This is a genomic window from Streptomyces sp. NPDC002889, from assembly GCF_042888425.1.
In the GTDB taxonomy this organism is placed as follows: Bacteria; Actinomycetota; Actinomycetes; order Streptomycetales; family Streptomycetaceae; genus Streptomyces.
In genome coordinates this window covers 1-55,428 of sequence record NZ_JBIAPT010000002.1, presented here as the reverse complement: position 1 = coordinate 55,428, position 55,428 = coordinate 1, and the positions used below count along the sequence as shown (strand labels likewise).

Genomic DNA, 55,428 nt, shown 5'->3' with positions numbered 1-55,428 from the left:
CGGCCCTGGTCAGCCACGGCCCGGGCAAGGTTCGTACCGGGGCACCACAATGGTGACAACGCTCTCGCCGTGCTGGTACTGCAGTGGTCTGGTACGGCAGTTCGGCATCTCCCGGGTGGTGATCGGCGAGGCCGAGAACTTTCACGGCGGTCACGACTGGCTGGCCGAGCACGGCGTGGAGATCGTCCTCTTGGACGACCCCGAATGCACGGCGATGATGCGTGACTTCATCGAGCACCATGCCGACCTGTGGAACGAGGACATCGGTGAGTGAATCCACGAAGCCTTCCACGATCCCCACGGTCGATCTGCGGCCCTGGCTGTCCAAGGACCCCGCCACCCGCGCCGAGATCGCCCAGGCCGTCGACCGGGCCCTGCAGTCGGCCGGCTTTCTGCTGGTCACCGGGCATGACGTGGACGACGCGCTGCGCCGGCGTATCCGGTCGGCCGCACGGGATTTCTTCGGGCTGCCGTCCGCCGTGAAGGGGCCGTACGCGGTGCGGGTCGGCGGCCGTGGCTGGCTGGGGCCAGGCGCCGAGGCCAACGGCTATGCGGAGGGGACCCGGACACCGCCGGACCTGAAGGAGTCGCTGTCGTTCGCGGCCGAGGAGCCGACCGGCGACCCGGAGGTCGACGCCGAGTGGTTCCTGCCCAACACCTGGCCGGGTGAAGTCCCCGCGCTCAGGGCCGCCGTGGAGGAGTACCTCGCTCAGATGCGGGCGCTGTCGGACCGGCTGCTGGAGCTGCTCGGGGTCGCGCTCGGCAAAGGGGAGACCTTCTTCACCCGGCACACCGGCCACCCGACCTGGGGCTTCAACATCAACTGGTACCCGAGCAGGGACGAGGTCGGCGCACCGCGGCCCGGCCAGTTCCGGATCGGCCCGCACACCGACTTCGGCACGGTCACGGTCCTCGACCGCCAGGCGGGCCGGGGCGGGCTGCAGGTGTTCACGGACGACGACGGCTGGCAGGACGCGCCCTACGACCCGGCGGCGCTGACCGTCAACATCGGCGATCTGATGGCCCGTTGGACGGGTGACCGCTGGCGGTCGGGCCGCCACCGGGTGCTGCCGCCGCCCGCGGACGAGCCGGCCGAGGAGCTGATGTCCCTGGTCTACTTCTACGAGTGCGATCCGGGCACGGTCGTGACGCCGGTCCCCGCGCCGCAGGGCCGGGTCGCGTACGAGCCGGTCGACTCGCACGCGTATCTGCGGGCCAAGCTCGACGCGATCGCGGTGCCGCCGGACGCTTCCTAGGCCTGCCGGGCGTAGGAGTTGCGCAGCTGCTCCCAGCGCTCGGGCGTCCAGCCCGACCAGTCGGTGGTCGGCTTCCCGTCGAGCGATGCCGCGAGCAGCTCGAAGTGGTTGTGCCAGCCGGCCAGACAGTCGAGGAGCACCTCGTCGTCGCACCGCAGCTCATTGGTGAAGCGCAGCACGGTGCCGTTCTCGCCGTGCGGTTCGAGATGGAAGCGGATGCGGCCGTGCACGGTGACCGAGTACTCGGCCACCCGCTCCATGTCCCACGCTGTGACGGTGCCTTCGGCGACGGTGTGGCGGCCGTCCGCGTCGGCGTTCAGCCAGCGCAGGGTGACCGCTCCGCCGACTCTCGGTTCGAGCACATCGGCGGCGCAGAGCCAGGTCGGCAGACCCTCGGGTGTGGCGACGGCGGCCCACACCCGAACCACGGGATGCGGCAGGTGCAGTTCGTACCGCAGCAGGTGAGTGCCGTCGTCCCGGGTTTCGCTGGTTCCCTGGGGGATCGCGTCGCTCATGGCTCCAGCGTCACTCTTCGGCGGCCCGGGCGCTACTTCGCGTACGAGTGCAGGCTGTTAACGAACATGTTCACGCCGTAGTAGTTGAACAGCCAGCAGGCGAAGGCGATCAGCCCCAGGTACGCGGCCTTGCGGCCCTTCCAGCCGGCGGTCGCGCGGGCGTGCAGGTAGCTCGCGTAGGCCACCCAGGTGATGAACGACCAGACTTCCTTGGCGTCCCATCCCCAGTAGCGGCCCCATGCGTCTCCGGCCCAGATCGCACCCGCGATGATCGTGAACGTCCACAGCGGGAAGACGGCCGCGTTGACGCGGTACGAGAACTTGTCGAGCGAGGCCGCGGCGGGCAGCCGCTCCAGGACCGAGGTCGCGAAGCGACCGGGCTTGCCTCCGCCGGCCAGCTTGCTCTCGTACGAGTCGCGGAACAGGTAGAGCACCGTGCCGACGGCCCCGAGGTAGAAGACCGCACCGCAGAAGATCGCGGTGGAGACATGGATCCACAGCCAGTACGAGTCCAGCGCGGGAACCAGCTGGTCGCTCTCCGTGTACAGCCAGGTGACGGCAACACCGAGGTCCAGCAGAACGGTGGTGACCAGCGGCAGGCCGGCCCAGCGGACGTTCTTCCCGGCGAGGAGGAGCGCCAGGTACACGCCGACGGCGACCGCCGAGAAGGTGGTGGAGAACTCGTACATGTTGCCCCACGGCGCGCGCTGCACCGACAGGGCGCGGGCCACCACACCACCCACCTCGAGCAGGAACGCGAGGACGGTCAGGGAGACCGCGATCCGCCCGTACAGATCGCCCTTCTCGGTGCCGCCGTGCGCGCCCGGGCCGTCGGGTACGTCCCGGGCACCGGCCGCGGCACGCGTGACGACCTTCGGCCTGTCCAGGACAGCGGTTCCGCCCGCATTCTTGACCTGAACATGCACAGCAGCGGGGTTGTCGGCGGACCGGGTCAGCGCGGCCGCGGTGCGTGCCACCTTGCTGCGGCTGCCGAGGGTCCACTCGGCGATGTGTCCGAAGAAGGCCAGCGTGTAGACGGCCATCGACGAATAGATCAGGTAGTTACTGATCTGCGCCAGATTCTCGTTGGTTGCGGCGGCGAGAGTCACTTCTCAGCCCCTTCGGCAGGAACATCGGCTGGTTCAGGCGCGGTCGGCGCCTGCGAATTCAGGGTGACGGCGAGGTCGGCCAGCTCCTCGGGAAGCTTCGCCGACTCGCTTCGGCCAAGGCCCGCCATCTCCACGACGGTGACGCCGTCCTCGCCGCGCACCGCCCGCACCCAGATGCGGCGGCGCTGGATGAACAGCGAGCCCACGAGGCCGGCGATGGCGGCGATCGCTCCGCCGAGCGCCCAGCCGTTGCCGGGCTGCTGCGAGACCTGGAAGCTCGCCCACTCCTTCACCTCCTTCTCGAAGGTGATGGAGCCCGCTCCGTCGGGGAGCTTCATGGTCTCGCCGGGCAGCAGGCGCTGCTTGAGGATCTCGCCCTTGGAGTCCTTGAACTGCTTCATCTTGCGGGTGTCGAGCTGGTACACGTTCTGGGGCAGTCCCGCGTCGACGCCGAGGCTGCCGTGGTATCCGGTGAGCGCGAGCACCGGGAACTCCAGACCCGGGAACTGCGAGAACATGTTGCCGTTGCCCGCGCCCGAGAACGTCGGCACGAAGAAGGCCTGGAAGCCCAGCTGGTCCTTCCTGCCGCGTGCGTCGCGGTAGCCGTCCATCACCTTGATCGCACCGGTCGAGGTGACGTTGTTGTCGATCGGCAGCAGCGGCACCGCCCCCTGCTTGACGATCTTGCCCCTGCCGTCCCGGACGGTGACGACGGGCGCGTAGCCGTGCGAGAGCAGAAAGACCTTGGTGCCGTCGACGTTCAGGGGCTTGTTGACCTCGATGACCGATCTGCGATCGGGGCCCGTGCCCTCGGACCAGGTGACAGCGGCCTCGAACGTACGGGGGGTACCGCGCTGCGGTCCGCTCTTGGCATACGTTCCGGTGAACGCGTCGAGCGTGAAGCTGAACGGCGCGAGCTCGTCCGCGCTGAACAGGGAGCCGGACTTGAAATCGTCGTAGTGGGTCAGCGTGTTGGAGAAGCCGCCGCCCTCGACGATGAGCTTGCCGCCCTCGGACTTGAAGAGTTGCCCGGAGGCGAATGCCACCAGCATCACGATCAGGGCGATATGAAAGACCAGATTGCCCGCTTCGCGAAGATAGCCCTTTTCGGCGGCGACCGCTTCACCGACCGCGTCCGCGCGGAAGCGACGCTTCTTCAGCATCGCGAGGGCCGCCTCGCGCACCTGCTCGGGCTCGGCCTCGGTGCGCCAGGTGGTGTAGGCCGGCAGCCGGGTCAGCCGCTTGGGCGCGCCCGGCGGCCGGCCTCGCAGCTGCCCGACGAACTGCCAGCTGCGCGGCACGATGCAGCCGATGAGCGAGACGAACAGCAGGATGTAGATCGCCGAGAACCACACCGAGCTGTAGACGTCGAAGAACTGCAGCTTCTCGTAGACCGGCGTGAGGAGGTCGTGCCGCTCCTTGAAGGCCTGCACCTTCAGCTCGTCCACGCTGTTCTGCGGGATGAGGGAGCCCGGGATCGCGCCCAGGGAGAGCAGGAAGAGCAGGATCAGCGCGACCCGCATGGACGTCAGCTGCCGCCAGAACCAGCGTGCCCAGCCGATGACTCCGAGGGTCGCGCCGCCGATTGGCTCCTCGGCCGGCGCCGTGGACAGCTGGGCCCCGGCCGCGCCGAGGTCCTGCTGCTCTGTCGCTTCGGTCTTGCTCATCGAACTCAGATCCCCACCTGGAAGCCTTGTGTCCAGCCCTGCATCTCCTGCACCAGGCTGTCCCACACACCTGTGAGCAGCAGCAGACCGGTCGCGATCATCATCCCGCCGCCGATCCGGATCACCCAGACATAGCGCTGCTTGACCCAGCCGAACGCCCCGAGCGCCTTGCGGAAGGCGACCGCGGCGGCGATGAACGGCAGGCCGAGCCCCAGGCAGTACGCGACCGAGAGTACGGCCCCGCGACCCGCGCTCGCCTCGCTGAGGGCGAGCCCGTTCACGGACGCGAGGGTGGGTCCGACGCACGGCGCCCAGCCGACGCCGAACAGGGCGCCCAGCAGCGGGGCCCCGGCCAGTCCGGTCGCGGGTCGCGTGTGGAAGCGGAATTCGCGCTGGGTGAGCCAGGGCATCAGGCCCATGAAGAAGACGCCCAGCAGGATCATCAGCACACCGAGGATCCTGGAGATGATCTCCCGGTGTCCGAGGAGGGTGTTGCCGAAGTAGCCGAACAGGGCGCCGCCGGAGACGAACACGACCGTGAAGCCGAGGACGAAGAGGGACGCGCCGCCGACCATCCGGCCGCGCCGGGCGTCAGCCAGATCGGTGCCGGTGACGCCGGTGACGTACGAGAGGTAGCCGGGCACCAGCGGCAGGACGCAGGGCGAGAAGAAGGAGACAAGGCCGCCGAGCACGGCGATGGGCAGCGCGAGCACCAGGGCGCCGCCGAAGACCGTCTCGTTGCGGCCCGCTTCCGCGAGAACTTCCACGTGATCACTTCTCCGCGATCAGCGGGTCGAGCATCTTGCGGAGCCCCTGGTCGTCGAGCGCCTTCAGCGACCGCGCCGCCATCTTTCCCTCGCGGTCGAGGACGATCGTGGTCGGAACGGACTGGGGATTGAGGCTGCCCCTGGGGAAGCCGTTGACGATCAGCTTTCCGATCGGGTCGTACAGGCTCGGATACCCGACACCGTGGTCCTTCTCGAAGGCGATCGCCGGGCCCTTCTCGGGGTCCCGTGTGTTGATCCCGACGAATTGCACGCCCTTGTCCGCGGTCTCCTTGGCCACCTTGGCGAAGTACGCCGCTTCGGCACGGCAGGGCCCGCACCACGATCCCCAGACGTTCAGTACGACGACCTTGCCCTTGAAGTCGGCGACGTCGAGCTGCTTGCCGTCCAGGGTCTCGCCCGCGAGCTTGCTGGGCGCAACACGCTTCCCCTTGGCGACCGTGTCGATTCCGCCGGTGTTGGTGACGAAGTTCGTGTCACCGCCGCCGCCGGACTTTCCGCCGTCGACACAGGCCGACAGTGTGAGCGCGCCCACGGCGACCAGCGCGGTCAGCAGGGCGGCGCGAGGGGCACGGCTAAGACTCATGTGAAAAGTTTCGCATGGCCGAATCCGGGATCTTCCGCACCCCCCTGGCTGCCTCGCAATGCCCACACGAAAACCCGGCGCCCCCGGCAACCGCCGTACCCCCGGCCCGGTCGACCACGACCCCGTTGCCCGAATGGCCCGTTGTCAGGCAGCGTTAAAGAAAGCGTTCCAGCCGCCCGCCGGGGCCTGGCCGACCTCCAGCGTGCGCAGCTTGGCGAGCACCTGCGGGTCCTGTACGTCGAGCCAGTCGCAGAACTGCCGGAAGGACACCAGCCGTACGTCCGGCTTGCCGGCCATCCCCTTGAGCGCCTCCTCCACGGCGTCCATGTAGATACCGCCGTTCCACTGCTCGAAGTGGTTGCCTATGAAGAAGGGCGCGCGATTCGTCTCGTAGGCGCGGGTGAACCCCTTGAGATACGCGTTGGTGGCCTGCTTCTTCCAGCCGGGGTAGTTCGCCGGAACTCCGTTGGTCGAATTGTGTGACTGGTTGGCGAGGATGTTGTAGTCCATCGAGAGGACCTCGAAGGAGTGCCCGGGGAAGGGGATCTGCTGCAGCGGCAGATCCCAGATGCCCATCCGCTTGTCGGGCCACATCTGCCGGCCGCCGGGCGAGCTCGCGTCGTAGCGCCAGCCGAGCTGCTTGGCGGTGGGCAGCAGTTTGTCCTGACCGAGCAGACAGGGGGTGCGGGCCCCGACCAGTTCCTTGCGGTAGTCGAAAGGCAGCGGGTCGATGTCGCGCCAGCCGCTGTTGGTGCGCCATTCGGTGACGAACGACACAGCCTGGTCCGTCTCATTGCGCCAGTCCGCGGAAGACCAGTTGCCGACCGATCCGGATCCCGCGCAGAAATGCCCGTTGAAGTGGGTGCCTATCTCATGGCCGTCGAGCCATGCCTGGCGTATGTACTTCAGCGTGTCCTTGATGTGGTCGTCGGTGAGATAGCCGATGTCGGACGCCCCGATGCCGTTGTTCGGCGGCTTGTAGAGCGTCTTCTTCGATTCGGGGAGCAGATAGATCCCGGAGAGGAAGAAGGTCATCGCCGCGTCGTGGTTCTTGGCGAGTTCGAGGAATCGGGGGAAGAGGCCGTTGCCGACCTCGCCCGCGCCGTCCCAGGAGAAGACCACGAATTGCGGGGGCGTCTGGCCCGGTTCGAGCGGAACGGGTCGCGACGGCTGGTGCGGCTGCTTTCCGGTGTCGGAGGTGGAGCCGTCGCCGATCAGCCGGCCTTCGCTCTTGGAGGGCTTACGGCCCTTGCCCTCGTCACCGTTTCCGGACGGCCCGCTCCGACCGGCTCCGCTCGATCCGATGGAGCCGCAGCCCGCCACTCCGATCGCCGCCGCGGCCCCAAGTCCCGCCCCGAGCAAACCCCTTCGACTGATGTCGCGCATCTCGTCCCCCATCCGCACTCTCCCGGTCGAGGGGAGAGCCATCAAAACCGGTGCCGGTCTGACCGGCACCGGTTGAGATGCGGATCGGAACGCAAAGGTTCCTGGACGGGATGCGTATTTTTCTGATCAGCCGCGAATGGACCGCGGACAACAGCGCGCCGCTACGCGCCGAATGCCTTGCTTTTACCCTTCACGGGCTTGGCACCCGCGAGAAGATGCACCGGAACAAGATCACGGGCCGGTTCCGAGTAACCGACCGAAACAATCTTGTCGCCGTGGTACGTGAACGTGGTCAACGAGGCGAGCGTGCACTGCCGGCGGCGCGGGTCGTGCCACAGCCGGCGCCGCTCCACGAAACTGCGCACGATCCAGATCGGCAGCTGATGGCTGACACACACGGCCTCGTGTCCGCGGGCGGTATCCCGCGCGGCGTTCAGCGCCCCCATCATCCGTACGACCTGGTCCACGTACGGCTCGCCCCACGACGGCCGGAACGGGTTGGTCAGATGCTTCCAGTTGGCCGGCCTGCGCAGCGCGCCGTCGCCCACCCCGAAGGTCTTGCCCTCGAAGACATTGCCCGCCTCGATCAGCCGCTCGTCGGTGTCGAGGGTCAGACCGTGCGCCTTGGCGATCGGCGCGGCCGTCTCCTGGGCACGCTCCAGCGGGGAGGAGACGATATGGGTGACGTCACGGCCCGCGAGATGCTCGGCGACCCGGTCGGCCATCTGCCGCCCGAGCTCCGAGAGGTGGTAGCCGGCCCGGCGGCCGTAGAGCACGCCGTCGGGGTTGTCCACCTCGCCGTGCCGCATCACGTGGACAACGGTGATCTCGCTCATGCGGACACCTCGCTCGCCTCGGCGGCGGCACGGGCGGCGGCCGGGAGCGCGGCGGCGATCCGCTCGACGGCACGTTCGTCATGGGCCGTGGAGACGAACCATGACTCGAACGCGGACGGCGGCAGATACACGCCGTCGGAGAGCATCGAGTGGAAGAAGGCGTTGAAGCGGAACGCCTCCTGCTTCTTCGCGTCCTCGTAGGTGCGTACGTCCTGAGCGGTGAAGAACACCGAGAACATGTTGCTCGCGGTCTGCAGCCGGTGCGCCACGCCCTCCTTGGTCAGCGCGTCCGTCACCAGACCCCGGATCTGCTGCGAGACCGCGTCGACCGTGTCGTACGCGGCGTCGTCCAGCAGCCGCAGCTGCGCGAGACCGGCGGCGGTCGCGACCGGGTTACCGGACAGGGTTCCCGCCTGGTAGACGGGGCCGGCCGGGGCGAGATGTCCCATGACGTCCTTGCGGCCACCGAACGCGGCGGCCGGGAAGCCGCCGCCCATGACCTTGCCGAAGGTCATCAGGTCGGGCCGCACGCCGTCGATCCCGTACCAGCCGGCCCGGGAGGTACGGAAACCGGTCATCACCTCGTCGGAGATGTACAGCGCGCCGTTCTCGGCGCACAGGTCCTTCAGCCCCTGGTTGAACCCGTCCCCGGGCGGGACCACGCCCATGTTGCCGGGCGACGCCTCGGTGATCACACAGGCGATCTCATCGGGGTGCGCGGCGAAAGCCTGGCGCACGGCCTCGAGGTCGTTGTACGGCAGCACGATCGTGTCGCCGGCCTGCGCGCCGGTGACCCCGGGGGTGTCCGGCAGTGCGAAGGTGGCCACACCCGAGCCCGCCGCGGCGAGCAGGGCGTCCACGTGACCGTGGTAGCAGCCGGCGAACTTCACGACCTTGGCGCGGCCGGTGAAGCCACGGGCCAGCCGGATCGCGGACATCGTCGCTTCCGTACCGCTCGAAACCAGCCGAACCTGCTCGACGGGCTCGATCCGGGACACGATCTCCTCGGCCAGGGCGACCTCGCCCTCACCGGGCGTGCCGAAGGACGTTCCACGGGAGACGGCCGCCTGCACCGCCTCGATGACGGCCGGGTGGGCGTGCCCAAGGATCATGGGTCCCCACGAGCAGACGAGGTCGACATACTCGCGCCCGTCGGCATCGGTGAGGTACGGACCGGTGCCGGACACCATGAACCGGGGCGTACCGCCCACGGCACGGAAAGCACGGACGGGAGAGTTCACGCCGCCGGGCGTCACGAGGGACGCGCGGTCGAAAAGCGTCTGCGAAACTGGGGCGTCATAGGGAAAGCTCACGGAATCCATGGTGTCAGAGCCCCTGACGTTCTCGCGGTCGGGTGTTTCACCACACCACCGTGGGGGAGGTCACTGTCACGATGATCGGGTTGCGCGGCGGGGGCTGCGAGTGGTCGGGTGGAGATATGCATCGCGGTGGCGGACTGGGCGAGGGGACTGACGACCTGGGTCCTGAGCCTGCCCGACGGGGAAAACACCGGCGAGGCGAGGCGGATGAACCCACGGGAAGCAGGAGCGGCCGAGTGGGGGTGACCTACAAATACTTCGGCGCGCCCGACGGAGCCACTGCAGCACGGGTGCCTATTTCGATGCGCCCCGAGGAGCTCGGCGGCGACGAGCTCGGCATGGGCGGAATGTTCACCAAGATCAAGCCGGAGACCATAGCCGCCATGGTGCTCACCGGCATCCAGGGCATGCCGCTGTACAAGGTGCCGCCGCTGGAGCTGGTGGTCCTGCACCCCGACTATGCGGTGGTCAAGCTTCCGATGACCGTGGTCGACCCGCTGCGCGGCATCGGCGAGGAGTCGGTCGGCGCGGCGGCGTTCATCTGGTCGACGGTCCCGGACCGGGGTGGGCCGCGGGACGCGTTCAACGTCTACCAGCTGCTGCACGAGTGGCAGGACTTCTCGGTGCGCCTGCACGAGGCGGGGCATCAGCCTTTTTGCCTGGTGTGGCCCTGAGCTGGGGTTTCGCTGGTTTCGGGCGGGGTTTTCGGGCCCCGCCCTCGTCATGTGCCGGGACGGGCCGTCAGGCGGCCAGGGCACATTGGTTTCGTTGAGGGCACCCGTGTGCCCTCGGGAGTCCGCGTGTGCCCGTCCTCTTCGTTCTCGGCTTCCGTGAAGGCGTCATCGATCGCCTTGCGGGTGTGCGTCTCGCTGGACGGCAGCAGATGCGTGTTCGTCCGCAGGGTGAAGCCGGGGTCCGAGTGCCCGAGGTACTCGGAGAGCGCCTTGATGCTCTCCCCCGCGTCCAGGAGCACGGAGGCGTACGCGCGCCGGAGAGCGTGCATGCCGTCTTCCGGGGCCGCCTGGAGGTACCGCGCCGCGCTCGCGAGGAGGGATCACGCCGGCGGCGGCCAAGGCGCGCTTGCAGTCGCCCATGCTGAAGACGCTGGGAGCATGGCGAATCCGCCGAGCAGTCCCGCGAGGTAGGTGAACAGCACCGGTCGGTGGACGAACGTCTTCTATCGACCAGGGGGTCGTACGCCCTGAGTTGCCCCCGCCCGGCGCCCCTCCCCTGACCGCGAGGACCCGGCGGCCGGCTCCTGACCGCGAGGTTCCGGCCCGTCAGGACCGCGAGGACCCCGGGTCCGGCTCCTGATCCCGGTCCGGTCGGCCCCTGTCCCCGGCGTCGGGCCGGAGGTGCCCGAGGTGCCCGGGGAGTGTCAGACCACGGGTGGGCGGCCCAGCCGGGCCATCAGCCACACGGTGCTCCAGCGCATCGGACGGCGCTGACCGCAGGGCGTACGGACGCCTTCCGCGAACCCGCCGAACCAGGCGCGCAGCCCCGGCGCCGACCGGGTGCGGGCCAGTGTGAGCGCGGTCCAGGCGCCGAGGTACACGGGCACCAGCGGCGCGGGCAGATTCCGCTTCGCCAGCCAGACCCGGTTGCGCGCGGTCATCCGGTAGTAGACGCCGTGCCGGGTCGGCGCGGTGCGCGGGTGCTGGAGCACCAGCTCGGGCGCGTAGAGGATCTTCCAGCCGTCGTCCAGCGCACGCCAGGCGAGATCGGTCTCCTCGTGTGTGAAGAAGAAGTCCTCCGGCCAGCCGCCGACCCGTTCGAGCATCGGCATCGACAGGGCGTGCCCGCCGCCGAGGAACGTGGTGACCTGGCCGCCGCGCATCGGGTCGCCGGAGCCGATGCGCGGGATGTGACGGCGCTGCGTGAACCCGGTCTCGTCCGCGATCCGGAAGCTGACGATGCCGAGTGCGGGGTCGGCGGCGTACATGTCGGCGAGCCGGCTGAAGACGTCGTGCTCGATGAGCAGCCCGTCGTCGTCGAGGTCGACGAGAACGTCGACGTCGCCGAACTCCCGCAGCCGTTCGAGGGCCACGTTGCGGCCGCCGGACACCCCGAGGTTCTCCGGCAGCTCGACTCCCGTGACGTACGGGGGCAGTTCGGGAAGAGGCGCGCCGTTGGAGATGACGACGACCCGGGTCGCGGGGTGGTCCTGCGCGGCCACGGATTCGAGCAGGGCACGCAGTTCGGCGGGGCGCGTGCCCATGGTCAGTACGGCCACGCCCACACGAGCTCGGGTCGTCACGTCCACTCTCCATCGGTCGGCTGCTCGGCCGCCGGTTGCCCGGCGATCAGTGACCCGCGAGCTTAACGGTGTTCGTCCAGAGGATGTACGGCAGTGGGCCTGTCGGGGTTTCGTGCGACGTCGACGGCAGTGATCCGGTCCGTGTGGACGGTGACAGCGCCATCAAGAGGCCGCATCCCTCGGGAGCCGGGCCGGTCATCGGACGTCCGCCCGCCCCGCCGGGGTCTGCGCGCGGAGCCAGTCGTCGAAGCGCACCGTCCCACGGACATCCGGATGGTCCGAGGTCGCCACGCCCGAACGCAGGGCGCGGCCCAGGGCTCCCGGAAGAGGAAGGGGGAGGACCAGGGCCCGGCGGCCCGTGATCGCGCGCCAGCGGCGGGCGAGCACCCGCAGGTCCGCGGTCTCGGGGCCGGTCACCTCCACACGACCGCGACGCGGACCGCCCTCGACCGCGTCGGCGACCACGCGCGCCACCTCGGCGCATGCCACCGGCTGCAGCCGGGCCCTTGGAATCGGCAGCACGCGCGCCCTGCCCACCGCGGCGAAGCCCGCCGCCAGCAGTTCGTGGAACTGGGTGGCGCGCACCACCGTCCACGGCACCTGGCCGCTCTCCACCACACGTTCCTGTTGGGCCTTGGACCGGTGATAGCCCATCGGCACCCGGTCACAGCCGACGATCGACACACAGACGTGGTGGCCGACGCCCGAGGCCTCCTCGGCAGCGAGCAGTCGGCGCGAGCCCTCCACCAGAATCTGCTCGGCCTGCTTCGGCGACGGGCTGTTGCTCGCGTCGACGACGGTGTCGCAGCCTGCGAGCGCCTCGGCCAGCCCTTCCCCGGTCGTCAGGTCGACCCGGTACTCCGGTGAGTGCCGGCTGAGCACCCGTACCTCGTGCCCGCGCCCGCGAAGCTCGTCCGCGGTGTGCCGGCCCAGCGTTCCCGTTCCTCCAGCGATGGCGATTCTCATGCCCTCAGGACGACACAGCGCGCGGTGGTGTGACATCCGGACTCCGCCACACGTACCAGCCCGGCCCACAGCGCCTACGGTGTCCGCGGCTTCGGGCCGCGACCGGTCCGCCTTCGTCCGGCCGGCTCCCACGGCGTGGCGGGACCTGCGGAGCCGAGGTCTACGGCGTCTGCCAGTGCGGGTCGCGGCCGGTCAGCGCCAGCACCCGGTCGAACGCGGACGTCTCCTCGTCCTCCGGCAGGGGCACCGGCTCGTCGAACACGCCGCCCTCGCGGGCCTTCGGCGCCAGCTCGGCGAGCGTGGGGGCGATCTCGGCGACGACGACCGGGTCCGGCGTGAACTCCTGGCCGGTGGCGCGGGCCAGGTCCCAGGCGTGCACGGTCAGATCGCCCAGGATCATCGTGCCGACCGTCCTGGCCTGCAGTCCCATCTGCCCCGGGCTGCCCTCCTCGGCGCCCGGTGCCGCCCATGCCGTGACCAGGGCTGAGGTCTCCTCGGCGAACCGGGCCCGCCAGTCACCGCCGTCCTGGACGAAGTGCGGATCCACGGCGAAGTCGGGGTGCTCCTTGGCCGCCAGCGCCTGGAAGTTGATCACGACCTGGAGGAGGTGATCGATCAGCGCCCGGACGTCGTAGTCCGCGCACGGCGTCGGGTCGGCCAACTGGTCGTCGGTGATGCCCCGCACCACCGGCACGGCTCGCTCCGAAGCCGCTTCGAGCAGGTCACTGATGGTGTTCGTCATGCTTCGACGGTAGGGCGGCCGGAGCCATGCGTCTTGAACAAACGCGACATAGGATCCCCGGCATGGCAGGTCCGCGACGCGACACCCGGGGCATCGTCGAAGCCCGCGAGCTCCTCGCGCGCGTCCGCTTCCGCCGCCGCGAGCCCGACCCGCGGCTGCGTCCGTACCTTGAGCACTACTGGCTCATCGACTGGGACCTGACCGAGCCGTACGCCTCCCATGTGGTGCCCCACCCCTGCGTGAACATCGTTTTCCAGCAGTACGGCGACGAGCCGGCCTGGGCCGAGGTCGCTGGGATCGGCCTGAAGCTGTTCACACAGAAGCTGACGGGGCGCGGGCGGGTGTGCGGGGTGCAGTTCCGGCCCGGAGGATTCCGGCCGCTCGCGCCGGACCGGCCGGTGTCCGACTGGACCGGGCGACGGGTGCCGCTCGCGGAGGTCCTGCCGGGCACCGGGCAGGACACCGTGGACGCCGTTGTCGCACCGGAGCAGGAGGACGCGCGCGTCGCCGCCCTGGACTCGTTTCTGCTGGACCTGTCTCCGGAGGCCGATCCGCAGGCACGTGAGGCCATGGAACTGGTCGACCGGATCCGCTTCGACCGTTCGATCCGCCGCGTCGCCGAACTGGCCGCCGCAGAAGGGGTGTCGGCGCGCTCGTTGCAGCGTCTGTTCGCGGCGTACGTGGGCGTCGGCCCCAAGTGGGTGATCCTTCGCTACCGCATCCATGAGGCGCTGGAGCGCGCGGAGAACGCCGAGAACGCCGGGCATGCGGAGCACACCGAGGGCGAGGCCGCCGGGCTGGACTGGGCGGCACTGGCGGCGGAGCTCGGGTACAGCGACCAGGCCCATCTGGTACGGGACTTCACGGCGACGGTGGGCGTGCCTCCGACCGCTTATGCGCGCACAGCCGCTCCGTAGCTCCGCGTCGGTGGGTCCGGGTCGGCAGGTCCGGGTCGGTGGAGGAACCGTCCGTTGTCGGTGCCCCGTCCTACAGTGCGGGACATGGGTATCAACGGATCGACGGTACGGATCGAGCCCTGGTCCGAGGACGACTTCGACCTGCTCCGCTCGGCCAACGCTCCGGAACTGATGGATCACCTGGGCGGCCCGGAGACCGAGGAACAGCTGGTCACACGGCATCTGCGGTACGTCGACCTGAGCACGGACCGCACCGGCCGGGGCCGGATGTTCCGCATCGTCCTGGAGACCGGCGGGAACGCGGCCGGGGAAGGGGAGGGACAGGCCGCCGGTTCGGTCGGTTTCTGGGAGCAGACCTGGAACGGGGAGAGGGTGTACGAGACGGGCTGGAGCGTGCTGCCCGGCTTCCAGGGCAGGGGTATCGCCACCGCGGGTACGCTCGCCGTGATCGAGCAGGCGAGGGCCGCGCGCAAGCACCGCTTCCTGCACGCCTTCCCGTCCGTGGACAACACCCCGTCGAACGCGGTGTGCAAGAAGGCGGGCTTCACGCTGGTCGGCGAGTGCGAATTCGAGTACCCGCCCGGGCATCCGCTGCGGTCCAACGACTGGCGCCTCGACCTCGGCCCGTTCTGAGCCCGCCCCAGCCTGGCGGGAGCCCGTGCCCGCCGAGGGCAGGGCAAGCCCCTGGCGCGCACCGGCCGGGACACGGAGCAGGGTGGCCACGCAGCCGGAAACACCTGGCTCCCGGGACCCGCACGATGCCATGCTTACGCTGTGAACGGACCGGAGATCTCCCTCAGTGTCGCCCCCGAGCTGCGCCTTTTCGTCACCTCGGAGCGCCGCCAGGAACGTACGGCTGTGGTCACCGACGGTTCGTCCACGCTCGGCCATGTCGTCGAGTCGCTCGGAGTCCCGCTCACCGAGGCGGGCCGACTCCTGGTCGACGGCCGGCAGGTCCCCGTCTCGCACATCCCCCGCGCCGGCGAGCACGTCGAAGTGTGCGGCGTCGAGCGGCCGCAGCAGGTCCCCGGCGCTCCGCTGCGCTTCCTGCTCGACGTCCACCTCGGCACGCTGGCGCGCCGGCTACGGCTGCTCGGCGTCGACGCGGCGTACGAGAGCGCGGACATCGGCGACCCGGCGCTGGCCACGCTCTCGGCGACGGAGCAGCGGGTGCTGCTCTCGCGCGACCGGGGGCTGCTGCGCCGTCGCGAGATCTGGGCGGGCGCGTACATCTACAGCGACCGCCCCGAGGACCAATTGCGCGACGTACTGGAGCGGTTCGCCCCGGCCCTCGCGCCCTGGACCCGGTGCACCGCCTGCAACGGCCGGCTGACCGAGGCCGACAAGGATTCGGTCCAGGAGCAGCTTCAACAGGGCACACAGCGCTCGTACGACGTCTTCGCCCAGTGCACGGCATGCGAGCGCGTCTACTGGCGGGGGGCGCACCACGCCCGTCTGGAGGCCATCGTCGCGGACGCGCTGCGCACCGCCGGCTCCTGATGATCGGCGCGCGGGCACCGGAGCCGGCCGACCAGCAGACCGCCCGACGGGACAACGACGGACCGGTCCTCCTACGCGTCGAACGGGCCACCGCGCAGCGCTCGGCCTGTGTCGTGCTCAGCTCACCGTGCGCCGCGAACGGTGATCAGCGCGGTCCCGTCGTCGCTGCCATGGGCACCAGCCGCATCTTCCTCGCCGGGGACGCCGCCCATGTGCACTCCCCGGCCGGTGGCCAGGGCATGAACACAGTTCTCCAGGACGCCGCGAACCTCTCCTGAAAGCTCGCCGCCGTCGTCCAGGGCCGTGCGCCCGACCCCGAGGCCTGCTCGACAGCTACCAGTCGGAGCGCCACCCGGTCGGCACGATGGTGCTGCGGAGCAGTGGCGCCATCGTCCGTCTGGCCATGGCGCACACCCCCTTCCAGCGCGCTGTCCGGTCCCTGGCCTCCCACTTCGTGAACCGGATCCGCCCGGCCGCCACGAAGGTGATGGGCATGATCTCCGGCGTCGGCATCTCCTACGACGCCCCGCGCGGCTCCCACCGCCTTGCGGGCAAGCGGGCCCCCGACCTCCGGCTCGCCGAAGGCAGGCTCTACGAACTGCTGCGCGAAGGGCAGTTCGTGCTGGTGGCCCCGCCCGGAGGGGCTTCCGCTGCCCCGGCCTCACCCGGCCGCGTCATACGGGCGCACTGGACCACGGACCGGCGCACCGCGCTGCTGATCCGCCCCGACGGCTACATCGCCTGGGCGTCCGGTCGCAGTGAGGCCCGGTAGCGCCGATGTCGAGGCAGCGGCTCAGAAGACGTACGGGTCGCCGGTCGCGGGCACCAGGACCCGGTGCTCGTTGTTCTCGGGATTCAGGTCGCTCGCACCCCCGTTCCACGCGGTGTCGATCTGCACGAGGACCTCGGACGGAGTGCCCACGGTCCGCAGATCGAGCGAGACCTTGTGGCCGACCCCGCCCGCGCGCAACGGCCCTGTCGCACACAGCACCACGCGCTCCCCGGCCCGCAGACAGCCGGCCGGCAGCACCTGCGCACCGGCCGGCCGCTCCGGCAGGACCAGCCGTACGGTCGCGCTCTCGAGGCTGGAGGGACCATGATTCTGCGTCACCAGCAGGATCCCGAGCCGGCCGGCGGCCAGCGTGATCCGGCCGTGGTGGGCCACATCGGACTCCGGCGCGATCACCCGATCGTCCGTGTCACCGCCCGCTCCGACACCCGCACCGGCGTTCGCCGACGAGCCGACCATCAACACCACTGCCGCGGATCCCGCCAGCAGCACCTTGCGCATCACCCACATGAGCAGAAGATACCCATTACCCCGGATTGTCGCCGACTGCCCATCAGCTCCGGCGAGTCCCCCACCCGTTGCGTGCCAGGCTGTGCGCATGCTCATCGCCCGCTCCGTCGCCCTGTTCGTCCTCGCCGGCGTTCTCGAGATCGGCGGCGCATGGCTGGTCTGGCAGGGCGTTCGGGGAAACGACAGTGGCGGCGGACGCGGCTGGATCTGGATCGGCGCGGGGGTGATCGCCCTCGGGCTCTACGGCTTCGTGGCCACACTCCAGCCGCAGGGCGAGTTCGGCCGCATCCTCGCCGCGTACGGCGGAGTCTTCGTGGCCGGCTCGATCGCCTGGGGCATGGTCGCGGACGGCTACCGCCCCGACCGCTGGGATGTCATCGGGGCGCTGATCTGCCTCGCCGGTATGGCAGTGATCATGTACGTCCCGCGCGGCCGCTGACCCGCAGCGCCCTTGCCGTCCCCGTCGAGCACCGCCCACAAGCCTGCCGCTGCAGGCCGCCGGCCCTCGCATGAACGCGCACGGCAGACAGCCCGCCGTCCGACTTATCCTGGCCGGAGATCAATCACACGCGCGAGGAGCTACGCCATGACAGCCGCTGGGACCCCCGTCGCCGTCGTCACCGGAGCCAGCAGCGGCATCGGTGCGGCCACCGCACGGCAGCTGGCCGCCGCCGGTTTCCATGTCGTACTGACCGCACGTCGCAAGGACCGCATCGAGTCCGCCGCCGCCGAGCTCACCGCCGCGGGTCACCAGGCCACGGCGATCGCACTCGATGTCACCGACCGCCCGGCGGTCGACGCCTTCGCCGCGTCCCTGGACCGGGCCGACGTCCTGGTGAACAACGCGGGCGGGGCACTGGGCGCCGACCCCGTCGCCACCGGCGACCCCGCCGACTGGCGGCTGATGTACGAGACCAACGTCATCGGCACGCTCAATCTCACCCAGGCCCTGCTCCCCGCGCTCACCGCGAGCGGAGACGGCACGGTTGTGGTCCTGTCCTCCACCGCCGCCCTCTCCCCCTACGAGGGCGGTGGGGGTTATGTCGCCGCGAAGCACGGCGCCCATGTGCTGGCCGAGACCCTGCGTCTGGAGATCGTCGGCACGCCGGTCCGCGTGATCGAGATCGCGCCGGGCATGGTCAAGACCGAGGAATTCGCCACCACCCGCTTCCGCGGCGACACGGACCGTGCCGCCAAGGTCTACGAGGGCGTGGCCGAGCCGCTCACCGCCGACGACGTGGCCGACACGATCACCTGGGCGGTCACCCGGCCTTCCCACGTCAACATCGACCTTCTCGTGGTGCGGCCCCGCGCGCAGGCGTCCAACTCCAAGGTGCACCGCACGCCGTGAGGTAGGTCCGGCCTGCCGTCACCCGGCCGACTCCGGCGAACCCGCACACCGCCACCCGCGCCCCGGCGTCAGAGCCGGATGCCGAACTCCCGGGCCCGAAGCCCGGCTTGGAACCGTGAGGTGGCATCGAGCGCCGTCATCAGCTCCGCGACCCGCCTGCGATAGGTGCGCAGCGAGATGCCGAGCCGGCGCGCCGCCGTCTCGTCGGTGTACCCGGCGCCGAGCATCCGCAGGATCTCGCGGGCCTGCCCGCTCAGTGCGGGCGGCTGCGAGGAGCGCGTACGCCGGAACTCGGCCAGATCCGTTGCGGTCTCCCAGGCAGCGCCGAACAACGACCTGATGCCGTCGACAACCTCCGGGGAGCGCACCACGGAATAGGTCCGTACCCCAGCTGCGTGCACCCCGGCGAGGATCGCGACCCGCCCGTCGATGACGATCGCCTCGCGGGCGAGGGGCGCGGTGGAGATCCGCACGTGGGCACCGGACTCGGCGATCCTGACCAGCCGGCGCTCTGCCTCGTCGTCGGCCAGAGCCTGCGGGGTGTAGATCTTGCGCATGGCCAGGCCCGTCACCAGAGACGGTCGGTAGCCCTCGGCAAAGGCGGCGTTCACCCCGGCCGAGAAGGTCACGAGATCCGCTGCTGCGCACAGGAACTCCCGCTGCGCCGAGCCGAACAGGTGCCCGGCCCGGGCTACGAGTTCCGCCTCGCCCCGCAGGGTCACGATCTGATCAGTTGTCATGGTGCGCCCAGTGTCGGTCCAGGTGGCAGGAAGGTGCCAGGCACCCGCCGCCCCGGCAGGCGCCCCGCAAGATCTTGGCATGCCGACGAACGAGACCAGTCTCCCCACCGCAACGACCGCCTCCGACGCATCCGAACCGCACGCCGCCCACGCCGGACACTGGAACCTCGGCGGTGACCTGACGGTCGCCAGGATGGGCTTCGGTGCCATGCGGCTGCCCGCCCCCGACTGGGACGGCCCGGCAGGCGACCCCGACCGGGCAGTCGCCGTCCTTCGGCGGGCGGTCGAGCTGGGTGTGAACCACATCGACACCGCGGCCTTCTACTTCTACCAGGACATCTCGGCCAACGCCCTGATCCGCACGGCCCTGCACCCCTACGCCGACGACCTGGTGATCGCCACCAAGGTCGGCCCCGACCGCACCCCGGACGGAGACTGGCTGCCGTCGGCCGGCCCGGCCGAGCTGAAAGCCGCCGTTCACCGCAACCTGCGCGAGCTGGGCCGGGAGCATCTCGACCTCGTCTACCTGCGCCGCCTGCGGGGAGACGGCCCGATCGCCGAGCGCTTCGGCGCACTCGCGGCCCTGCGCGAGCAGGGCCTCATCCGCCACGTCGGGATCAGCAACGCAGGAGCCGAGCATCTGGCGGAAGCCGAGCGGATCGCCCCCGTGGCCGCGGTGCAGAACCAGTTCGACCTGGTCAGCTGCCCCGGCTCCGCCATGGTCGACATCTGCGCCGCCAAGGGCATCGCCTTCGTCCCGTACTTCCCGCTCGGCGGCCTGGGCGTGGCGCAGACCGTGCGCCTCCGGCACATCGCCGACCGCCACGCGACCACACCGGTCCAGGTGATGCTGGCAGGGCTCCTCGCGCGCTCGCCGGCCATGCTGCTGATTCCCGGCACCTCCTCCCCGGCCCACCTCGAGGAGAACGTGACGGCCGGCGCGCTCAGCCTTGACGCCGAGGATCTCGCCGAACTGGACTCGCTCGGCCGGGAATGAGCCCATCGGCGACCAGCACGGCCTGCCGTGCGTGGCCTCGCCCTTCGAACAGGGCGATCGCGACCGGCGCCACCGCGCGGCACCGCTCCTGCGCGCCGGGCAACGGCACCGACCACGGGCGGGCGACGGCCGAGGAGTTGAACGACGCCTCGTTCCCCGGCCCCTTCACGATGTACGAACCCGTGCCCATCGAGCCCGGGATGATCCCGAAGTCGCCGCTGCCCGCGCGGATCGCACCCTTGCGGGTGACCAGCAGGTCCACGCCCTCGTACCGCTCCTGCGCCACATAGTTGTGGTGGCTGCGACTACGTGCACATCACGGCGGCTTCACTGCGGCGTACTCGTTCGCCGCAGTGAAGCCGCAGCCGCACTCCCCGACAGCCCCGTGACCCTCGAAGCACTGTGCGGGCAGCCAACCGCGTAGAAGTCATCGGTGAAGTGTCAGCTTGGTGGCCACACGGTCACCTCTCAGTCAAGGCTCACACCTTCGGGCTCGGTCTCCAGCGCTTGGCGGTCGAATTTCAGCATGACGAGGAAGAACAGCCCGCCCGCGAGGAGCAAGCCGACCACGATCACGACGGAAACGAGCGCCTCCCCGGGTGCCACCAGTACAAACAGCGCGACGAGCGTCCACACCAGCGCGCAGATCGCGACCGGCAGCTCGAAGCGCCCGAGGTCGAACGCGCCCTTCTTGCGATCCAATCGGCCGCGCACCGCCAAGTAGAGGACGATCGTCGAGCCGTAGATGATCGCCGGAAGGATCGTCGATGCCGTGATCAGCTCCAGCAGTGCGGCACCCGGCAGCGCGACCATCAGGATGACCCCCAGGACGAAGATCAGGATCGTCGCCGGGATCGGCGTATGCGTGCGCGGGTTGACCCGCCGCATCAGCCGGTGGGCAGGGAAGCGTGAGTCGCGCGACATCGCGAAAACAAGCCGCGCGCACGCGACCATCACCACGAGCCCGGCGCCGAAGAACGCGAACGTGATCGCGACCAGCAGCGTCCTCTCCATCACCGGACCGAGGTGAACGCGCATGATCGCCGCGACCGGTGAGCCGTTGGCGCTGATCCGGGGGATATCGTCGATCGCGACGGTGAGCGTGATCAGAAACAGCATTCCCAGGAGCCCGGCCGCCACGACCGATCCCACGATCGCGCGTGGGACGGTGCGATAGGGATCCTTGGCCTCCTCAGCCAGGTTCGCCGCGGAGTCGAAGCCGACGAGCGTAGCGAGGCCCATGATCATCGCGAGCATCAACCCGCCACCAACGGCGAAATAGTCGGGGGCGTTCTCGGTGACACCGCGCGACGTGAGGTTGCCGGCCGCGCCGTCGCCCGTGATCACCACAGCGATGGTGAGTGCGATCGCCACCAACACGACGAGCGCCACTTCGAGCCCCACCGCTGCCGTGTTGATCACGCTGACGATGCGCGTGGAGGCCACTGCGAGCACGGTCTGGATGAGCAGTACCACAAGCGTGATCAGACGCGCAGTACCCTCGTCCGGCTCGATGCCGACGAGCGGCATGAATGCCTGGCTCGCAAGCGCGTTGTCGATCGCCACCACGGCGATCGCCAGGTAGCAGAAGGTCAGCCAACCGAACCCCCAGCCGATCTTCGGGTTGGCCAGCCGCGAGGCCCATTGGTAGGAGGAGCCGCTGAGCGGGATGCGGGCCGCGAACTGCGCGACCACCAACGCCACCAGGGTCTGCCCTACCGCCGCGATTACCCAGAGCCAAATCCCGACCGGCCCCGCGGTCAGCAACACTTCGTCGTATGTCGCGAAGATGCCGACCGCCACCGAGATGAACGCGAACGAGATCGCGAACACCTGAAAGGAGCCGAGCGTCCGTTTCAGCTCCTGCTGGTAGCCCCCGAGCTCGACGGAAGTCTCGCTGTCCTGCGCACCCGTCGAAGCTTTCGCCACCTCAGCCACCACACCTTCCATCGAGGCCGTCGGCCGCCCACACCCATGCGGATTTCACGGCCAGCGCCATATCCTCATCGGCCGTGTCGCGCATTTCTGGATACGACACGCTTGCGAGAATTGCGCACACGTGAGATCGGTCTGTACGAAGCCCTCGGACCCGGCCGCGACATCCTGCTGCAGTTCGTGGTCGAGGTGGCTCTCTCGACCAGCTCCGGCGGGCATCCTCGGCATTGTCCAGGGCATCGGCGCTGCTGGTCGCAGCACTTCGCCCCGTCGAGCAGATGCTCGACGGGGCGAAGCAGGCCCCGAATTGACCAACAGCGTCGGATACGGTCCGGGGGCTCACCGATGACGTCACGTGCTGGACGCTAGCCCTTGACGCAGATGACCTGCTTGAGCTTCGCGACGACCTCGACCAGGTCGCGCTGCTGCTCGATGACCTTCTCGATCGGCTTGTACGCACCCGGGATCTCGTCTACGACGCCGGAGTCCTTGCGGCACTCCACACCCCGCGTCTGCTCCTCCAGATCCTTGGTCGAGAAGCGCCGCTTGGCCGCGTTGCGGCTCATCTTGCGACCCGCCCCGTGCGAGGCCGAGTTGAACGACGCCTCGTTCCCCAGCCCCTTCACGATGTACGAACCCGTGCCCATCGAGCCCGGGATGATCCCGAAGTCGCCGCTGCCCGCGCGGATCGCACCCTTGCGGGTGACCAGCAGGTCCATGCCCTCGTACCGCTCCTCCGCCACATAGTTGTGGTGGCAGGAGATCACCGGCTCGAAGGTCACCTCCGCCTTCCTGAACTCCTTGCGGACCACGTCCTGGAAGAGCGCCATCATGACCGCGCGGTTGTACCTGGCGTACTCCTGCGCCCAGAACAGGTCGTTGCGGTACGCCGCCATCTGCGGCGTGTCCGCGATGAAGACCGCGAGGTCGCGGTCGACCAGGCCCTGGTTGTGCGGAAGCTTCTGCGCCTCGCCGATGTGGTGATCGGCGAGTTCCTTGCCGATGTTCCGGGACCCGGAGTGCAGCATCAGCCATACCGAACCCTCCGTATCGAGACAGAACTCCACGAAGTGATTTCCGGCTCCGAGCGAACCCATCTGCTTCGTCGCCCGCTCCTGACGGAACTTGACCGCATCGGCCACCCCGTCGAAACGCCCCCAGAAGTCGTCCCAGCCGCCCGCCCGGAATCCGTACAGACGGCTCGGGTCCACCATCTCGTCGTGCATCCCGCGTCCCACCGGGATCGCCTGCTCGATCTTGGAGCGCAGCCGGGAGAGGTCACCGGGGAGGTCGTTCGCGGTCAGCGACGTCTTCACCGCCGACATACCGCAGCCGATGTCCACGCCGACCGCCGCCGGGCACACCGCCCCGTGCATCGCGATCACCGAGCCCACCGTCGCGCCCTTGCCGTAGTGAACGTCCGGCATGACGGCGAGGCCCTTGATCCAGGGCAGCGTGGCCACGTTCCGCAGCTGCTGCATCGCGACACCCTCGACCGTCGCGGGGTCCGCCCACATCCGGATGGGGACCTTGGCGCCCGGTACCTCTACGTACGACATAACTACTCAATTCCCCCGGAAAGACAGAAAACGCAATAGCCCTGCCAATCTCCGCGAAGTACTCAGCGGACCGGCATCCACAGCGGTGCGTGCGATAGACATTGTGTCCACCGGCCGCCTTCGGGCGGCAACCGCTTTTCCCCGCGGCGCACGCCCCGCACCCGCCGCGGACCGAGCGGACACACGACGCACTTGCAACAGAACGGAGCCTGTGACGTGCAACGAAAGGCGTACGTACCCGGCCTGGCGGCGGCACTGCTCGCGGCGCTCGTCACCGGCTGCACCACCGGCACCGACACCGACGGCTCCGTGGTCGACTCCAAGGCCGGCGGCGCCACGACTTCCGCCGCGCCCCCCGGCAAGTACCGCACGCTCCCCGAGCCCTGCGGTTCCGTGGAGCCGTCCACCCTCAAGAACCTGCTGCCCGGCGTCGTCACGCTGCCCGAGGAGCAGCAGCAACAGGTGCTGCGCGGCGATGCCGCCGTCACCTACGACACCGATCGCCGGGTCGCGTGCAGCTGGAAGGGTGAGTCCCCGGACGCCTCGCACCAGCTCCAGGTGGACTTCGAGCGCGTGGTCTCCTACGACCCCGCCATCAGCGACGACGACCGCGCGGTCGAGGTCTTCGGGACGAAGCAGGCGTCCGCCTCCGTGCCTCTCGCGGCCGAGCCCGGAAAGACCGGAAAGCCCCAAGAGTCCGAAGGATCCGAAAAGGGGCAGGAGTCCCCGGCCTCCGACTCGAGCGTCGTCCCGGGCGCCACCCCGAGCGCCCCCACCACGCCCCCGCAGTCCGGCGGCCCGAAGTCGGGCGGCCCGGACAGCACCCCGACCGCCTCCCCTTCCGGAAGCGCCGAGGGGCTCGAGCCGCGCGTCCTCGACGGGCTCGGCGACGACGCCTTCCTCGACGACGTTCTCGGCCGGGCCGGATCAACCGCCCAGCGCCGCACCGTGAGCGTGGTCTTCCGCACATCGAACGTGATCGTCACCATCGTGTACATCGAGCAGCCGGCGCGTACGACCGAGGTCCCCGACAGCAAGGAACTGCAGGAAAAGGCGCGGAGTCTGGCCGGCGGCCTGGCGGAGCAGTTCAACACCTGAGGCCGTGTTCCACCGGTCCGGTCCCCCGGCCCGGTTGTCCACAGGCAGCCCGCAAAAGGGTCTTCTGCGCGTACGGTGGCCTCGCCGACCGGACGAAACCCGCCCCAGATCGACTGAAGGAACCATGCACCGTTCAGCCTCGCGACTCACCCGCATACTCGCCTGCGCCGCCGTCCCGGTGATGCTCGTCGTCGCCGGTTGCTCATCGGACTCCGACAGCAAGGACGGCTCGAATTCCCCCGCCGCCTCATCCCCCGAGGCGAAGAAGTCCCCGACGGTCGCGCCCGCGAAGTTCACCAAGCTGCCGGACCCCTGTGACTCGATCGCGAGGAAGACGATCGAGAGCCTGGTCCCGGCCGCGAAGTCGAAGTCGGGCACGGCCGGCAAGTCCTCGGACATCGCCAGCCGCGGCAGCTGCTCCTGGAACGGCCTGGACGACAACGGCGTCAAGGGCTCCCAGTACCGCTGGCTCGATGTCTCCTTCCTGCGCTACGACTCCGACGCGTCCCTCGCCCTCACCGGCGATCAGCGCGCCACGGAGCAGTACGGCAAGGAGATAGCCAAGGCGAAGGCGACCGAGGGCGCCAAGGAAGTGAAGACGGCTCCGGCGCCCGGTATCGGCGACGAGGCGACCGCGGTCACCTACAAGCTGAGGAAGACCGGCGAGGACTTCGGCTACGCCACGATCGTGGCCCGCACCGAGAACGGCGTGGTCGTACTCACCTACAACGGCACCGGCTACGCGGGCGCGAAGAACCCCTCCATCGCCGACCTGACGAAGGACGCGCTCAAGGCGGGCAAGGAGGCGGTGGCCTCCGTCGCCACCGCCAACAAGTAGGCACCTGCGACAAGCGCACGGGCAAGCCGGTCCCGGTCCCGGCCTGTTGGTACGGCCCGTCCTGTCCCGTCCCGCCTTCCCGGAGGTCCGGCCTTCCCGGAGGTCCGGCCTCCCGGGAGGCGGCCCGGAGGGACAGGCTCCGCAGGCATGTGCCACGCTGTGCGCGCTGGATTCGAGCACGGGAGGGGGCCGCGGGTGGCCGCGATGCAGCTGACACGCACGCACCGAATACTGATCGGCGTCGTTGTCGCGGGAGCGTTGATCATCGCCGCGATCGGCTTCGCCGGTTCGTACTCCGCCGTGCGCGAACTCGCGGAGAAGAAGGGCTTCGGCGACTTCTCCGTCGTCTTCCCCATCGGCATCGACGCCGGCATCTGCGTGCTGCTGGCGCTGGACCTGCTGCTGACATGGATGCGGATCCCGTTCCCGCTGCTGCGTCAGACAGCCTGGATGCTGACCTTCGCGACGATCGCGTTCAACGGCGCGGCCGCCTGGCCCGACCCGCTCGGCGTCGGTATGCACGCCGTGATCCCGGTCCTGTTCGTCGTCTCTGTCGAGGCTGCCCGGCACGCGGTCGGCCGAATAGCCGACATCACCGCCGACAAGCACATGGAGGGCGTGCGCCTCACCCGCTGGCTGCTGTCCCCCATCCCCACGTTCAAGCTGTGGCGCCGCATGAAGCTGTGGGAGCTGCGCAGCTACGAGCAGGTCATCAAGCTCGAGCAGGACCGGCTGATCTACCAGGCCCGCCTCCAGGCACGCTTCGGCCGGGCCTGGAGGCGCAAGGCCCCGGTGGAGGCGCTGATGCCGCTGCGGCTGGCCAAGTACGGCGTTCCGCTGGCCGAGACCGCGGCTGCGGGCCTGGCGGCCGCGGGCGTCGACCCCGTACTGCTTCCGCCCGCCCCGGTGCCCCCGCAGCCGTCGCAGCCCGAGCTCCCTCGCGCCACCCAGCAGCCGCGGGAGCGCATGGAGGATCGGGCCGGGGAACAGGCGCAGGACCAGATCGAGCAGTACGTGGGCCCCGGCGCCCACGAGAGCCCCTGGTTCGCGGCCCCGCAGGTTGTGCAGGAGGCGTACGAGGGTGCTTTCGGCCCGGCGTACGCCGAGGGCCTGGAGCCCGCCCCCTACACCGAGGGCCTGGATCCCGCCGCGTACGCCGAGGGCCTGGATCCCGTCCCCGTTCCGGCAGGTCCCGGCCGCACCCGCCCGCTCGGCCCCGGCTTCGTCCCCGGTCCTCGTGCTGAGCCCGAGCCGTACCCGGCCCAGGAGCAGTACGAGGAGCCGCAGCCCGAGCCCGCCCCGGACTTCACCGCCGAGGACAAGGAGTTCGCGGAGCTCGCGTATCCGGTCTTCCGGACGTTCGTCGAGGAGAACAACGACTGGCCGAGCGCCGACCAGCTCGACATACACCTCGCCGACCGCCACGGCGTCCGCCACCCCCGCAGCGCCACCCTGCTGCGCAGACTGCTGCCCGACTTCAAGAACCGCTACCAGGCGGACCTGGAAGCCGAGCACATCGCCTGAGGTCACGACGGCTCATCGCACCGCGCGCTTCTTCGCCGTCTCGCCGTACACGGCGATGACCAGACCGACCACGGCGATCACCGCGTAGCCCGCCGTCGGTATCTCCCACCACTTGTGGAGCAGGCCCCATGGGCCTTCTCCGAACGTCCTTCCGGCGACCCCGAGCGTGCCCTGCACGCCGACGACCCAGCCGATGACAGCCACGATCTCCTTCATGGCTCCACGGTCTCCCGGCCGGTCCCCGCGTTCGTCCTGCTCCGGACCGAACCGCAGGTCGTCCGAAGGATGCAGAAAGGGGTGGAGGGCCCCCACCCGAGCGGTGAGAGCCCTCCGTTGCACTGAAACCTACGCGGCGAGCAGCTTGCGCACCCGGTCCGCCCCTACCGCCAGCAGCAGCGTCGGCAGCCGCGGCCCGGTCTCCCGGCTCACCAGCAGCCGGTACAGCAGCGCGAAGAACGACCGCTGGGCCACCTTCAGCTCCGGCGTCGGCTTGGCGTCCGGCTCCAGGCCCGCCATCACCTTCGGCACGCCGTAGACCAGCGTCGTCAGCCCGTCCAGGGACCAGTGCGTGTCAAGGCCTTCCAGCAGCAGCCGCAGCGACTCGCGCGCCTGGTCGTCCAGCGACCCCAGCAGCTCGGTGTCGGGCTCGTCGCGCACCAGGGTGCGCTGGTCCGCCGGAACCTGGGTGCTGATCCAGTTCTCCGCGCGGTCCAGCCGCGGCCTGACCTCTTCCAGCGAGGTCAGGGGGTTCGCCGGGTCCAGATCGCTCAGGATCCGGATCGTCTGCTCGTCGTGCCCGGCCGTGATGTCCACGACCGAGGCGAGCGTGCGGTACGCCAGCGGCCGCGGCGTGCGCGGGAGCTCACCGGCGGCGGTGCGCACCGCGCGGGAGTACGCGGCGGCGTCGGCCGGCAGCACGGACTGGTCCAGGACCTTGGACTCGAGCTTGTCCCACTCGTCGTACAGCCGCTGGATCTCCTGGTCGAAGGCGATCTTGAAGGACTGGTTCGGCTTGCGGCGCGCGTACAGCCAGCGCAGCAGCGGCGCCTCCATGATCTTCAGCGCATCGGCCGGTGTCGGCACGCCGCCGCGCGACGACGACATCTTGGCCATGCCGCTGATGCCCACGAACGCGTACATCGGGCCGATCGGCTGTACGCCGTCGAACACCTCGCGCACGATCTGCCCGCCGACGACGAAGGACGATCCGGGCGACGAGTGGTCGACACCGCTCGGCTCGAAGATCACGCCCTCGTACGCCCAGCGCATGGGCCAGTCGACCTTCCAGACCAGCTTGCCGCGGTTGAACTCGCTCAGCCGCACGGTCTCGCCGAAGCCGCACGCCGTGCAGGTGTACACGAGCTCGGTGGTCTCGTCGTCGTACGAGACGACGGTGGTGAGGTCCTTCTCGCACTGCCCGCAGTACGGCTTGTACGGGAAGTAGCCGGCCGAGCCGCCGCTGCCGTCGTCCTCGCTCGCCGCTCCGGAACCCTCGGCGGCCTCCAACTCGGCTTCCTCGACCGGCTTCTGCGACTTCTTCGCGCCGGGCTTCTGCTTGGTGCGGTACTGGTCGAGGATGGCGTCGATCTTCGACCGGTGCTTCATCGCGTGCAGGATCTGCTCGCGGTAGGCACCCGCCGTGTACTGCTCGGTCTGGCTGATGCCGTCGTACTCGACGCCGAGCTCGGCCAGCGACGCGGTCATCGCGGACTTGAAGTGCTCGGCCCAGTTCGCATACGGCGACCCGGCCGGTGCGGGCACCGATGTCAGCGGCTTGCCGATGTGTTCGGCCCAGGACCCGTCGACGCCCTCGACCCCGGCCGGCACCTTGCGGTAGCGGTCGTAGTCGTCCCACGAGATCAGATGACGGACCTCGTACCCGCGCCGGCGGACCTCGTCGGCGACCAGGTGCGGGGTCATGACCTCACGGAGGTTGCCCAGGTGAATCGGGCCGGAGGGGGACAGTCCGGAGGCGACGACGACCGGTTTGCCAGGCGCACGTCGCTCCGACTCGGCGATGACCTCGTCCGCGAAACGGGAGACCCAGTCGGTCTCGGTGCTGCTCTGAGCCACGGTCGGCACGTCCTTGAATGCTCGGGTATTGATTCTGTCGATAGCTGGCGCAAGCCATTCTCCCAGACGAAAACCCGGGAGAAAGAGGTTGCTCGCCCATGGGACACTTGACAACCGAAATAGTCGCGGTGAGCACCGGCTCACCGACCCCGACAGGAACGGAAGCTCATGGCCTCGGTCCCTTCTCTCGCTTCGACCGTGCAGCAGCGCCTCGCGGACGCCCTCTCGGCAGCCCTGCCGGAAGCCGGCTCCGCCGACCCGCTGCTCCGACGTAGCGACCGGGCCGACTTCCAGGCCAACGGGATCCTGGCACTCGCCAAGAAGCTCAAGGGCAACCCGCGCGAGCTGGCGGCGAAGGTCGTCGAGGCGATCCCCGCCAACGACGTCCTGAAGGAGATCGAGGTCTCGGGCCCCGGCTTCCTGAACCTCACGATCACCGACAAGGCGATCGTCGAGACGCTGGCCGCCCGCGCCGCCGACGACCGCCTCGGTGTCCGGTACGCGCCGGACGCCGGCACCACGGTGATCGACTACGCGCAGCCGAACGTGGCCAAGGAGATGCACGTCGGCCATCTGCGGTCCGCGGTGATCGGCGACGCGATGGTGCAGATCCTTCGGTTCGCCGGTGAGAAGGTGATCCGGCGCCACCACATCGGCGACTGGGGCACCCAGTTCGGCATGCTCATCCAGTACTTGATCGAGCACCCGCACGAGCTGGACCACAAGCGGGAGGGCGAGGTCTCCGGCGAGGAGGCCATGTCCAACCTGAACCGCCTCTACAAGGCCTCGCGCGCGCTCTTCGACTCCGACGAGGAGTTCAAGGACCGGGCGCGGCGCAGGGTGGTCGACCTCCAGTCCGGCGACGCGGAGACCCTCGCGCTGTGGCAGAGGTTCGTGGACGAGTCGAAGATCTACTTCTACTCGGTCTTCAACAAGCTCGACATGGAGATCCGCGACCCCGACGTCGTCGGCGAATCCGGGTACAACGACATGCTCGACGAGACCTGCCGCATCCTCGAGGAGTCCGGCGTCGCCGTGCGCTCCGAGGGCGCGCTGTGCGTCTTCTTCGACGATGTGAAGGGCCCGGACGGCAACCCGGTCCCGCTGATCGTCAGGAAGTCCAACGGCGGCTACGGCTACGCGGCGACCGACCTGTCCGCGATCCGCGACCGGGTGCAGAATCTCGGCGCCGACTCCCTGGTGTACGTCGTGGACGCCCGCCAGTCCCTGCACTTCAAGATGGTCTTCGAGACCGCACGCCGGGCCGGCTGGCTGAACGACAAGGTCAAGGCGGTCCAGCTGGCCTTCGGCACGGTGCTGGGCAAGGACGGCAAGCCGTTCAAGACCCGTGAGGGCGAGACGGTGCGCCTGGTGGACCTGCTGGACGAGGCGATCGACCGGGCAACGACCGTGGTGCGCGAGAAGGCCGCGAAGATGGGCCTGAGCGAGCAGGAGATCGTCGAGAACGGGCAGTACGTGGGCATCGGCGCGGTCAAGTACGCCGACCTGTCCACGTCCGCCGTGCGCGACTACAAGTTCGACCTGGACCAGATGGTGTCGCTGAACGGCGACACCTCCGTGTACCTCCAGTACGCGTACGCCCGTATCCAGTCGATCAAGCGCAAGGCCGGCGACACCAAGCCGGCCGCGCATCCGGAGCTCGAGCTCGCCCCGGCGGAGCGCGCCCTCGGCCTGCACCTGGATCAGTTCGGCGAGGTGATCGGCGAGGTCGCCTCCTCGTACGAGCCGCACAAGCTGGCCGCATACCTGTACCAGCTGGCCTCGCACCTCACCACGTTCTACGACCAGTGCCAGGTGATCAGCGAAGCCAACACGGTGGAGGTCTTCGAGAACCGGCTGTTCCTCGTCGACCTGACAGCGCGCACGCTCCGGCAGGGCATGGCGCTGCTCGGCATCCGGACGCCCGAACGCCTCTGAGAACACGGCGCCCGGGCGTCCTGGGAATCCTCGGCCCTCCAGGGGATCACCCCGTTACGCCCGCTCACCCGAGCGGGTGCGACGTCCTCCCCGAAGCGTCGTCGATCTGCCCGTGAGCCCTTTCCAGCAGCTGGGAGGCGAGGTCCATCAGGGCGCGTGCGCCCGCGATCTCCTCGCCGACCAGCAGCTGCGGCTGGTCGGACCGGTGACGATTCGCATTGCCGTGGCCGCGGTATTCCGTGCCGTCACCGAGCCTCACCATGGCGGCCGCCCTCGTCCGGTCGCCTTCCTCCCGGAACTCCATCTCGATGTGCCATCCGACGAGTGTCTGCATGGCGGATCACCTCCAGCGATACCTCCAGAGTGCTCCGCCCGAGCACAGATCACCACTGGCGGACCGGGGTCCCCCGGGGTGCACCCGGGTACACCTGGCCCGGATGTCCGAACGGCTGCCGCCTTCCCCAGCTTTCAAGTCCGGTTACAGCGGCAGCGATGGCGGCCAGTGCCCGGAAGCCGCCCGCACCTGGCGCCGGTCCACCGACAGCAGCGAGCGGGGCGGCGCCTGCGCGAGGCCTCCACCCACCCCGCCGCCGTCCTGCGCCTCCGCCGGAATCGTGCACACGGATCCGGTGAGACCGGAATCCGCGTACAGGACCGGGCGGCCAACCGCTCATCGCCACAGGCCCGTTGTCAGTGGTGCCCCCTATCGTCGGGGGCATGGTGATCAATCCGAACGCACTCGGGATGGAGATCCCGCCCGGCAGCATGCGCGTGCAGCCTTCCCTCTGGTACGCGGACGAGCCTGCGCGTCCGGGCACATGGGCGGACCTGCTCCCGGCCCGGGCCGGGGCCGGCATGCAGCCCGTCCTTCTGGTGAACGACGAGAAGCGTTCCGTGGCCTGGGACCAGACGCTCGACGCCGACCAGGCGCCCGACGATCCGGACGACCACGATCCGGTGGAGACTCTGCGGCATCTGTGGGACTGGGTCCAGGCCGAGGACGGGGACGAGGACGACGCGGACACCATCGCGCCGTTCACGACCGCGTGGCCCGGACTCGCGCCGCCGGGTGAGCTGAGGGACGACCCCGATGCCGTGGCCGCACGGCTCGCGGCCGAACTGGTCGAGGACGGCAGGCTGCCGGGCGCCCGCGCAGGCCTGGTCCCCGCCCGCCGCAGCGCGGACGTCCTGACCTCGCTCGGCTGGCTCGGGGCTTGCAACCACACGGACACGGCCCCGCTGTCGTCGATCCTGCGCTCCTGGGAGGACCGGTTCGGCATACGTGTCGTCGCGCTCCACTTCGACCGCCTGGACCTCTCGGTCGCCGCACCGCCGCGCACGATGGACGAGGCGCTGGCCGTCGCCGCCGAGCACCACGCGTTCTGCCCGGACAACGTCTGGCAGGAGTACGAGACGATCCGCGAGTACGCGGCGGAGGCTCTGCTCGGCAAGCAGCACTGGACGTTCTGGTGGGACTAAGCCACCGGAGAGGATGCGCCCGACCCACCACCGCCGGACCGGGGAGACGAGCACTGAGCGGCGCCTGCCCGGCCGGGCATCCGTACTCGTTCCGGACGAACTTCCGGACGCACTTCGACCCGCATTGGTCTATACCTTGACTCGATCATGACATAGCGCTTGAGTGGGCGGCACAGCCCCCCACCGCGGCCCGGTCCGGAGTGAACTGCTGCTCCGGGCCAGGCCGTTGGCGTACAAAGGAGTGAACGAGTCGTGAGAAATCGCCTCATGGCGCTGCTGGTCGCGGTCCTCGTCGCCACCGGCCTCGCCGCAGTGTTGATGCCCTCCGCATCGGCCGCGTCCGCAGCCGGCGTCTGCGACACCGCGCCCAACTGGCAGGCCGGCGCCTGGTACACGACTGGCAACGTTGTCCGATACAACGGCGCTTACTACATAGCCGAGCACGACAACCCCGGTTACGACCCGACGATCAGCACGTGGTACTGGGACCCGTACACCTGTAGCGGCGGCGGGAACCCGTCCCCCTCCGGCTTCGTGGTGAGCGAGGCGCAGTTCAACCAGATGTTCCCGAACCGGAACGCGTTCTACACGTACAGCGGACTCACCGCGGCCCTGAGTGCCTACCCGGGCTTCGCCAACACCGGCAGTGACACCATCAAGAAGCAGGAGGCCGCGGCCTTCCTCGCCAACGTCAGCCACGAGACCGGCGGACTGGTCCACGTCGTGGAGCAGAACACCGCCAACTACCCGCACTACTGCGACTGGAGCCAGTCCTACGGCTGCCCGGCCGGCCAGGCCGCGTACTACGGCCGCGGGCCGATCCAGCTCAGCTGGAACTTCAACTACAAGGCGGCGGGCGACGCGCTCGGCATCGATCTGCTGAACAACCCGTGGCGGGTCGAGCGCGAGGCGGCCGTGGCCTGGAAGACCGGCCTGTGGTACTGGAACACCCAGAACGGCCCCGGCACGATGACCCCGCACAACGCGATGGTCAACCAGGCCGGTTTCGGCCAGACCATCCGCTCCATCAACGGCTCCCTGGAGTGCGACGGGAAGAACCCGGCGCAGGTCCAGAGCCGGGTCTCCAAGTACCAGCAGTTCACCCAGATCCTGGGCGTCGCCCCCGGCGGGAACCTCTACTGCTGATCGCCCTGATGGGCTCATGAACGGGCCGCGGCCCCGGGGCGCTCCCCCGGGTCCGCGGCCGCACCATGTTCGCGCGGCCCCACAGGCAACCCACGGGATCTTCTCCCCGTCCTCGGAGATCGAGAGGCACCCGGCCGAACCGGGCGCCCCACCCATGGGCTTGAGGAGGGGACCGTTGATACGTGCCCGGAGGATATGGGTTACCGCGACAGCGGTGCTCACGGTGGCGGGCGTGTCGCCGGCGGTGGCGCAGGCCCGGCCGCAGCCACCTGAGATCCGGCCCGCCACGGCGGCGAAAGACAACGGTGTCCTGCCGCCCGGCTGGAGGATCACGAACACCGACGGGGAGAACGCGCTGGAGTGGCGTTCCCCGCGGCCGGTGCCGGCGGGCGACGCGCGCGTGGAGTTCCACGCCGACGGCAAGCTGGTCGGCGTGCCCGAGCCGGAGAAGGACGGCCGGACCTTCCGGCTGCCCCTCGACGACGCGCGCACAGCAGATCTGACAGACCTCCAGGTACTGGCGGCGGGCCGACGGCTGGACCAGGAGGCCGATGGGGCGTCCGACGCCCGGCACCGGCGTTCCGCGCCACCCGCCGCCAAGCCGCTCGCGGAGCTCCCGGCGGGATCCGTCGACCCGGGCAAACCGGGCACGTACCGCACGGTCACCGGCGAGTACACGCTCGCCCCGGTCCGCCTGCCGGGCTTCTCGGCACCCGTCGAAATGCGCGGCGTAGTCGTCGCGCCGAAGGGCGCCACCGGCAAGCGTCCGATCGCACTCTTCCTGCACGGCCGGCACGCCACCTGCTACGTGCCGGGCGGCGAGGAGTCGAACATCGACTGGCCCTGCGCCAAGGGCGCCAAGCCGATCCCGAGCCACCGGGGCTATCTGCGCGACCAGCAGCTGCTGGCCTCCCAGGGCTACGTGACCGTGTCGGTCGCCGCCAACGGCATCAACGGCCAGGACGGAAACGCCGAGGACGGCGGAGCTCAGGCGCGTTCCTCGCTGGTGCGGACGCACCTGGCCCACTGGGCCGACTGGGCCGCCAAGCCGGCCACGGCACCCTCGGCCGTACGCAAGGCACCGAAGGCCGACCTGTCCCGCGTCCTGCTCGTCGGCCACTCGCGTGGCGGCGAGGGTGTCAACCGCGCTGCCATGGACAGCCTCTACCCGCCCCCGGCCGGCCAGGACGGCCACCGCGGCAAGGTGCGCTGGCACATCCGCGGCACCGTGCTCATCGGACCGACGATCTTCGGCCAGAACCCGGTGCCGGATGTGCCGTCGCTGACGATCCTGCCGGGCTGCGACGGCGACGTCTCCGACCTCCAGGGCCAGGTGTACGCCGACGGCACCCGCGGCGTCAGCCGGGGCAGTGCCCTGCACAGCGCGGTCCACATGGTCGGCGCCAACCACAACTACTTCAACAGCGAGTGGACACCGGGCCGGGCCCAGGCACCCGCCGAGGACGACTTCTGGCACGACCCCGAGCAGCCGGACCCGGTGTGCTCGCCGGGCACCGCGACCCGGCTGACCGCCGATCAGCAGCACCGGGCCGGCGCCACATACATCGCCGCCGCGGCCCGGCTGTTCGTCGCCGGGGACGACCGGGTGCGCGAGCTGCTCGACGGCTCGGGCCGCCGGGCGCCCTCCGCCGACCCCGCGCGGGTGCTGACCCACGCGGTCGGCGCGAACCGCGGCGCCGGCTTCCTGCCGGACGGCTCCGTGAAGGTGACCGGAGCACGGCTGTGCTCCGCGATCGACCCCGACCCGCGCACCGCATGCCTTGACGCGGAGGCCGGCGGCTCCTCGCCGCATTTCGCGCAGTGGCAGCCGGAACGCGAGACCGGCCGCCGCGCCGTGGCACTGCGCTGGTCTGCGCCGGGCACCGCGGTGAAGGTGCGCCCCGAGAAGCCGCTCTCCGCCAAGGGTGCCAAGAGCCTCGCGCTGCGCGTGTTCGTGCCGCCGAACTCCACCGGCACGCAGCTCGACGTGTCCGTCACCGACGCCTCCGGCAAGCGGGCGAACCTCGGTCGCGTGCGGGTGGACGGGCTGCCGGGCAGCGACCGCACCGCCTCCTACTGGGCACGCGAAGTGCGCGTACCGCTCACCGCCGCCACCCGCGCCGGCCTCGACCTGCGCCGGGTCGCCTCCCTGGAGCTGATCCCGCGCAACCGCTCCGGGCGGGCGTGGCTGATGGACGCCTGGGCCTGGAGCCCGGGCACCCCCGTCGTGCGGGAGGCAGCGCTGACCCGTGTCGACATCGGCCGCCTGAAGGTCAAGGAAGGCGACTCGGGCGAACGCACGTACCGGGTGCCCGTGCGTGTGTCCGGCAAGGGCAGCGGCACCGTGCGGCTGTACGTCCTCGACCCGGTCACCGGCAAGGCGAAGGACCGGCTGGTGACCGTGCGACCCGGCAGCAGCGGCATCGACGTGACGGTGAAGGTGAGGGGCAACAAGCGGTTCGCCTGGGACGTGTCCCACGACGTGCTCGTGAAGGCGGTCCGCGGGACCGTCGTCGGCTCGCACTCAGGCGGCGTCACCGCCGAGAACGACGACCCGATGCCCGAGATCACCGTGAAGCCGGTCGCCGGCGAGGTGACCGAGGGGCAGCCCCTGAAGTGGCAGGTCACCCTGTCCGCACCCGCCGACGTCGAGATGACGAGGACGCTGCGGTTCGCGCCCGTCCCGGGCCGCCCCGAGCTGTCCACCAAGGACGTCGACCGGCAGTGGCTGCTCGACATGATCGGCAACGTCCCCGAGGGTGACATCCCGCTGTCCCAGCTGGAGTACGCCTATCTGTGGGCGGCGGTACCCGTTGGGAAGACCAGCGCGGAGGTGACTGTGCCCACGGTGAGGGACCAGGTGGCCGAGCCGAAGGAGTACGTGGGCCTCCAGCCCACCGACGACGAAGGTGAGCCGCACGGCCCGGCGCTGACCGGCACGGTGCTCGACGCGTCGTAGGCACAGCCACGTCGTTCATCCGGCCGTGAAATGGCCCCTCGACTCACGGCCGGGTGAACGCGACACCACATCACCTTGCCCGGAGCGCGTTGCCCGGAGCGCGCCGGCCGATACCCCAGGCGTCGGCCGGCGCGTCCACCAGCAGCAGTCCGCGCCCCGACTCCCCCTCCGAGGCGCGGACACCGGGCCGCCCGTCACGCTGTCGTGCACCTCGACCCGCAGCGCGGCCCCTTGCTCGTACAGCCACAGCCGCAGTAGGTATCCGCGGCCGGGCGGCACGCCGTGCACAGCCTCGAAGTGGCCTACGCCTGGCGCAAGTCCAGCCACAGCGGCAGCGAGGGCGGGCAGTGCGTCGAGGTCGCCGCCCACCCGGCCGCCGTGCACGTCCGCGACTCCAAGGACCCCGGCGGCCCGGTGCTCACGCTCGCCCCGGACCCCTGGGCGTCCTCGTCAGCGACCTGCGCCGAGGCCCCGGGCGGCCTCGGTCGCCCAGTAGGTCAGGATCATGCTCGCGCCGGCGCGCTTGATGCCGAGCAGTGTCTCCGCGATCGCCTTGTCCCGGTCGATCCAGCCCTTCTCCGCGGCTGCCTCGACCATCGCGTACTCACCACTGATCTGGTACGCCGCGACCGGCACATCCACCGCTTGCGCGACCTTCGCCAGGACGTCCAGGTAAGGTCCGGCCGGCTTCACCATCACCATGTCGGCGCCCTCCTCGAGGTCCAGCGCCAGCTCGCGCATCGACTCGCGGACGTTTGCCGGGTCCTGCTGGTACGTCTTGCGGTCGCCGCGCAGCGAGGATCCGACGGCCTCGCGGAACGGCCCGTAGAAGGCCGACGAATACTTCGCCGTGTACGCGAGGATCGACACGTCCTCGTGGCTGGTCCGGTCCAGCGCATCCCGGATGACACCGACCTGGCCGTCCATCATTCCGCTGGCGCCCACCACATGGACACCCGCGTCCGCCTGGACCTGGGCCATCTCGGCGTACCGCTCCAGCGTCGCGTCGTTGTCGACCCGCCCGTCCGCGTCGAGAACGCCGCAGTGCCCGTGATCCGTGTACTCGTCCAGACACAGGTCGGACATGATGACGAGTTCGTCGCCCACCTCTGCCTTCACATCCCGGATCGCGGCCTGGAGGATTCCGCCCGGGTCGGTTCCCGCCGTACCGAGGGCGTCCTTCTTCGCGTCCTCCGGCACCCCGAAGAGCATGATCCCGGCAACACCCGCCTCGCGGGCCTCGACGGCTGCCTTGCGCAGGGTGTCGCGCGAGTGCTGCACGACGCCGGGCATGGCCGAGATCGGAACGGGCTCGCTGATCCCCTCCCGTACGAAGGCGGGAAGGATCAGATCGGCGGGATGCAGCCGGGTCTCGGCGACCATGCGCCGCAGGGCGGGAGTGGTCCGCAGGCGCCGCGGCCGGGCGCCGGGAAAGGATCCGTACACAGTCATACGTGCCACGCTACGCCCGCCCGGACGGGGCAATTACCGACAGCGCGTCGGCCCATGCGGAGGCTCGGCCCCCGGACCCCCGCGCCTCGAACGCCGGCGAGGCTGCATGGTGCGGACCGCGTCGCCAGAAGCAGCCCGTCCGGCGATCGACGACCCGGCCGAAGGCCGTCCGGGGGCTTGCCCCCCGTCACGGGAAGGGGCGGGTAGGGGAAAAGAACCCCACCCGCCCCGAATTCACCGCCCCGGCAGGCGTCACGTCGTGCGACGACGCCGCCCGCCAGGCCTGCGCTCGCTCGGCCGCGTCACATGCTCCCCGGCCTCCACGGCCGCCACACGCCGCCTCGCCCCGAACTCCGCCAGCGCCTCGGCGAGCTTGTGCACCGACGGCTCCGGCGACAGCACGTCCACCCGCAGGCCGTGCTCCTCCGCCGTCTTCGCGGTGGCCGGGCCGATGCAGGCGATCACGGTCACGTTGTGCGGCTTCCCGGCGATACCCACCAGGTTCCGCACGGTGGACGACGACGTGAAGAGCACGGCATCGAAGCCGCCCCCCTTGATCGCCTCACGCGTGTCCGCCGGCGGCGGCGACGCGCGCACGGTCCGGTAGGCGGTCACGTCGTCGACCTCCCAGCCCAGATCTATGAGCCCGGCCACCAGCGTCTCGGTCGCGATGTCAGCTCGCGGCAGGAAGACCCGGTCGATCGGGTCGAAGACGGGGTCGTACGGCGGCCAGTCATCGAGGAGACCCGCCGCGGACTGCTCACCGCTCGGCACCAGGTCCGGCTTGACGCCGAAGTCGACCAGCGCGGCAGCGGTCTGCTCGCCCACGGCGGCGACCTTGATGCCCGCGAAGGCACGTGCGTCGAGCCCGTACTCCTCGAACTTCTCCCGCACCGCCTTGACCGCGTTGACCGAGGTGAAGGCGATCCACTCGTAGCGGCCGGTCACCAGGCCCTTGACCGCGCGCTCCATCTGCTGGGGTGTGCGTGGCGGTTCGACCGCGATGGTCGGCACCTCGTGCGGCACCGCACCGTAGGACCTCAACTGGTCGGAGAGCGACGCCGCCTGCTCCTTGGTCCGCGGAACGAGCACCTTCCAGCCGAACAGCGGCTTGGACTCGAACCACGCGAGCTGGTCGCGCTGGGCAGCGGCACTGCGCTCACCGACCACGGCTATGACCGACTGGTGGCCGTCGGGGGACGGCAGCACCTTCGCCTGCTTCAGCGTCTGCGCAATCGTGCCGAGCGTGGCCGTCCACGTCCGCTGCCGCGTCGTGGTGCCGGCGACGGTGACGGTCATCGGGGTGTCGGGCTTACGGCCCGCCGCCACGAGTTCACCCGCCGTGGCGGCGACTGTCTCCAGGGTGGTGGAGACGACGACCGTGCCGTCGCTCGCGCCGACCTCGGTCCAGCACCGGTCGCTCGCCGTACGGGCGTCCACGAACCGGACGTCCGTGCCCTGCGCGTCGCGCAGCGGCACACCGGCGTACGCAGGCACGCCGACGGCTGTGGCAATACCCGGTACGACCTCGAAGGGAATCCCTTCGGCGGCGCAGGCGAGCATCTCCTGACCTGCGTCGGTGTCGAGGCCGGGATCGCCGGTCACCGCACGGACGACCCGCTTGCCTGAGCGCGCAGCCTCCATGACAAGATTGGCCGCGTCCCTGAGGACGGGGATACCGGCGGTTGTTGACACGTCGTCAACAATCGTCAGTTCAGGCGTGCTTACGCTCGCCCGCGCATGGCCGCGTACGACGTCGAGCACATCCGGCTCGGCGATCAGCACGTCGGCGCACGCGAGCGCCTCTACGGCGCGCAAGGTCAGCAGACCGGGATCGCCGGGACCGGCCCCCAGGAAGGTGACATGCCCGTGACCGTGCGCGGGAAGGGCCGACAGGTTCGAGGTGGTGGGGCTCAAAGTGCTCGCTCCCCCATAAGACCAGCCGCACCCTTGGCGAGCATCTCGGACGCGAGTTCGCGCCCGAGCGCCATGGCGTCGTCGTGCGACGTGGGTACGGGACCGGTGGTGGACAGCTGCACCAGCGTCGAGCCGTCGGTCGTGCCGACGACGCCGCGCAGGCGCATTTCGGTGACAACCTGTCCGTCGTCCAGCAGGTCGGCCAACGCACCCACAGGTGCGGAGCAGCCGGCCTCCAGGGCGGCGAGCAGGGAACGCTCGGCGGTCACGGCGACCCGTGTGTGCGGGTCGTCGAGTTCGGCGAGCGCGGCGGCGAGTTCCGCATTGGCTGCGGTGCACTCGACTGCCAGTGCCCCCTGGCCGGGGGCGGGCAGGACTGAGTCGACCGACAGGAAGTCGGTCACCTCGTCGGTCCGTCCGATCCGGCTGAGCCCGGCCGCGGCGAGAACCACCGCGTCCAGCTCACCGTTTCGGACATAGCCGACGCGGGTGTCGATGTTTCCGCGGATCGGTACGGTCTCGATCCGCAGCCCGTGTGAGCGCGCGAACGCGTTCAGCTGCGCCATCCGGCGCGGCGAGCCGGTGCCCACCCGGGCGCCGTGCGGCAGCCGGGCGAGCGTCAGCCCGTCCCGTGCGACCAGCACGTCCCGCGGATCCTCACGCTCAGGGATCGCGGCGAGCACGAGCTCCTCGTGCTGCGCGGTCGGCAGATCCTTGAGCGAGTGCACGGCGAAGTCGACCTCGTCGCGCAGCAGCGCGTCGCGCAGCGCGGCGACGAACACACCCGTGCCGCCGATCTGCGCGAGGTGCTCACGGGAGACGTCGCCGTACGTGGTGATCTCGACGAGATCGACGGGACGGCCGGTCACCCGGCGCACCGCCTCCGCGACATGCCCGGACTGGGCCATGGCCAGCTTGCTGCGCCTGGTCCCGAGCCTCAGTGCCCTCTCGGTCATACTCGCCCTCGGTTCTTGACATCGGCGTCATTCAGGTCGGCCCGGCTGACGGAGGCGACCGTCTCCGGGTCGAGGTCGAAGAGTGTGCGCAGCGCGTCCGCGTACCCGGCGCCGCCCGGTTCGCTGGCCAGCTGCTTGACCCGCACCGTCGGCGCGTGCAGGAGCTTGTCCACGACGCGGCGCACGGTCTGGGTGATCTCGGCGCGCTGCCTCTCGTCCAGACCGGGCAGACGACCCTCGAGCCGGGCGACCTCACCGGCCACCACATCGGCGGCCATGGTGCGCAGGGCGACCACGGTCGGAGTGATGTGAGCGGCGCGCTGGGCGGCGCCGAAGGCGGCCACCTCGTCGGAGACGATGACGCGCACCTGGTCCACGTCCGTGGCCATCGGCGCGTCGGCGGAAGCCTCGGCGAGCGATTCGATGTCGACGAGCCGGACCCCGGGCAGACGGTGGACGGCGGCGTCGATGTCACGGGGCATGGCGAGGTCGAGCAGCGCGAGCCGCACCGGTCCCGTGCCGTGCACGATGACGGGGTTCTTGACGGGCCGCGGGGCCCTCGAGGCGTTGTCGACCCAGGCGCCGTGCTGCGCGAGCGAGTCGTCCAGCCCGACGGGGCACTCGGCCGCGCTGCCGATCGCTGCGTTGTCGGCACCGGTCGTGGGCGCCGTCTGCAGGGCGGTCGGGAAGCCCTCCGTGTCGTCGACGCGCCCCGGGGTCTCGGCGACCCGCCCGTCACGTGCGGCCGCGGCGGCCAGACGCGCGACCACGCTGCCCTCGGGGGCCCTCAGATCGACGCCGGAAGAGGCCACCGGCACGACATGCTGCGCCAGCGCCGCCGCGACGGACTCCGCCGTCAGCACCAGCCCGGTCGCGCCGGTGCACGACACGGCCACATCGGCACGTGTCAGCTCTTCGGCCACGTCCGCCATGGATACGGCATGAGCACTCACGCCGCCAGGCTCCGTCAGCGCCGCCGCCAACCGCTCGGCGCGGTCCTGTGTCCGGTTCGCGATGACCAGTTCGCGTACGCCGAGACGGGCCAGCGTCGTCGCGGCGAGCGAGGACATCGAGCCGGCGCCGATGACCAGCGCCCGCTTGCCCGCGGCCCACGTCTCGACCGGTGCGCCCGCGGCCAGCTGCTCGAGACCGAACGTGACGAGCGACTGCCCGGCCCGGTCGATCCCGGTCTCGCTGTGTGCGCGCTTGCCGACCCGCAGGGCCTGCTGGAACAGGTCGTTGATCAGTCGCCCGGCGGTGTGCAGTTCCTGCCCGAGCGCGAGCGCGTCCTTGATCTGCCCGAGGATCTGCCCCTCGCCGACGACCATGGAGTCCAGCCCGCAGGCCACCGAGAACAGGTGGTGGACGGCCCGGTCCTCGTAGTGCACGTACAGATAGGGAGTGAGCTCCTCGAGGCCCACCCCGCTGTGCTGGGCGAGCAGCGTGGACAGCTCGGCGACACCGGCGTGGAACTTGTCCACGTCGGCGTACAGCTCGATGCGGTTGCAGGTGGCCAGCACCGCCGCCTCGACCGCCGGCTCCGCGGCCAGGGTGTCCTGGAGCAGCTTGATCTGCGCGTCCGAGGGCAGGGATGCCCGCTCCAGCACGCTCACCGGCGCACTGCGATGGCTCAGCCCGACGACCAGGAGACTCATGCCGGCATCACGGCGGGCATGTCCCCGTCGGGTCCCTTCCGGCCTGCGGCCTCGGCTTCCTCGCCGGCCTTGCGCTGCTCGTGGAAGGCGAGGATCTGCAGCTCGATGGAGAGGTCGACCTTGCGCACGTCGACGCCGTCGGGAACCGACAGGACGGTGGGCGCGAAGTTCAGGATCGAGGTGACGCCGGCCGCGATCAGGCGCTCGCACACCGGCTGGGCCGCGCCCGCGGGCGTCGAGATGACGCCGATGGACACCCCGTTGTCCTTGATGATCTTCTCGAGCTCGTCGGTGTGCTGCACGGGCATGCCCGCGACAGGCTTGCCGGCCATCTCCGGGTCGGCGTCGATCAGCGCGGCGACGCGAAATCCACGCGAGGCGAAGCCGCCGTAGTTGGCCAGCGCGGCGCCGAGGTTACCGATACCGACGATCACGACCGGCCAGTCCTGGGTCAGACCGAGCTCACGGGAGATCTGGTAGACGAGGTACTCGACGTCGTAACCGACCCCGCGGGTCCCGTACGAGCCGAGGTACGAGAAGTCCTTGCGCAGCTTCGCGGAGTTGACCCCCGCGGCGGCCGCGAGTTCCTCGGAGGAAACCGTGGGTACGGACCGCTCGGACAGCGCGGTCAGTGCGCGCAGATACAGCGGAAGCCGGGCGACGGTGGCCTCGGGGATTCCTCGGCTACGGGTCGCCGGTCGGTGATTTCGGCCAGTTGCCACGGTGCTCCTGCGGGATGAGCGAGGCTGCAGGCGACCACGTGTTCCGAGGCCGCCCCGTCGAGTGCAGGCTATGTCTTTGTGAACGCGTGCACAAAGATGGTGTCCGCTTTGTCCGACCAAAGTGACCGGGGTCACGCCATCCGTACGTCCGATCCCGGAACCCCGGACCACCCCGGTCCGTTGAAGAGCCGATGGGGGCACAGCCATGGACACTCCTCACGATGACGCCCCCGCGACCGCTGATTCCGCCTACTGTGCCCTGTCCTCATCGCGTCCCGATAGAGCCGGGCCCGCCGGAGAAAACCCAGCAAAACGACCATGATGGTAACCGCCTTCGCCGCTATGCCCCCAACGCGCGACGGAGCCGTCCGGCGTCCACCTTCCAGAACGTGTGCTGCTCCCCGTCGACCAGCACCACCGGGATCTGCTCCCAGTAGGCACGGTGCAGCTCCTCGTCCTGCGTGATGTCCTTCTCCTCCCACGAAGCGCCGGTCTGCGCACACACCGCCTCGATCACCACCCGCGCGTCGTCGCACAGATGACACCCGGGCTTCCCGATCAGCGTGACCACGCGCTCACCGGCCTTCTTCTTCGTACGCCGCAGCAGGGGACTCATACGCCCATTCTCCGCCCGCCCACGCCCGGACCCGCCCGCCGCCGGCCGTCCGCTTAACAGGGGAGTCGCGCAGTGTTCACGCCACTGCTCCCCGGCGGGTCGGGAAGTGCCAGGCGGAATGGCTATGCTCACGTCATGGCCGCACTGGGATGGCTCACCCCCCGCAGGCGCCCCGCCACCGCACGCAGCGTGCTCGCAGGCGAGGCCGCAGCCGAGGCAGCCCGTAAGTCCTCACAGGCGTACGAGGCCCTCGACGCACAACTCGAGACAGCCGCGCCGACAGAACCGGAGTTCCCCGTCGCCGGGGACGACCGGGCCGCCGCCTTCTTCGACCTCGACAACACGGTCATGCAGGGCGCCGCGATCTTCCACTTCGGGCGCGGCCTGTACAAGCGGAAGTTCTTCCAGCGTCGTGAACTGGCGCGCTTCGCCTGGCAGCAGGCGTGGTTCCGGCTCGCCGGCGTCGAGGATCCCGAGCATATGCAGGACGCACGCGAGAGCGCCCTGTCCATCGTCAAGGGCCACCGCGTCTCCGAACTGATGAGCATCGGCGAGGAGATCTACGACGAGTACATGGCCGACCGCATCTGGCCCGGCACCCGGGCCCTCGCCCAGGCTCATCTCGACGCGGGCCAGAAGGTCTGGCTGGTGACCGCCGCCCCGGTCGAGACCGCCACGATCATCGCCCGGCGGCTCGGCCTGACCGGCGCGCTCGGCACGGTCGCCGAGTCCGTCGACGGCGTCTACACGGGCAAGCTGGTGGGCGAACCGCTGCACGGGCCGGCCAAGGCCGAGGCGGTACGTGCCCTGGCCGCCGCCGAGGGGCTGGACCTCGGCCGGTGCGCCGCCTACAGCGACTCGCACAACGACATCCCGATGCTCTCGCTGGTGGGCCATCCGTACGCGATCAATCCCGACACCAAGCTGCGCAGGCATGCGCGGTCGCTGGACTGGCGGCTGCGGGACTACCGGACGGGCCGCAAGGCGGCCAAGGTCGGCATCCCGGCCGCGGCCGGGGTGGGCGCCCTGGCCGGTGGCACGGCGGCCGCGGTCGCCCTGCACCGCCGCCGTCGCTGACGACCGCCACCGACGATCGCCGCAGGCCACCGGCCCTGACCACCGCCACTGCCGCGGCCTCGGTGTTCGCAAGCCGTCCGCCCCGCATCGCGGCGCATGGCGGTCGGCGGGGCGACGGCACGGCGGTGCCGATCCACCGCCCGCCCCGCCCGGGCCCTCCCACCGGGCCGGGAGCCGAGGCTCGACCACAACCCACCACCCGATAAGACAGATCACGCACTAATTCGATCAATAACTGCTCACAATGTGGGACGTGATCCGTCGCGCAGACGTAACAGAAGCGACGGAAACGACGATTTGAGCAACTGGGTGTAGCACTGCCTGTACGAAGCGTTATTCTCCTCAGACGCATGACGGACCCCACCAGTCCTCACGACGGGTGACCGGTCCCGCACTGCACGTGATGGAAGCTCTGCCTCTGGGAGTCCCGTGTACCCACACGTCGGGGTTGACGCCTCGGGCCTGGCTACGCTGCGCGCAGCGGTCCTCGACCACTTGCGTGGCTTTGTCCCCACCGCGTACACCGTCCCCGCAATCGCCACGTCCGGCCTCGCCGTCAGCGGCCCGGCCGCCCCCTGCTACGCCCTGACCGACGGCATCGGGAAAGGTCCCGCGCGCGGCGCCGTCGTCGAGGGGCGGCGGTCGGGTGACGGGCGGGGGGTCGGCAGGCGCGGCAGCCGCAGCAGCTCCGGCGCCGCGACGACCGCCCGCAGGCCCACCGCCGACAGCGACAGCGCCCGCATGATGGAACTGGTCGAGCGCGCCCAGGCGGGCGAGGCCGAAGCCTTCGGCCGGCTCTACGACCAGTACAGCGACACGGTCTACCGCTACATCTACTACCGCGTGGGCGGCAAGGCGACGGCGGAGGACCTCACCAGCGAGACCTTCCTGCGCGCCCTGCGCCGTATCTCCACGTTCACCTGGCAGGGCCGCGACTTCGGCGCCTGGCTGGTGACCATCGCCCGCAACCTGGTCGCCGACCACTTCAAGTCGAGCCGCTTCCGGCTCGAAGTGACCACCGGCGAGATGCTCGACGCCAATGAGGTGGAGCGCAGCCCCGAGGACTCCGTCCTCGAGTCACTCTCGAACGCCGCACTGCTCGAAGCGGTCCGCAAGCTCAACCCCCAACAGCAGGAGTGCGTGACCCTGCGCTTCCTGCAGGGCCTCTCCGTCGCCGAGACGGCCAGGGTGATGGGGAAGAACGAGGGCGCGATCAAGACCCTCCAGTACCGAGCCGTCAGGACACTGGCCCGGCTCCTCCCCGACGACGCCCGCTGACCCACCACGTCCCGCCCTCCGCCGTCCCCGCGCCGTTACACCCCCCACCCCCCTCCGGCCCTTACCCAACTCACAATCGGTGACGCCCCGATGACGCACTGGTCCGATCATCTTTCGCGCGTAACCCAAGTGCCGCGCCGCTCGTTGTGCGGGATGCAGACTCCCTGTGGACACGCCCTACCCGCTTCCACTCACTCGTTTGTGTGGATTCGCTCAAGGCGTGCAACCCTCCAGACCCCCAGGGGAGTCGACCGTTATGACGAGAGGAGGTGCCGCCAGTGATCGCGAACGTATCGGCGCACCGGCGGGCGAACGCCTTCGCCCAGGCCTTGGAAGATCAGGACCCCGAGCAGCCGGAAGAGTCGGTCGAACCGACTGAGCACGGACGGCTGTTGGCCCTGGCGAACGGTCTCGGCGAGCTGCCGAAACCGGAGCTGGACCCCGAGGTCAAAGTGGTGCAGCGAGCACAGCTCGTGGCCGCCATGGAATCGATGTTCGCCGCGGGAGGTGCGTCCGAGGGCCCTACGGTGCCCGAGCAGCGGACCCACGGCCGCGGCGCCCATCGGGCCTCCCCGCTCCGGAAACTGCGACCACGCTCCCGCTGGTCGAAGGGGCTTGCGGCCGGCGGTCTGACCGTCGGTGTCGCCGCGGGCGCCTTCAGCGGAGTGGCCGCTGCCAGTTCCGACGCCCTCCCCGGTGACTCGCTGTACGGGCTGAAGCGTGGCATGGAGGACTTCAAGCTCGGCCTGGCGGACGAGGAGTCCGACCGGGGCGAGCTCTACCTCGACCAGGCATCGACCCGCCTCAGCGAAGCCCGCCGACTGATGGAGCGCGGCCGCGCCGGCGACATGGACCACGAGTCGCTCGGCGAGGTCCGCCGCGCGCTCAACGGCATGCGCCACGATGTCGTGGAGGGGCACCGCCTGCTCTCCCTGGCGTACGAACGGGACGGGTCGCTCGGCCCGATGGCGACACTCAATTCGTTCTCCCGCTCGCACCGCGACGCGTGGAACGGACTGCGTGAGCGCCTGCCCGTCCAGTTGACCGACGTCGGCAACGAGGTGAGTTCCGCCTTCGACGCCATAGACCAACAGGTCGGTCCGCTCGAGTCGCTCCTGCCGCGCGCACCGCGGAGCGGCCCCGGCTCACAGAGCCCCGGCGCCACCCAGGACGCCGGGCGCACCACGGGCCCCGGCCGTACGACACCGTCCGCGGCGGACACCGCCGACGGCCGCACGGGCGACAACAGCAAGCCACGGCCGTCCGGCTCGAGTTCGACGGCGGACGACGGACTGCTCGACGGCAATACGGGCGGCCTGCTCGACCCACCGGCGAAAGGCACCGACCCGTCCCCGTCCGGCAGACAGTCCACCCCTCCGGAACCGGATGTCACCATCCCGCCGCTGCTTCCCGGCATCCTGCCGGGCCTGGGCCTCGGCAGCGAGGACGAGTAGGGACACGTACATGCGTGAGGGTGGGCCCCTGACCGGGGCCCACCCTCAGGCATGTCTCAGAAGAAGACGGACCGGCGCTGCACCAGCAGCTTGTACAGGGTGTGCTGGATCTGCTCCCGCACCTGATCCGTCAGATTGAACATCAGCATCGGATCCTCCGCCGCCTCCGGCGGATAGCCGTCCGTCGCGATCGGCTCCCCGAACTGGATCGTCCACTTCGTCGGCAGCGGCACCGCCCCGAGCGGCCCGAGCCACGGAAACGTGGGCGTGATCGGGAAGTACGGGAATCCCAGCAGCCGCGCGAGGGTCTTCGCATTGCCGATCATCGGGTAGATCTCCTCCGCCCCGACGATCGAGCACGGCACGATCGGCGCACCCGCACGCAGCGCCGTCGACACAAAGCCGCCCCGCCCGAAGCGCTGCAGCTTGTAGCGCTCGCTGAACGGCTTCCCGATGCCCTTGAAGCCTTCCGGCATCACCCCGACGACCTCGCCGCGCTGCAGCAGCCGCTCCGCGTCCTCCGCGCACGCCAGGGTGTGCCCCGCCTTGCGTGCCAGTTCGTTGACCACCGGCAGCATGAAGACCAGATCGGCGGCGAGCAGCCGCAGGTGACGGCCCGCCGGATGGTTGTCGTGGACGGCCACCTGCATCATCAGCCCGTCCAGCGGCAACGTCCCCGAGTGGTTGGACACCACGAGCGCCCCGCCCTCGGACGGGATGTTCTCGATGCCCTTCACCTCGACACGGAAGTACTTCTCGTACAGCGGCCGGACCAGTGACATCAGAACCTGGTCGGTCAGCTCCTCGTCGTAGCCGAACTCGTCGACCTCGTAGTCACCCGTGAGGCGGCGGCGAAGAAACGCCAGCCCGCCCGCGACCCGCCGATCCCAGCCACCACCGCCCGCCGGCCGCACAGCCTCCTGCCCGAGACCGGCGGCCCCGGGACCGCCCTCGTGGCTGCCCTCATGACCGGCCGTCACGGCGCCCTGTGCCGCACCGGAACCACGTGCCGTGCTCTCGGTGTCCCCCGCGCCGTGCTGCCCCGGCAGCGGGCTCACCGGCGCCCGCACCGCGGTCGTGGGCTCGGCCTTCCTGCGACCGCCCCCCGCGGGGCGCCGTCGCGCCGGGCGCTGCGCTCCGCCGCGCGAACGGTCGTCGTCGAACGGAATGACCTTGGCGTCCGCCATCGTTGGCTGCGCTCCTTACCTGGCTTGTCCGGCGCTGGCAGTCGTGTGTACGGGCGGCTCCTCGCTGCCCCCGAACGGCAGCGCCGCCGCGACCCGGTCCACCGCACGGGCGACGGCCTCCGGCGGCAGCAGCCCCGGAGCACGGCTGCGGGCGAAGTCCGCAAACGTTTCAGCGGTCGTGAACTTCGGGTCGAAGCCCAGCGTCTCGCGCATCTGGACCGTGCTCACGACCCGGCCGTGGGTGAGCAGCCGGATCTGTTCGGGCGAGAAGTCCGTGATGCCGACCGTACGCAGCGCGGAGCCGACCCAGGTCACCGCCGGCAGCAGCACCGGCAGGGTGGGCCGCCCCAAGCGCCGCGAGCACTGGGAGAGCGTCAGCACCCCGTCCCCGGCAATATTGAACGTGCCACTGTTCAGCGTCCCGCGCCGCGGCTCGTGCAGGGCGATCCGCAGCACATCGATGACGTCGTCCTCGTGTACGAACTGCAGTCGCGGGTCGTAGCCGAAGACGGTCGGCATGACCGGCAGCGTGAAGAACTCGGCGAGCGGCGAGTCCGCGCACGGGCCCAGGATGTTCGCGAAGCGCAGCACGCACACGGCGACGTCGGGGCGGCGCCTGGCGAAGCCGCGCACGTACCCCTCGACCTCCACCGCGTCCTTGGCGAACCCTCCGCTCGGCAGCGACTTGGGTGATGTGGTCTCCATGAAGACGGCAGGGTCGCGTGGGGCCGAGCCGTACACACTCGTGCTCGACTTGATCACCAGCCGCTTGACCGTGGGCGACTTCTGGCAGGCGCCGAGCAGCTGCATGGTGCCGATGACATTGGTCTCCTTGACCGCCGTACGGCCTCCGGCACCCAGCGGCGTGCCCGTGACGTCCATGTGCACCACGGTGTCCACGGCATGCTCGGCCAGCACCCGCCCTATCGCGGGCTGGCGGATGTCCGCCTGTACGAATTCGGCGCCACCCAGATGGTGGGCCGGCGCCATCACGTCGACACCGATCACCCGTTCCACCTCGGGATCCCGCTGGATACGCCGCACCAGACGGCCCCCGAGCTGCCGGGCCACCCCGGTGACGAGCACGACCTGCCCCAAGATCAGCGCCTTCCCCTAGGTCCTGTGCGTCACCGTAGCGCTTCGGTGTTGCCCTGTGATGACCGCCGGGCGCACTTTTGGCCCAAACGCACCTCGGCCCTTCCACCAGTCGGTGGAAGGGCCGAGACAAACACGTACAGCTGTCGCCTACTTCTTGTTGCGACGCTGAACGCGGGTGCGCTTGAGCAGCTTGCGGTGCTTCTTCTTGGCCATCCGCTTGCGCCGCTTCTTGATAACAGAGCCCACGACTACCCTCGCTCACTTCTCTTCACTCGGTGCGGGGCGTCTGGGCCCACACGACCTACGTCGGCCTAGCCTACCTGCCGCCGAGTGAGGGACGTAATCCGAGGGCAATCGTCCACCCCTCATTACGCGGATTCCACCCCCACGAAGGATTCGCGGAGATACTCATGAACCGCTTGCTCCGGCACCCTGAACGACCTCCCCACCCGGATCGCCGGCAGATGACCGCTGTGTACCAAGCGGTACACCGTCATCTTCGACACTCGCATGACAGAGGCAACCTCTGCCACGGTAAGAAACTTGACCTCATTGAGAGGCCTCTCGCTGCCAGCAGCCATGACCCACCTGTACCTTCCGCACCCGACGCGTACCGGCTTCCCCTCCGGTGACTCTTCGTCGCTGTGCGCTCACTCCCCAGACTAGGGGCGGGTGATGCGAGTGGGGAAGAGGAGCAGCGATCGGCCGCCTACTGTGACAGACACGCTCGATTGAGTACATAGCGCGTCAGCGGCCGGTAGTAATCGGACCGCACGGCGTCATCAAGTGGCACCGCGACCGAAACCCGCCCCTCGGCCTCACCCACGAACAGGGCGGGGTCGTCGGTGTCCGCCAGGCCGATGGCCTCGATACCCAGCTGACCTGCCCCGCAGACCCAGCCGTGATCCCCCACGACCAGCTCGGGCAGTGGGCCCCCGCGCTCGACGGCCGCCTCGAGAACGACCCTGACCGGCAGCGGCGAATGACTGTGCGCCCCCCGAATGCGCCCGGTCTCCTGACTGCCCGGTTCGCACAGCAGCGCGACTCCCTGTACGTACCACACGGTGTACGTGCGTACGCCGAACCGGGTCGTTATGTCGACAGATCGCCCCTGCGCGGGTGTGAGTACGGGACACCCCGCCGCCGACAAAGCGTCTGCCAGCCCGGCGTAGAACCCGAGCAGCCGCTGCGGATGCCCGGTCCCGAACAGCACGGGCGCACGCCGCCGGACCACCTCGCCCAGCCGCCCCGCGAACGCGTCGAGCGCACACAGCGTCCGCTCCGGGTCGATGACGTCGGCCCCCGCCACATGCGCGGGATCACCCGACACACCGCACTTGTCGGCCATGAGCGCGATCAACTCCCGCTCACCCCAGGTCGATTCGGGAAGGAGTCCGAGGGTGACGCGCGGATCCCTGGCGGCGAAGGCGCGATAACTGCGCAGACTGGTCTCACGCGAGGTTCCCACCTCGCCGGCCAACCCGACCCCGACCAAATGCGCCCGCAGCGCTCCCCTGCCCATCACGCTCCCGATGCTGACGCACGAGGACGAGCCCCGGACCGAAAGCGTGGTGACGCCCCACAGTTGGCGTAATGCATCCACACCGAAGCGACCATGGGGCGTGTGGGACGCCCGCCGACGCTCAAGGCCGCCGAGCGGCGCTCGGCCACCGCTGTGCCGTGCCGGGGGCCGGTTCGGATCGAGCCACTCCAGCAGCCCGGCAGACAGCGCCTCGGCCACGTCCGGCGGCGCAGAGCCTTGGCTCGCGGGGATGGGCGGGACCCTGGCTCAAGGACCGATGGAGGGGAACCGCTCCCCTACGGCAGCAACCCTCGCAGCGGGAACACCGCACGCCGCGTCGCCAGCACCGCCTGGTCGACACGATCCGCCGGGTCGTACCCCTCTTCCCACGGCCGCCATGCCACCGAACTCCGCCCATCCGTCATCCTCGCCGGCGCCAACTGCCGCGTCCGCGCGTACACCTCATCGCGCCACGACGGCGGAACCACCGACTCCGGGTCCACCGGCGCATGGGCGGCGATCCCCACCAGGTGCGTCCACGACCGCGGCACCACATCCACCACCGCGTACCCGCCACCGCCCAGCGCCACCCACCGGCCACCTTCCACGTACTCGTGGGCCAGCCCATGGCACGCTTCCTGCACCACCCGCTGCGCATCCAGCGACACCGCCAGGTGCGCCAGCGGATCCTCGAAGTGCGTGTCCGCCCCGTGCTGCGTCACCAGTACCTGCGGCCTGAAGTCGGCGACCAGCTCCGGCACCACCGCATGGAACGCCCGCAGCCACCCCGCGTCCCCCGTCCCCGCCGGCAGCGCCACGTTCACGGCAGCGCCCTCCCCACCACCGGGCCCGCCCGTCTCCTGTGGCCATCCGGTGCCCGGGAACAGCATCTGCGGATGCTCGTGCAGCGAGATCGTCAGTACCCGCGGATCGTCCCAGAACGCCGCCTGCACCCCGTCTCCGTGGTGCACGTCCACATCCACGTACGCGACCCGCTCCGCCCCCAGCTCCAGCAGCCGCGCGATCGCCAGCGACGCGTCGTTGTAGATACAGAATCCCGCCGCCGACCCCGGCATCGCATGATGCAGCCCGCCCGCGAAGTTCACCGCATGCGCCGTGTCCCCGCGCCAGACCGCCTCCGCCGCCCCCACGGACTGCCCGGCGATGAGCGCCGACGCCTCGTGCATCCCGGCGAACGCCGGATCGTCGAGCGTCCCCAGCCCGTACGACTGGTCCGCAGCCCTCGGGTCCGCCGACGCCGCCCGCACCGCCGCCACATAGTCCTCGCGGTGCACGAGCTTGAGGGTCGAGTCCCCGGCCGGCTTCGCGGCCACGACGTTCATGGCGCGATCCAGCTCGTACGCCCGCACCAACCCCATGGTCAGCGCAAGCCGAACCGGATCCATCGGATGGCTGCTCCCGAAGTCATACTTCGTTACCGCCTCGTCCCACATCAACAACCCGCGGCCGCTCATGACCGCCACCGTATCGGGCATCCGCGGCCCCGAACGACCGGGAGTACACCAGCGTCGCCAGCACCAACACCATCGGCACGAGCATCGCACCGCGGTAGCTCCACGCGTCCCCGACAGCGCCCACCAACGGCGAGCCGATCAGGAACCCCACATAGTTGAAAACGTTCAGCCGGGCCACCGCCGCGTCGCTCGCGCCCGGGCCGTGCTTCTCGGAGGCATGCTTTCCGGCCGCCGCGAACGTCTGCGGCACGATCACGCACAGCCCGAACCCCAGCAGGGTGAACCCGATCATCCCCACCCACGCACCCGGCGCGCAGGCCACCACCGCGAACCCGGCCGCGGCCAGCACCGCTCCGCACCTGACGACCGCCACCGCCCCGAACCACCGCACTCCGAGATCCCCGACGGCCCGGCCCACCAGCGTCGTCACCATGTAGGCGTTGTACGGGACGGTCGCCAGCTCCTCCGAACTCCCCAGGACGTCCTGCAGATACTTGGCGCTCCAGTTGGAGACGGTGGAGTCCCCTATGTACGCGAAGGTCATCACCAGACACAGCGGCAGCAGGACGCGGAACGCCACCCCGTCCCCGCCCTGCCCGGCGCCGGCGTTCGCGTCGCTGCGCGCCCGCTCCCCGTCCGCGTACCACCGGCTCCCCACCAGCACCACGGGCAGCAGCACCGTGATCACCGGCAGATACGAGACGACCAGGGCGAGGTCCCAGTGCGCCCCCACCCACGCGAGTGACGCCCCGGCGATGCCACCGAGGCTGTACACCGCGTGAAAGCCGAGCATGATGCTGCGCCCGTAGGCCCGCTGAAGACTGACCCCCAGCATGTTCATCGACGCGTCCAGCGCCCCGACCGACAGCCCGAACACCCCCAGGGCGACGGCCACCTGCCACATCTCACTGCCCGCCCCGACCCCGAGAAGCGCCAGGAACACCAGGGGCTGGGCCCACCTCAGCACCGCGCTGGGCGCGACCTGGCGCACCAGCCGCTCGGTCAGGACGCTCGACGCGCCGGCCAGGATCGGCACAGCGGCGAGAAAGAGCGGCAGGAGGGCATCGGATATCCCGTACCGGTCCTGCACAGCGGGTATCCGGGTCACGAGGAGAGCGAAGGCCACCCCCTGCGCGAAGAAGCTCAACGCCAACGAGGCCCGTCCGTGCCGCAATCGCGCATCTGTCATGGCCGCACAGCGTAGGCCCGGGCCCTACCGAGAGGTAGATGGATCACACGAGCAATGCGGGCAGCTCCGCCATCGTCGTGAAGTACCCCTTGGCCCCCGGCAGCTTCTGCGCGGACGTCATGGCCGTGAACCCGTACACATCCATCCCCGCCGCCCTCGCCGCCTGCACGCCGAGAGGACTGTCCTCCACGACCACGCAACGTTCCGGCGCCACCCCCAACCGCTCGGCGGCATGCAGAAAGAGATCAGGCGCCGGCTTGCCCCGCCCCACGTCCTGCGCACTGAATACGGTCCCTTCGGCGAACCAGCGGTCCAGCCCGGTCCTGCGATGCGCGACCCGGATCCGCTCATGGCTCCCGGACGACGCGACGCAGTACGGCACTCCGTCCGCACCCAGCTTCCCCAGCACGTCGGTCACCCCGTCGACGGCGGCCAACTCCCGCTCGAAGGCGGCGAAGACACGAGCGTGCAGGGTCTCGTCGAAGCTCTCGGGCAGCACCAGCCCGGTCCGCTCCCGCACCAGGTCGTGCACCCGATGCACGGCGCCCCCCATGTAGTCCCGCAGGGAGTCCTCGTACGAGGTGGGGTGGCCGAGCTCGGTGAGATAGCCGGCCAGGATGGTGTTGGAAATGGGCTCGCTGTCGACGAGCACACCGTCATTGTCGAAGATCACCAGGTCATAGCGCATACCCTGACCCTAAACGCAGGAAAGCCCCGCACCAGATGGTGCGGGGCTTTCCCACAATGATTGTTCGGCGGCGTCCTACTCTCCCACAGGGTCCCCCCTGCAGTACCATCGGCGCTGAAAGGCTTAGCTTCCGGGTTCGGAATGTAACCGGGCGTTTCCCTAACGCAATGACCACCGAAACACTATGAAGATATCGACCCGGAACCCCAGGACGGGGCTCGACAGTTCGTTACTTCAGAACTAACACAGTGGACGCGAGCAACTGAGGACAAGCCCTCGGCCTATTAGTACCAGTCAGCTTCACCGGTTGCCCGGCTTCCACATCTGGCCTATCAACCCAGTCGTCTACTGGGAGCCTTACCCT

General features: G+C 69.9%; 52 protein-coding genes, 2 rRNA genes and 4 pseudogenes (1 of these 58 only partly in view). 21 read left to right on the top strand and 37 right to left on the bottom strand.

Annotation, left to right across the window (positions count from 1 at the left end; all coding sequences use genetic code 11):
• Together ACFYWI_RS03060 and ACFYWI_RS03055 are read left to right on the top strand one after the other, a co-directional pair.
• Positions 1-274: the 3' portion of a nucleoside deaminase gene (locus ACFYWI_RS03060; RefSeq protein ID WP_389225199.1), read on the top strand. Its footprint begins 275 nt before the window's first position; the window shows 274 of its 549 coding nt (coding positions 276-549); the start codon falls outside the window, past its left edge; its stop codon occupies positions 272-274.
• Complete coding sequence (locus tag ACFYWI_RS03055) at positions 240-1,256, top strand: isopenicillin N synthase family dioxygenase (RefSeq protein WP_389224550.1); 1,017 nt, start codon at positions 240-242, stop codon at positions 1,254-1,256. The genes ACFYWI_RS03060 and ACFYWI_RS03055 overlap by 35 nt, the downstream gene beginning before the upstream one ends.
• Here ACFYWI_RS03055 and ACFYWI_RS03050 read toward each other — a convergent pair.
• The 8 genes from ACFYWI_RS03050 to hemL all read right to left on the bottom strand — a co-directional run bounded on the left by ACFYWI_RS03050 (position 1,253) and on the right by hemL (position 9,462).
• Entirely contained in the window at positions 1,253-1,771 is a 519-nt protein-coding gene (locus ACFYWI_RS03050) for an SRPBCC domain-containing protein (RefSeq protein WP_389224548.1), read from the bottom strand. The two genes, ACFYWI_RS03055 and ACFYWI_RS03050, sit on opposite strands and share 4 nt — an antisense overlap.
• A 32-nt stretch (positions 1,772-1,803) precedes the next feature.
• The gene (gene ccsB, locus ACFYWI_RS03045; RefSeq protein ID WP_389224546.1) at positions 1,804-2,880 is read right to left on the bottom strand and encodes a c-type cytochrome biogenesis protein CcsB; all 1,077 of its coding nucleotides are present in this window, start codon (positions 2,878-2,880) and stop codon (positions 1,804-1,806) included.
• A complete protein-coding gene (locus tag ACFYWI_RS03040; RefSeq protein WP_389224544.1) occupies positions 2,877-4,547 on the bottom strand; it encodes a cytochrome c biogenesis protein ResB in 1,671 nt (556 codons plus the stop codon). Before ACFYWI_RS03040 ends, ccsB begins: the two co-directional genes overlap by 4 nt.
• 5 nt (positions 4,548-4,552) lie before the next feature.
• Positions 4,553-5,314, bottom strand: coding sequence for a cytochrome c biogenesis CcdA family protein (locus tag ACFYWI_RS03035; protein ID WP_389224542.1), 762 nt, complete (start codon positions 5,312-5,314; stop codon positions 4,553-4,555).
• Between the two features lie 4 nt (positions 5,315-5,318).
• Positions 5,319-5,918, bottom strand: coding sequence for a TlpA family protein disulfide reductase (locus ACFYWI_RS03030; protein WP_389224540.1), 600 nt, complete (start codon positions 5,916-5,918; stop codon positions 5,319-5,321).
• A 144-nt stretch (positions 5,919-6,062) separates the two neighbouring features.
• Entirely contained in the window at positions 6,063-7,304 is a 1,242-nt protein-coding gene (locus ACFYWI_RS03025) for a hypothetical protein (protein WP_389225197.1), read from the bottom strand.
• Between the two features lie 161 nt (positions 7,305-7,465).
• Positions 7,466-8,140 (bottom strand): histidine phosphatase family protein, encoded by a 675-nt coding sequence (locus ACFYWI_RS03020; protein WP_389224538.1) that lies wholly within the window; start codon positions 8,138-8,140, stop codon positions 7,466-7,468.
• Positions 8,137-9,462, bottom strand: a complete 1,326-nt coding sequence (hemL, locus tag ACFYWI_RS03015) for a glutamate-1-semialdehyde 2,1-aminomutase (protein ID WP_389224536.1) — start codon at positions 9,460-9,462, stop codon at positions 8,137-8,139. The genes ACFYWI_RS03020 and hemL overlap by 4 nt, the downstream gene beginning before the upstream one ends.
• A 116-nt stretch (positions 9,463-9,578) precedes the next feature.
• Here hemL and ACFYWI_RS03010 point away from each other — a divergent pair, with 116 nt between their 5' ends.
• A complete protein-coding gene (locus ACFYWI_RS03010) occupies positions 9,579-10,133 on the top strand; it encodes a hypothetical protein (RefSeq protein ID WP_389225195.1) in 555 nt (184 codons plus the stop codon).
• Positions 10,134-10,180: 47 nt separating this feature from the next.
• On the opposite strand, the gene ACFYWI_RS03005 is transcribed toward ACFYWI_RS03010, so the two are convergent.
• The 4 genes from ACFYWI_RS03005 to ACFYWI_RS02990 all read right to left on the bottom strand — a co-directional run bounded on the left by ACFYWI_RS03005 (position 10,181) and on the right by ACFYWI_RS02990 (position 13,424).
• The gene (locus tag ACFYWI_RS03005; RefSeq protein ID WP_389224534.1) at positions 10,181-10,462 is read right to left on the bottom strand and encodes a hypothetical protein; all 282 of its coding nucleotides are present in this window, start codon (positions 10,460-10,462) and stop codon (positions 10,181-10,183) included.
• A gap of 375 nt (positions 10,463-10,837) precedes the next feature.
• Positions 10,838-11,677 carry a glycosyltransferase family 2 protein gene (locus ACFYWI_RS03000; protein WP_389225193.1) on the bottom strand — a complete coding sequence of 280 codons (840 nt, stop codon included), beginning with the start codon at positions 11,675-11,677 and terminating at the stop codon, positions 10,838-10,840.
• Positions 11,678-11,911: 234 nt separating this feature from the next.
• Positions 11,912-12,682 (bottom strand): SDR family oxidoreductase, encoded by a 771-nt coding sequence (locus tag ACFYWI_RS02995; protein WP_389224532.1) that lies wholly within the window; start codon positions 12,680-12,682, stop codon positions 11,912-11,914.
• A 160-nt stretch (positions 12,683-12,842) separates the two neighbouring features.
• Complete coding sequence (locus ACFYWI_RS02990) at positions 12,843-13,424, bottom strand: TIGR03086 family metal-binding protein (protein WP_389224530.1); 582 nt, start codon at positions 13,422-13,424, stop codon at positions 12,843-12,845.
• Positions 13,425-13,486: 62 nt separating this feature from the next.
• On the opposite strand from ACFYWI_RS02990, the gene ACFYWI_RS02985 reads away from it, so the two are divergent.
• From ACFYWI_RS02985 to ACFYWI_RS02970, 4 genes and pseudogenes are all read left to right on the top strand, one after another.
• Positions 13,487-14,341, top strand: coding sequence for a DUF6597 domain-containing transcriptional factor (locus tag ACFYWI_RS02985; RefSeq protein WP_389224528.1), 855 nt, complete (start codon positions 13,487-13,489; stop codon positions 14,339-14,341).
• Positions 14,342-14,425: 84 nt separating this feature from the next.
• Positions 14,426-14,974 (top strand): GNAT family N-acetyltransferase, encoded by a 549-nt coding sequence (locus tag ACFYWI_RS02980; protein WP_389224526.1) that lies wholly within the window; start codon positions 14,426-14,428, stop codon positions 14,972-14,974.
• A gap of 141 nt (positions 14,975-15,115) precedes the next feature.
• Positions 15,116-15,841: a Mut7-C RNAse domain-containing protein gene (locus tag ACFYWI_RS02975; protein WP_389224524.1), complete on the top strand. Its 726-nt coding sequence runs from the start codon at positions 15,116-15,118 to the stop codon at positions 15,839-15,841.
• A 182-nt stretch (positions 15,842-16,023) separates the two neighbouring features.
• Positions 16,024-16,613, top strand: a pseudogene (locus tag ACFYWI_RS02970) (FAD-dependent monooxygenase); the annotation flags it as partial.
• A 21-nt stretch (positions 16,614-16,634) separates the two neighbouring features.
• On the opposite strand, the gene ACFYWI_RS02965 reads toward ACFYWI_RS02970, so the two are convergent.
• Positions 16,635-17,141 (bottom strand): hypothetical protein, encoded by a 507-nt coding sequence (locus ACFYWI_RS02965; protein ID WP_389224522.1) that lies wholly within the window; start codon positions 17,139-17,141, stop codon positions 16,635-16,637.
• A gap of 88 nt (positions 17,142-17,229) precedes the next feature.
• Here ACFYWI_RS02965 and ACFYWI_RS02960 point away from each other — a divergent pair, with 88 nt between their 5' ends.
• Together ACFYWI_RS02960 and ACFYWI_RS02955 are read left to right on the top strand one after the other, a co-directional pair.
• Positions 17,230-17,580, top strand: a complete 351-nt coding sequence (locus ACFYWI_RS02960) for a YnfA family protein (protein ID WP_389224520.1) — start codon at positions 17,230-17,232, stop codon at positions 17,578-17,580.
• A 147-nt stretch (positions 17,581-17,727) separates the two neighbouring features.
• On the top strand, positions 17,728-18,492 hold the full coding sequence (locus tag ACFYWI_RS02955; RefSeq protein WP_389224518.1) for an SDR family NAD(P)-dependent oxidoreductase: 765 nt from the start codon (positions 17,728-17,730) through the stop codon (positions 18,490-18,492).
• A 68-nt stretch (positions 18,493-18,560) separates the two neighbouring features.
• Here the strand turns inward: ACFYWI_RS02955 and ACFYWI_RS02950 are convergent, their stop codons facing one another.
• Entirely contained in the window at positions 18,561-19,232 is a 672-nt protein-coding gene (locus ACFYWI_RS02950; protein WP_389224516.1) for a DNA-binding response regulator, read from the bottom strand.
• 79 nt (positions 19,233-19,311) lie between these two features.
• Between ACFYWI_RS02950 and ACFYWI_RS02945 the strand changes: the two genes are divergently transcribed.
• Complete coding sequence (locus ACFYWI_RS02945; protein WP_389224514.1) at positions 19,312-20,229, top strand: oxidoreductase; 918 nt, start codon at positions 19,312-19,314, stop codon at positions 20,227-20,229.
• Positions 20,230-20,356: 127 nt separating this feature from the next.
• Here ACFYWI_RS02945 and ACFYWI_RS02940 read toward each other — a convergent pair.
• The 3 genes and pseudogenes from ACFYWI_RS02940 to ACFYWI_RS02930 all read right to left on the bottom strand — a co-directional run.
• Positions 20,357-20,527, bottom strand: a pseudogene (locus ACFYWI_RS02940) (RtcB family protein); the annotation flags it as partial.
• 170 nt (positions 20,528-20,697) lie between these two features.
• Positions 20,698-22,167 (bottom strand): APC family permease, encoded by a 1,470-nt coding sequence (locus tag ACFYWI_RS02935; protein ID WP_389224512.1) that lies wholly within the window; start codon positions 22,165-22,167, stop codon positions 20,698-20,700.
• Positions 22,168-22,529: 362 nt separating this feature from the next.
• Positions 22,530-23,723 (bottom strand): RtcB family protein, encoded by a 1,194-nt coding sequence (locus tag ACFYWI_RS02930; protein ID WP_389224510.1) that lies wholly within the window; start codon positions 23,721-23,723, stop codon positions 22,530-22,532.
• 216 nt (positions 23,724-23,939) lie between these two features.
• Here ACFYWI_RS02930 and ACFYWI_RS02925 point away from each other — a divergent pair, with 216 nt between their 5' ends.
• The 3 genes from ACFYWI_RS02925 to ACFYWI_RS02915 all read left to right on the top strand — a co-directional run bounded on the left by ACFYWI_RS02925 (position 23,940) and on the right by ACFYWI_RS02915 (position 27,183).
• Positions 23,940-24,821: a DUF3558 domain-containing protein gene (locus tag ACFYWI_RS02925; RefSeq protein ID WP_389224508.1), complete on the top strand. Its 882-nt coding sequence runs from the start codon at positions 23,940-23,942 to the stop codon at positions 24,819-24,821.
• Between the two features lie 124 nt (positions 24,822-24,945).
• Complete coding sequence (locus ACFYWI_RS02920) at positions 24,946-25,659, top strand: DUF3558 family protein (RefSeq protein ID WP_389224506.1); 714 nt, start codon at positions 24,946-24,948, stop codon at positions 25,657-25,659.
• A 204-nt stretch (positions 25,660-25,863) separates the two neighbouring features.
• Positions 25,864-27,183 (top strand): DUF2637 domain-containing protein, encoded by a 1,320-nt coding sequence (locus tag ACFYWI_RS02915; protein ID WP_389224504.1) that lies wholly within the window; start codon positions 25,864-25,866, stop codon positions 27,181-27,183.
• 12 nt (positions 27,184-27,195) lie between these two features.
• On the opposite strand, the gene ACFYWI_RS02910 is transcribed toward ACFYWI_RS02915, so the two are convergent.
• Positions 27,196-27,399 (bottom strand): hypothetical protein, encoded by a 204-nt coding sequence (locus ACFYWI_RS02910; protein WP_389224502.1) that lies wholly within the window; start codon positions 27,397-27,399, stop codon positions 27,196-27,198.
• A 129-nt stretch (positions 27,400-27,528) separates the two neighbouring features.
• Positions 27,529-29,265: a lysine--tRNA ligase gene (gene lysS / locus ACFYWI_RS02905; protein WP_389224500.1), complete on the bottom strand. Its 1,737-nt coding sequence runs from the start codon at positions 29,263-29,265 to the stop codon at positions 27,529-27,531.
• A 159-nt stretch (positions 29,266-29,424) separates the two neighbouring features.
• Here lysS and argS point away from each other — a divergent pair, with 159 nt between their 5' ends.
• A complete protein-coding gene (gene argS / locus ACFYWI_RS02900; RefSeq protein WP_389224498.1) occupies positions 29,425-31,194 on the top strand; it encodes an arginine--tRNA ligase in 1,770 nt (589 codons plus the stop codon).
• Between the two features lie 64 nt (positions 31,195-31,258).
• Here argS and ACFYWI_RS02895 read toward each other — a convergent pair whose 3' ends face one another.
• Positions 31,259-31,528, bottom strand: coding sequence for a DUF1876 domain-containing protein (locus tag ACFYWI_RS02895; RefSeq protein WP_389224496.1), 270 nt, complete (start codon positions 31,526-31,528; stop codon positions 31,259-31,261).
• Between the two features lie 383 nt (positions 31,529-31,911).
• Between ACFYWI_RS02895 and ACFYWI_RS02890 the strand changes: the two genes are divergently transcribed.
• The 3 genes from ACFYWI_RS02890 (at position 31,912) to ACFYWI_RS02880 (ending at position 36,778) form a co-directional block, all read left to right on the top strand.
• Positions 31,912-32,673 (top strand): DUF4253 domain-containing protein, encoded by a 762-nt coding sequence (locus ACFYWI_RS02890; RefSeq protein ID WP_389224494.1) that lies wholly within the window; start codon positions 31,912-31,914, stop codon positions 32,671-32,673.
• Between the two features lie 267 nt (positions 32,674-32,940).
• Entirely contained in the window at positions 32,941-33,819 is an 879-nt protein-coding gene (locus ACFYWI_RS02885) for a glycoside hydrolase family 19 protein (protein ID WP_389225191.1), read from the top strand.
• Positions 33,820-33,994: 175 nt separating this feature from the next.
• Complete coding sequence (locus tag ACFYWI_RS02880; RefSeq protein WP_389224492.1) at positions 33,995-36,778, top strand: alpha/beta hydrolase family protein; 2,784 nt, start codon at positions 33,995-33,997, stop codon at positions 36,776-36,778.
• Positions 36,779-36,848: 70 nt separating this feature from the next.
• Here ACFYWI_RS02880 and ACFYWI_RS02875 read toward each other — a convergent pair.
• A pseudogene (locus tag ACFYWI_RS02875) lies at positions 36,849-37,066 on the bottom strand (ATP-binding protein); the annotation flags it as partial.
• On the opposite strand from ACFYWI_RS02875, the pseudogene ACFYWI_RS02870 reads away from it, so the two are divergent.
• Positions 37,061-37,225 (top strand): annotated as a pseudogene (locus ACFYWI_RS02870) (DUF397 domain-containing protein); the annotation flags it as partial. The pseudogenes ACFYWI_RS02875 and ACFYWI_RS02870 sit on opposite strands and share 6 nt — an antisense overlap.
• Positions 37,226-37,228: 3 nt before the next feature.
• Here ACFYWI_RS02870 and hemB read toward each other — a convergent pair.
• From hemB to ACFYWI_RS02840, 6 genes are all read right to left on the bottom strand, one after another.
• A complete protein-coding gene (gene hemB, locus ACFYWI_RS02865) occupies positions 37,229-38,230 on the bottom strand; it encodes a porphobilinogen synthase (protein WP_389224490.1) in 1,002 nt (333 codons plus the stop codon).
• A 252-nt stretch (positions 38,231-38,482) separates the two neighbouring features.
• Positions 38,483-40,147, bottom strand: coding sequence for a uroporphyrinogen-III synthase (locus ACFYWI_RS02860; RefSeq protein ID WP_389224488.1), 1,665 nt, complete (start codon positions 40,145-40,147; stop codon positions 38,483-38,485).
• Positions 40,144-41,103, bottom strand: a complete 960-nt coding sequence (hemC, locus tag ACFYWI_RS02855) for a hydroxymethylbilane synthase (protein ID WP_389224486.1) — start codon at positions 41,101-41,103, stop codon at positions 40,144-40,146. Before hemC ends, ACFYWI_RS02860 begins: the two co-directional genes overlap by 4 nt.
• Positions 41,100-42,758: a glutamyl-tRNA reductase gene (locus ACFYWI_RS02850; RefSeq protein WP_389224484.1), complete on the bottom strand. Its 1,659-nt coding sequence runs from the start codon at positions 42,756-42,758 to the stop codon at positions 41,100-41,102. Before ACFYWI_RS02850 ends, hemC begins: the two co-directional genes overlap by 4 nt.
• A complete protein-coding gene (locus ACFYWI_RS02845) occupies positions 42,755-43,480 on the bottom strand; it encodes a redox-sensing transcriptional repressor Rex (protein ID WP_389224482.1) in 726 nt (241 codons plus the stop codon). The genes ACFYWI_RS02850 and ACFYWI_RS02845 overlap by 4 nt, the downstream gene beginning before the upstream one ends.
• Before the next feature lie 340 nt (positions 43,481-43,820).
• Complete coding sequence (locus ACFYWI_RS02840) at positions 43,821-44,096, bottom strand: glutaredoxin family protein (RefSeq protein WP_389224480.1); 276 nt, start codon at positions 44,094-44,096, stop codon at positions 43,821-43,823.
• Positions 44,097-44,231: 135 nt separating this feature from the next.
• On the opposite strand from ACFYWI_RS02840, the gene ACFYWI_RS02835 reads away from it, so the two are divergent.
• The 3 genes from ACFYWI_RS02835 (at position 44,232) to ACFYWI_RS02825 (ending at position 47,905) form a co-directional block, all read left to right on the top strand.
• Positions 44,232-45,173: an HAD family hydrolase gene (locus ACFYWI_RS02835; RefSeq protein ID WP_389224478.1), complete on the top strand. Its 942-nt coding sequence runs from the start codon at positions 44,232-44,234 to the stop codon at positions 45,171-45,173.
• A 429-nt stretch (positions 45,174-45,602) separates the two neighbouring features.
• Complete coding sequence (locus ACFYWI_RS02830; protein ID WP_389224476.1) at positions 45,603-46,451, top strand: ECF subfamily RNA polymerase sigma factor, BldN family; 849 nt, start codon at positions 45,603-45,605, stop codon at positions 46,449-46,451.
• Between the two features lie 278 nt (positions 46,452-46,729).
• Positions 46,730-47,905 carry a DUF5667 domain-containing protein gene (locus ACFYWI_RS02825; protein ID WP_389224474.1) on the top strand — a complete coding sequence of 392 codons (1,176 nt, stop codon included), beginning with the start codon at positions 46,730-46,732 and terminating at the stop codon, positions 47,903-47,905.
• Positions 47,906-47,961: 56 nt separating this feature from the next.
• On the opposite strand, the gene ACFYWI_RS02820 is transcribed toward ACFYWI_RS02825, so the two are convergent.
• The 10 genes from ACFYWI_RS02820 to ACFYWI_RS02775 all read right to left on the bottom strand — a co-directional run.
• Complete coding sequence (locus tag ACFYWI_RS02820) at positions 47,962-49,092, bottom strand: lysophospholipid acyltransferase family protein (RefSeq protein WP_389224472.1); 1,131 nt, start codon at positions 49,090-49,092, stop codon at positions 47,962-47,964.
• A 15-nt stretch (positions 49,093-49,107) separates the two neighbouring features.
• Entirely contained in the window at positions 49,108-50,190 is a 1,083-nt protein-coding gene (locus tag ACFYWI_RS02815; RefSeq protein WP_389224470.1) for an NAD-dependent epimerase/dehydratase family protein, read from the bottom strand.
• A 147-nt stretch (positions 50,191-50,337) separates the two neighbouring features.
• Positions 50,338-50,436 (bottom strand): 30S ribosomal protein bS22, encoded by a 99-nt coding sequence (locus tag ACFYWI_RS02810; protein ID WP_003948845.1) that lies wholly within the window; start codon positions 50,434-50,436, stop codon positions 50,338-50,340.
• A 122-nt stretch (positions 50,437-50,558) separates the two neighbouring features.
• Positions 50,559-50,771, bottom strand: a complete 213-nt coding sequence (locus ACFYWI_RS02805; RefSeq protein ID WP_014046653.1) for a helix-turn-helix domain-containing protein — start codon at positions 50,769-50,771, stop codon at positions 50,559-50,561.
• A 128-nt stretch (positions 50,772-50,899) separates the two neighbouring features.
• Positions 50,900-51,715, bottom strand: coding sequence for a phosphatase (locus ACFYWI_RS02800; protein ID WP_389224468.1), 816 nt, complete (start codon positions 51,713-51,715; stop codon positions 50,900-50,902).
• 293 nt (positions 51,716-52,008) lie between these two features.
• A complete protein-coding gene (locus ACFYWI_RS02795; RefSeq protein ID WP_389224466.1) occupies positions 52,009-53,187 on the bottom strand; it encodes an acetoin utilization protein AcuC in 1,179 nt (392 codons plus the stop codon).
• The gene (locus tag ACFYWI_RS02790; RefSeq protein ID WP_389224464.1) at positions 53,138-54,376 is read right to left on the bottom strand and encodes an MFS transporter; all 1,239 of its coding nucleotides are present in this window, start codon (positions 54,374-54,376) and stop codon (positions 53,138-53,140) included. The genes ACFYWI_RS02795 and ACFYWI_RS02790 overlap by 50 nt, the downstream gene beginning before the upstream one ends.
• A 43-nt stretch (positions 54,377-54,419) precedes the next feature.
• Positions 54,420-55,064, bottom strand: coding sequence for an HAD family hydrolase (locus tag ACFYWI_RS02785; RefSeq protein ID WP_389224462.1), 645 nt, complete (start codon positions 55,062-55,064; stop codon positions 54,420-54,422).
• 62 nt (positions 55,065-55,126) lie between these two features.
• Positions 55,127-55,243, bottom strand: a 5S ribosomal RNA gene (gene rrf / locus ACFYWI_RS02780).
• Between the two features lie 85 nt (positions 55,244-55,328).
• Positions 55,329-55,428: ribosomal RNA gene (locus ACFYWI_RS02775) — 23S ribosomal RNA — on the bottom strand; the annotation flags it as partial.

What these genes read in the sequence shown, in the direction of transcription:
- ACFYWI_RS03055 (WP_389224550.1), top strand. Translation starts at nt 240, where the DNA reads ATGCCGACCTGTGGAACGAGGACATCGGTGAGTGAATCCACGAAGCCT.
- ACFYWI_RS03050 (WP_389224548.1), bottom strand. Translation starts at nt 1,771, where the DNA reads ATGAGCGACGCGATCCCCCAGGGAACCAGCGAAACCCGGGACGACGGC.
- ACFYWI_RS03040 (WP_389224544.1), bottom strand. Translation starts at nt 4,547, where the DNA reads ATGAGCAAGACCGAAGCGACAGAGCAGCAGGACCTCGGCGCGGCCGGG.
- ACFYWI_RS03030 (WP_389224540.1), bottom strand. Translation starts at nt 5,918, where the DNA reads ATGAGTCTTAGCCGTGCCCCTCGCGCCGCCCTGCTGACCGCGCTGGTC.
- ACFYWI_RS03025 (WP_389225197.1), bottom strand. Translation starts at nt 7,304, where the DNA reads ATGCGCGACATCAGTCGAAGGGGTTTGCTCGGGGCGGGACTTGGGGCC.
- ACFYWI_RS03020 (WP_389224538.1), bottom strand. Translation starts at nt 8,140, where the DNA reads ATGAGCGAGATCACCGTTGTCCACGTGATGCGGCACGGCGAGGTGGAC.
- hemL (WP_389224536.1), bottom strand. Translation starts at nt 9,462, where the DNA reads ATGGATTCCGTGAGCTTTCCCTATGACGCCCCAGTTTCGCAGACGCTT.
- ACFYWI_RS03010 (WP_389225195.1), top strand. Translation starts at nt 9,579, where the DNA reads ATGCATCGCGGTGGCGGACTGGGCGAGGGGACTGACGACCTGGGTCCT.
- ACFYWI_RS03005 (WP_389224534.1), bottom strand. Translation starts at nt 10,462, where the DNA reads ATGCACGCTCTCCGGCGCGCGTACGCCTCCGTGCTCCTGGACGCGGGG.
- ACFYWI_RS03000 (WP_389225193.1), bottom strand. Translation starts at nt 11,677, where the DNA reads ATGGGCACGCGCCCCGCCGAACTGCGTGCCCTGCTCGAATCCGTGGCC.
- ACFYWI_RS02995 (WP_389224532.1), bottom strand. Translation starts at nt 12,682, where the DNA reads ATGAGAATCGCCATCGCTGGAGGAACGGGAACGCTGGGCCGGCACACC.
- ACFYWI_RS02990 (WP_389224530.1), bottom strand. Translation starts at nt 13,424, where the DNA reads ATGACGAACACCATCAGTGACCTGCTCGAAGCGGCTTCGGAGCGAGCC.
- ACFYWI_RS02985 (WP_389224528.1), top strand. Translation starts at nt 13,487, where the DNA reads ATGGCAGGTCCGCGACGCGACACCCGGGGCATCGTCGAAGCCCGCGAG.
- ACFYWI_RS02980 (WP_389224526.1), top strand. Translation starts at nt 14,426, where the DNA reads ATGGGTATCAACGGATCGACGGTACGGATCGAGCCCTGGTCCGAGGAC.
- ACFYWI_RS02965 (WP_389224522.1), bottom strand. Translation starts at nt 17,141, where the DNA reads ATGTGGGTGATGCGCAAGGTGCTGCTGGCGGGATCCGCGGCAGTGGTG.
- ACFYWI_RS02960 (WP_389224520.1), top strand. Translation starts at nt 17,230, where the DNA reads ATGCTCATCGCCCGCTCCGTCGCCCTGTTCGTCCTCGCCGGCGTTCTC.
- ACFYWI_RS02955 (WP_389224518.1), top strand. Translation starts at nt 17,728, where the DNA reads ATGACAGCCGCTGGGACCCCCGTCGCCGTCGTCACCGGAGCCAGCAGC.
- ACFYWI_RS02950 (WP_389224516.1), bottom strand. Translation starts at nt 19,232, where the DNA reads ATGACAACTGATCAGATCGTGACCCTGCGGGGCGAGGCGGAACTCGTA.
- ACFYWI_RS02945 (WP_389224514.1), top strand. Translation starts at nt 19,312, where the DNA reads ATGCCGACGAACGAGACCAGTCTCCCCACCGCAACGACCGCCTCCGAC.
- ACFYWI_RS02930 (WP_389224510.1), bottom strand. Translation starts at nt 23,723, where the DNA reads ATGTCGTACGTAGAGGTACCGGGCGCCAAGGTCCCCATCCGGATGTGG.
- ACFYWI_RS02920 (WP_389224506.1), top strand. Translation starts at nt 24,946, where the DNA reads ATGCACCGTTCAGCCTCGCGACTCACCCGCATACTCGCCTGCGCCGCC.
- ACFYWI_RS02915 (WP_389224504.1), top strand. Translation starts at nt 25,864, where the DNA reads ATGCAGCTGACACGCACGCACCGAATACTGATCGGCGTCGTTGTCGCG.
- ACFYWI_RS02910 (WP_389224502.1), bottom strand. Translation starts at nt 27,399, where the DNA reads ATGAAGGAGATCGTGGCTGTCATCGGCTGGGTCGTCGGCGTGCAGGGC.
- argS (WP_389224498.1), top strand. Translation starts at nt 29,425, where the DNA reads ATGGCCTCGGTCCCTTCTCTCGCTTCGACCGTGCAGCAGCGCCTCGCG.
- ACFYWI_RS02895 (WP_389224496.1), bottom strand. Translation starts at nt 31,528, where the DNA reads ATGCAGACACTCGTCGGATGGCACATCGAGATGGAGTTCCGGGAGGAA.
- ACFYWI_RS02890 (WP_389224494.1), top strand. Translation starts at nt 31,912, where the DNA reads ATGGTGATCAATCCGAACGCACTCGGGATGGAGATCCCGCCCGGCAGC.
- ACFYWI_RS02885 (WP_389225191.1), top strand. Translation starts at nt 32,941, where the DNA reads ATGGCGCTGCTGGTCGCGGTCCTCGTCGCCACCGGCCTCGCCGCAGTG.
- hemB (WP_389224490.1), bottom strand. Translation starts at nt 38,230, where the DNA reads ATGACTGTGTACGGATCCTTTCCCGGCGCCCGGCCGCGGCGCCTGCGG.
- hemC (WP_389224486.1), bottom strand. Translation starts at nt 41,103, where the DNA reads ATGACCGAGAGGGCACTGAGGCTCGGGACCAGGCGCAGCAAGCTGGCC.
- ACFYWI_RS02850 (WP_389224484.1), bottom strand. Translation starts at nt 42,758, where the DNA reads ATGAGTCTCCTGGTCGTCGGGCTGAGCCATCGCAGTGCGCCGGTGAGC.
- ACFYWI_RS02840 (WP_389224480.1), bottom strand. Translation starts at nt 44,096, where the DNA reads ATGAGTCCCCTGCTGCGGCGTACGAAGAAGAAGGCCGGTGAGCGCGTG.
- ACFYWI_RS02835 (WP_389224478.1), top strand. Translation starts at nt 44,232, where the DNA reads ATGGCCGCACTGGGATGGCTCACCCCCCGCAGGCGCCCCGCCACCGCA.
- ACFYWI_RS02820 (WP_389224472.1), bottom strand. Translation starts at nt 49,092, where the DNA reads ATGGCGGACGCCAAGGTCATTCCGTTCGACGACGACCGTTCGCGCGGC.
- ACFYWI_RS02805 (WP_014046653.1), bottom strand. Translation starts at nt 50,771, where the DNA reads ATGGCTGCTGGCAGCGAGAGGCCTCTCAATGAGGTCAAGTTTCTTACC.
- ACFYWI_RS02795 (WP_389224466.1), bottom strand. Translation starts at nt 53,187, where the DNA reads ATGAGCGGCCGCGGGTTGTTGATGTGGGACGAGGCGGTAACGAAGTAT.
- ACFYWI_RS02790 (WP_389224464.1), bottom strand. Translation starts at nt 54,376, where the DNA reads ATGACAGATGCGCGATTGCGGCACGGACGGGCCTCGTTGGCGTTGAGC.
- ACFYWI_RS02785 (WP_389224462.1), bottom strand. Translation starts at nt 55,064, where the DNA reads ATGCGCTATGACCTGGTGATCTTCGACAATGACGGTGTGCTCGTCGAC.